Raw genomic sequence first — 56102 nt, 5'->3', positions numbered from 1 at the left:
CTCGGCTGCTAGAAAACTGTTTGAATTACATCGGCTTGTTGGTAAAGTGCTGAGGCCGTCCGTCGAACCGGCCCGGTTGTTGCTGCTGCTGAAGACGGGCGTGTCTCCCGGCTCGGCATGCCAGGCAGACAGTGAATTTCACAGAAAGAACAAAGCGATAGGAGCGATTCATGGGTTTACAGATTCCCGGTGGGGTGGATCGGCGGCGGAGATCGTCAGAAAAGCTCAGTGCCCTGGTTAGCGCGCGCAACGAAACGCTGACGCTGCTGACCGAACTGGCCAGCAGGCAACCGTTCACGCCCGATGCGTCGATGGAAAAGGCATTGCGCCGGTTCTGCGAGGCCTTGATCGACTACACCGCAAGCGCGCACTTCCAGCTCTATCGCTATCTGGCCGACAACTGCGAACGGCGCAAGGCGGTACTGGCGATTGCCGACGAGCTCTATCCCAAGATCGTGGAAACGACGGACACCATCCTGCGTTTCAATGACAAGTACGAGGCGATGTCGCTGGACAACTGCGTGGAGTATCTGGCGGTTGACCTGTCCAATCTGGGCGAATGCATCGCCGATCGCATCCAGTACGAAGATCAGGTGATATCCGCGTTACGCAACGAAACCAGTCACTGAGTCGATGTCAATTCCGTTCACTGCTTGCATGCCGGCGGCTGCGGGATCGTGACGCCGGTCACGGTTCTCTGGTTCCGTGCGTGTCAGCCTGATGCGGTTGCGGGCGCCGCGGCTCGCGCGCAGCCACCGCGGGCAGTCCCGCGGGCTACCGATGGCTGGAAAAGTCGAGTATAATCAGCCGCTAATATTTCTGGCGACATAATAATATCTTTTGAAAACAGCTAGTTATCATTGATTTGCTGCAGGAGTCAGTGGTATGGATGAGTCAAAAGATCGGGGTCGCCGAGTGTCGGCGGCGGGCATGCGGCGCAGGGACTTTCTGCGTCTGGGCGCACTCGGTGGCGCCGTGTTGCTGGGCCCGGCCGCCCATGCCGGGACCCGTGCGCTACCCGAGCGGCGCCTCAGTTTTCACAATACCCACACCGGCGAAAATCTCGCCGCCACCTACTGGGCCGAAGGCGGGTACGTGGACAGCGAGTTGCAGGACATCAACACCCACCTGCGCGATCACCGTTCCGGTGAGATCCATACCATAGACACCGACCTGCTCGACCTGCTCTACGTATTGCGCGCGACGGTCGGCAGCCACAAGCCCTTCCAGGTGATTTCCGGTTATCGCTCGCCGGCGACCAATGCCGCACTGCGCAGTGCGAGTTCCGGTGTCGCCAAGCGCAGCTTTCACATGCAGGGCAAGGCAATCGATATCCGTCTGCCTGGCTGTGACCTGAAGCGGCTGCATACGGCCGCACTGGCGCTGCAGGCGGGTGGGGTCGGTTACTATCCCGGTTCCGATTTCATCCACGTCGACGTCGGCCCGCAGCGCAGCTGGTAGGCCGCCCACGGCGCCGGTTGAACCGGCTGCGTCCGCGGCGCAGCCGCATGCGCGCGCTACCTGCGGGGAAGCCATGCCTACAGAAGAGTCCGACGCCAGAAAACATATCGACGTATTGCTGGGCATCATGGACCGCCTGCGCTCTCCGGATGGCGGTTGTCCCTGGGATCTGCAGCAGGATTTCCGCACCATTGCGCCGTACACGCTCGAGGAAGCCTATGAAGTCGTCGAGGCGATCGAATCCGGTGATGCCGGTGCCCTGCGTGATGAACTCGGCGACCTGCTGTTCCAGGTAGTATTTCATGCCAGGCTCGCCAGCGAGGCAGGCTGGTTCGATTTCGCGGATGTTGCCGAGGCAATCAGCGCCAAGATGCTGCGCCGCCACCCGCATGTGTTCGCGGACACGGTCGTGGCAGATGCCGCCGCGCAGACGCTGGCATGGGAGGCGCACAAGCGCGCGGAACGCGGGGCGCAGGAAAGCCTGCTGGACGGCGTCCCGCAATCGCTGCCGGCGCTGACCCGCGCGTGCAAGCTGCAGCAGAAGGCAGCACGCGCTGGCTTCGACTGGCCCGATATCGGCGGTGTGCTGGACAAGGTCGTCGAGGAACTCGCTGAGTTGCGCGCCGAGATCGCCCGCCGCGCCGACAGCCAGGCGCAGCTGGAGGAGGCCGGCGACCTCCTGTTCGCGGTCGTCAACCTGTTGCGCCACGCTGGGCTCGATCCCGAGACGGCACTGCGGGCAGGCAATCGCAAATTCGAGCGACGATTCCGGCTGGTGGAGGCCGCCTGCCGCACGGCCGGTCTGGATATCGCCGACACGGATATCGATGTGTTGGAGACTTTCTGGCGCCAGGCCAAGCAGGCCGAGCGCGGGGAAACTAGTTCCTGATCTGGTCGCGGCGGTACTGTCCGTAGGCGTCGCGCATGAACAGGTATGGATCAAGCGAGTCGCGCTTGATGCCTTCGTAGGTATCCTTGTCCAGCGACAGTGTATTGAGCGTTTCGACGGCGCGTGAGCCTACGTAATCGTAGTTGTTCTTGCCGGCGCCCCAGATGTGCCAGGCCAGGTCGAGCCAGCTGTCGCCGATCGTGCCGATGCCGTCACGCAGATTGGACGGTCCGAGCAAGGGCAGTACCAGGTAGGGGCCGGGTCCGACACCGTAGCGGCCCAGCGTCTGCCCGGTATCCTCATCCTGCAGTCTGATGCCGAAATGTTCCCGCGCCGGATCGTACAGGCCGCCGATGCCGAGCGTGGTGTTGGTCGCGAATCGGGTCAGCTCGTTACCGGCCACGGCAAATTTGCCCTGCAGGGCCGCGTTGACCATGCGCACCGGCGCTTCGAGATTGAGAAAGAAGTTTTTCAGCGAGATCCGCAACGGCTCCGGCGTGTAGCGCAATGCGCGTGCGACCGGTTTCAGCACGTAGAAATACATCTTGTCGTTGAACCAGAAGATGCCGCGGTTGATGGGCTCCAGCGGATCGTAGACCTCCGCGATATCGATGTCTTCGAACAGGTCGGAGGCGTTGTCGGCTGGCTCCGCGGTGGCCGGTGTCGCGTCCGCCGAGTGGGGTGCAGCGTCATCCTCCGGTGGCGGGGTGTCGCACAGACCGGCGAGCGGAAGCATCAGTGCCAGCAGAAGGGCGATGATCCGTGCCATGAGGATGACCTCGAATGTTTTTCCGGTGAATGGTCGGGCAGAGAGGATTTGAACCTCCGACCCCTTCGTCCCGAACGAAGTGCGCTACCAGACTGCGCTACTGCCCGATTGTTACCTAGTACCCGCGGTTGACCGAGAATTCTGCAAGGCTGTGCAGGGCGTCCTTGTAGACCGAGCCCGGCAGGGCGGCCAGCGCCTCCAGGGCGAGGTCGGCTTCCCGTTGCGCCGCCTGCGCAGTGTAGGGGATGGCCCCGGTCGATTCAATAATCGCACACACCGCCTGCATGTTGTCGTGCCCCCCGTTTTCGATGGCGCGCCGGATCAGCTTGGCCTGGCTGGGCGTGCCCTGGTGTATGGCGTGGATGAGCGGCAGGGTGGGCTTGCCCTCGGCCAGGTCATCGCCCACGTTCTTGCCGGTATCCTCGGGGGAGGCGCTGTAATCGAGTACATCGTCGATGAGCTGGAAGGCGGTACCCAGGTGCAGGCCGTAGCTGGCCAGCGCCGTCTCCGTCTCCGGATGCTGGTGTCCGAGTACCGCCCCTATGCGCGCGGCGGCCTCGAACAGGCGCGCGGTCTTGCGGCTGATGACGTCCATGTAGCGTTGCTCGGTGGTGTCTGCATCGTGGCAGTTCAGCAGTTGCAGGACCTCGCCCTCGGCGATGGTGTTGGTCGTGTGCGACATGATTTCCATGATCCGCATGTCGTTGGCGTCAACCATCATTTCGAAGGCGCGTGAATACAGGAAATCGCCTACCAGAACGCTGGCCTCGTTGCCCCACAGGGCATTTGCGGTCACGTTGCCGCGCCGCAGCTGGGAGGCGTCCACGACATCGTCATGCAGGAGCGTGGCGGTGTGGATGAACTCGATGACGGCGGCGAGGTTGATGTGCTGGTCGCCGCGGTAACCGCAGGCATTCGCCGACAGCAGTACCAGCAGCGGGCGCAGCCGCTTGCCGCCGCTGTTGACGATATAGTGCGAGAGCTGGTTGATCAGGGCGACGTCGCTGTGCAGGCGGTCGCGGATGAGGCTGTTGACCCGCTCGAGATCGTCGGCGACGACTTCCCTGAGTGCGGCGATATCGCATGCAGTTGATTGTTTTTTAACTAGTTTTAGCATTATTCCCCGCCTTCCGGTGCGGGCTTGCCGGCGCTTTGGCCGACGCTGGAACAGAAGGGAAAGTCTAGCGTTCTTCCCCGGGCAGTACCAGATGCTAGTTGATTGACCTCTCCCGGCGCAATCATTAGAATGAGCGGCCTTTTTCAATGCAGTACTTGTTCCGGAGTTGCTGAAATGTATGCGGTAATCAAGACGGGCGGTAAACAGTACCGGGTTGCCCAGGGCGAAACCCTGCGCATCGAGACGCTGGCGGGCAATACGGGCGACGCCGTCGAGTTCGACCAGGTGCTGATGATCGGCGAGGGTGCGGACGTGAAGATCGGTACGCCCTACGTCTCCGGCGGCAAGGTTACCGCCACCATCAAGTCCCATGGGCGCGGCAAGAAGGTGGAGATCATCAAGTTCCGTCGCCGCAAGCATCACATGAAGCGTATGGGGCACCGTCAGAATTACACAGAGGTCGAAATCACCGGCATCACCGGCTGATTTCCGCGAGAGGACACCGGCAATGGCACATAAAAAGGCAGGCGGCAGTACCCGTAACGGCCGCGATTCGGAATCCAAGCGACTGGGCGTGAAGCGTTTCGGCGGTCAGAGCGTGCTGGCGGGCAGCATCCTTGTGCGTCAGCGCGGCACCCGTTTCCATCCGGGCAGGAATGTCAGTATGGGACGCGACCACACGCTGTTCGCCACCAGCGCCGGGACCGTGCGCTTCGTCCAGCGCGGTCCGCAGCAGCGGACGTTTGTGGAGATCGACGCCGGCTGAGCACGGCCGGCACGCGCTACCCGAGCCCCGCCCCGAGCGGGGCTTTTTGATTCTGCGGGAGCGCGGCAATATCAGCAGGGCTGTCGCGGCCACCCGCGGCGGCCGGTGCGGGCAAGACGGAACCAGATGCAGTCATGAAGTTCATCGATGAAGCGGAGATCGAGGTGCGTGCCGGCGACGGCGGCAACGGCTGCATCAGCTTCCGGCGCGAGAAATACATTCCCATGGGCGGACCGGACGGTGGCGACGGTGGCGACGGTGGCAGTGTGCTGCTGGAGGCCGACGGCAGCGTCAACACCCTGATCGATTTCCGCCATCAGCGCAAGTTCATCGCCGCACGCGGCGAGAACGGGCGCGGTAACAACTGCCGCGGCGGGTCGGGTGAAGATCTCGTGGTCAAGGTACCGGTCGGTACCATTGTGCACGAGGCCGAGACCGGTGAACTGCTCGGCGACCTGGTGCGGGCAGGGCAGCGTCTGGTCGTGGCGCGCGGCGGATTCCACGGCCTCGGCAACACCCGTTTCAAGAGCTCGACCAACCGTGCGCCGCGCCAGTCGAAGCCCGGCACGCCGGGCGAGCGGCGCCTGCTGCGGCTGGAGCTCAAGCTGCTGGCGGACGTGGGGCTGCTCGGCATGCCCAATGCCGGCAAGTCCACGCTGATCACGGTCGTCTCCTCGGCGCGGCCGAAGATCGCGGACTACCCGTTCACGACGCTGTATCCGAACCTCGGGGTGGTCGAGTTCCCGTCCCACCGCAGCTTCGTCATGGCCGACGTGCCCGGGCTGATCAAGGGCGCGGCCCAGGGGGCCGGCCTCGGCATCCAGTTTCTCCGTCACCTGTCGCGCACACGCCTGCTGCTGCACCTCGTCGACATGGGGCCGCTCGGTCACCCGGTCGAGGACGTGCGGACGATCCTGGACGAGATGCATGCCTTCAGCAGCAAGCTCGCCGCACGCGAGCGCTGGCTGGTGCTGAACAAGGTCGACCTGTTGCCGCCCGCGGAACGCGCTGCGCGCTGTCGTGCCGTGGTGGAGGCGCTGGACTGGCACGGACCGGTCTACGCGATTTCGGCCGTCAACCGCGACGGTACCGGCGAGCTGATGTACGCGGTGCTCGAGTATCTGGATCAGCATCCGCCGGCGGATACGGTGGCGCCGGACTGAACCTCACGCAGGCTGCGGGGCAGGCTTGTACGCGGCGCGGAAACAGCACACTATCCCATGCCGAAGCACAACGAGAACAGGTCGCTGACATCACATGTCTGAGCAACGCAATCCTGCTGCATGCCGGCGCTGGGTCGTCAAGATCGGCAGTGCGCTGTTGACCAACGACGGCCAGGGTCTGGCGGTCGAGGCCATCGGCGCCTGGGTCGAGCAGATCGCCGGGCTGCGCCGGAGCGGCCGTGAGGTACTGCTGGTTTCCTCCGGCGCCGTCGCCGAGGGCATGACCCGGCTGGGCTGGAAGCGCCGGCCGCATGCCCTGCACGAATTGCAGGCCGCGGCGGCCGTGGGCCAGATGGGACTGGTACAGACCTACGAGTCGCGCTTCCAGCGCTTTGGCCTGCACACGGCCCAGGTCCTGCTGACACACGAGGATCTCGCCAACCGGCAGCGCTACCTGAATGCGCGCAGCACCCTGCGCACGCTGCTGGGTCTCGGCGTGATCCCGGTGGTCAACGAGAACGACACCGTGACGACCGAGGAGATCCGCCTCGGCGACAACGATACGCTGGCGGCGCTGGTGACGAATCTGATCGAGGCGGACCTGCTCGTGCTGCTGACCGATCAGGGCGGCATGTACGAGGCGGACCCGCGCCAGCAGCCGCAGGCGCGCCTGATCACGGAGGCCGCTGCGGACGACGCGGCGCTCGAGGCGATGGCCTCCGCCAGCGGTGGCGTGCTGGGGCGCGGTGGCATGCAGACCAAGCTGCACGCGGCACGGCGCGCCGCGCGCTCCGGCGCCATGACCGTGGTTGCGCCGGGGCGGGCGCCGGATATCCTGCAGCGCATCGCCGCGGGGGAGGCGGTGGGAACCCGTCTGTATCCCTCCAGCGCGCCCCTGGCGGCGCGCAAGCGCTGGCTGGCGGGGCAGCTGCAGGTGCGCGGACGCCTGCTGCTGGATGCCGGCGCCACCCAGGTGCTGTGCGGTGCCGGCCGCAGCCTGTTACCGGTCGGCGTGGCCGGCGTCGAGGGCCTGTTCGAGCGTGGCGACCTGGTGGCCTGCATCGGCCACGATGGCCGCGAGATCGCCCGCGGACTGGTCAACTACAGCGCCGCCGAGGCGCGCCAGATCATCGGCAAGCCCAGCAACCGGATCGAGGAACTGCTCGGCTACGTGGACGAGCCGGAGCTGATTCACCGCGACAATCTGGTGCTGATTCGCTGAACACAAAAAAGCCGGTCACTGACCGGCTTTTTTCATGCCGCTGGGGCAGGGGGCGCTCAGAGGGCGCGGATCTGCTGGTTCAGGCGGCTCTTGTGCCGGGCGGCCTTGTTGGCGTGGATCAGGCCCTTGCCCGCGGCGCTGTCGATGACCGGCACGGCGGCGACAAAGGCCTGCCTGGCGGCATCCTGGTCGCCGGCGCGGATGGCGGCGATCACCTTTTTGATCGAGGTGCGCATGCGCGAACGCTGGCTCGCGTTGAGCTGGCGGTTCCGCTCCGCCTGGCGGGCGCGCTTGATGGCTTGTGCTGAGTTTGCCAAGGGACTGCTCCTGCTAATCGGGTCTGACGAAAGCCGCGTACTATGCGGATTCGGCGTGGGTTTGTCAATCCGGCGCTGGCGCCGCCGGGACAGCGGCCGTGACTGCGCCCGGTTGTCTCCGGCGCCCCGTTCTGCCCGAAAAGCGGGGTGGTAAGTCTTTGTTTCTCAAGTATACTGCACGGCTGTTTCCGCGTGACGCAGCGGGGTTGGATGGGTGAGTCGCAAGCTACTGAAAAGCACTGCAATTGTCGGCGGCATGACGCTGGTGTCGCGCGTGCTCGGCCTGTTGCGCGACATGGTGATGGCGCGCCTGTTCGGCGCCGACGCCGCGATGGATGCCTTCTTCGTGGCCTTCAAGATACCCAATTTTCTGCGTCGTCTGTTTGCGGAAGGCGCCTTCTCGCAGGCCTTCGTGCCGGTCCTGTCCGAGTATCGCGAACAGCAGCCGCCCGCCACCGTCCATGCACTGGTCAACCGCGTCGCCGGAACCCTGCTCGGGATCCTGTCGGCGCTGACCGTGCTCGGCGTGCTGGCGAGCCCGGTGCTGGTGATGATCTTCGCGCCCGGATTCCTGCACCGCGACCCCGCTCAGTTCAGGCTGGCTGCGGAGCTGCTCGGCATCACCTTCCCGTATCTGCTGTGCGTGTCGCTGGTGGCGTTCATCGCGGGCATCCTCAATACCTACGGGCGCTTCGCGGCGGCCTCGTTCGTGCCGGTCTGGCTCAACGTGGTGCTCATTGCGGCGGCCGTGCTGGTCGCGCCGCGGCTCGAACAGCCCGTATTCGCGCTGGCCGGGGGGGTCTTCGTCGCCGGCGTGGTACAGGTGCTGTTTCTGCTGCCGTCGCTGCAGCGCCTGGGCATCGTGCCCCGGCCGCGCTGGGGGCTGCGCGATGACGGCGTCCGCCGCATCATGAAACTGATGCTGCCCGGCATCTTCGGTTCCTCGGTCGCGCAGATCAACCTGTTGCTGGATACGCTCATCGCGTCGTTCCTGGCGGCCGGCAGCGTCAGCTGGCTGTATTACTCGGACCGGCTGGTCGAGTTTCCGCTGGGCGTGTTCGCGATCGCGCTGTCCACCGTGATCCTGCCCAGCCTCTCGCGCAGCCATGCCGGCGGGTCGCGCGAGGAATTTTCCCGCACCCTGGACTGGGGGCTGCGCGTCGTGTTGCTGATCGGCGTACCCGCAACCATCGGCCTGATCCTGCTGGCTCGACCGATGCTCGCCACGCTGTTCGCCTACGGTGATTTCGGTGCCGGTGACGTGACGATGTCGGGCCTGAGCCTGATGGCCTTCGGTTTCGGTCTGCCGGGCTTCATGCTGATCAAGGTGCTCGCGCCGGCCTACTACTCGCGCAAGGACGTGCGCACGCCGGTACGCATCGCCGTGATCGCCATGTTCGCGAACATGCTGTTCAACATCGGCCTGGTGCTGCCCATGGTCATGCTCGGGGTGCCCGGTCCGCATGCCGGCCTGGCGCTGGCGACCGCGCTCGCGGCCTGGCTCAATGCGGCCCTGCTGTACCGGACCCTCGGGCGACAGGACGTGTTCACGCCGCAGACCGGCTGGCCGCGACTGTGGCTGCAGCTCGCGCTGGCCGGGACGGCCATGGCAGCGCTGCTGTTCTGGGGCGTGCCCGCGACCGGGGTGTGGCTGCAGTGGCCTGCCGCCGTGCGTGCCGGACACCTGCTGTTCTGGGTCTGCGCCGGCGCGGTGGTTTACCTGACGACCCTGCGCGTAACGGGTGTGCGTCTGTCGATCCTGTGGTCGCACTGACCCCGGAGACCTGGTGATGGAGTTCATCCGCGGCCTTTACAATCTGCCCCCCGGAGCGCGCGGCTGTGTCGCCACCATCGGCAATTTCGACGGGGTGCATCGCGGGCATCAGGCGGTCCTCGCGCAGGTGCGCGCACAGGCCGCGCGCCTGCAGTTGCCGGCTGCCCTGATCACTTTCGAGCCGCTGCCGCGCGAGTACTTCACGCCGCACGAGACGCCGCCGCGCCTGACCCGGCTGCGTGAGAAACTGCAGGCCCTGCGCGACTACGGCATCGAACGTGTCCTGTGCCTGCGCTTCGACCGGCACCTGGCGGCCCTGTCACCCGCGGCCTTCATCCGCGCGATCCTGGTCGACGGCCTGGGCGTGAAGTACCTGGTGGTCGGCGATGATTTCCGTTTCGGCGAGCACCGTGCCGGCACCTATGCGACCCTCGAGGCCGCGGGCGCGGAATACGGCTTCGAGGTGGCGCGCATGCATTCCTTCCGGGTCGGCGGGGAGCGGGTCAGCAGCACGCGCGTGCGCGAGGCGCTCGCCCATGGCGACATGCTGACGGCGGCGCTGCTGCTGGGCCGGTCCTACAGCATGAGCGGGCGTGTCGCGCACGGCGACAAGCGCGGCCGCACCATCGGCTTTCCGACCGCCAATGTCTATCTGCACCGCGCCAGCTCGCCGCTTGCCGGGGTATTCGCCGTCGAGGTTGCGGGCATCGCCCCGGCTGCGGTCCAGGGCGTGGCCAATATCGGCAACCGGCCGACCGTCGACGGCACCCGGTCCCTGCTGGAAGTCCACCTGTTCGATTTCAGTGCTGACATCTATGGCAGCTACGTCCAGGTCAGTTTCCTGAAAAAGCTGCGCGAGGAGCGGCGTTTTGACTCTTTCGCGGCGCTGCGCGAGCAGATCCTGCGCGACGCGGAGGAGGCGCGGGCATTCTTCCGGGCCTGAGTGGCCTGGCGCGGGCCGGCGCCGGCCGCCCGTTGCCGGTCTGCCCGGTAGTACCCGCCCCGGGGCGGGAGTTTTGCTAGAATCACGGCCCGGTTTCCCGGAAACAAGCGAGCTGAATAACAACCCGGCGCCTGGTGTGCGCCTCTGCGGTGTCGTCAATGTCTGATTACAAGAACACGCTCAATCTTCCCAGCACGGCCTTCCCGATGAAAGGCAACCTCCCGAGCCGAGAGCCCGAGCAGTTGCAGCGCTGGGAGGACATGGATCTCTACGGCAAGCTGCGCGCCGCCGCCGCCGGCCGGCCGCGCTTCACCCTGCACGACGGTCCGCCCTACGCCAACGGCGACATTCACATCGGCCATGCCGTCAACAAGGTGCTCAAGGACATCATCGTCAAGAGCCGGACGCTGGAGGGATACGATGCCCCCTACGTGCCGGGCTGGGACTGCCATGGGTTGCCCATCGAGCTGAACGTGGAGAAGCAGGTCGGCAAGGCGGGTGTAAAGGTCGCTGCGGCGGATTTCCGGGCGGCCTGCCGCGAGTATGCCGGCAGGCAGGTGGACGGCCAGCGCCGGGATTTCATCCGTCTCGGCGTGTTCGGCGACTGGCGCAATCCCTACCTGACCATGGACTACCGCTTCGAGGCGGACATCATCCGCGCGCTGGGGCGGATCATCGCCAATGGCCATCTGCACAAGGGCTTCAAGCCGGTGCACTGGTGCACCGACTGCCAGTCGGCGCTGGCCGAGGCCGAGGTGGAATACGAGAACAAGGACTCGATCGCCATCGACGTGCGCTTCCGCGTGCTCAACGAAGCCGGGCTGATCGCGGCCTGCCACCACGTGGAGGGCCATGCCGGCAGCGGGCCGCTGGCGGTGGTGATCTGGACCACCACGCCCTGGACGCTGCCGGCCAACCTGGCCGTCGCGCTCAATCCCGGTCTCGACTACGCGGTGGTGCAGTGCGATTGCGGTCGGGGGGAGGAGCGGCTGGTCATCGCCGAGGCCCTGCTCCGCGACACCATGCTGCGCTACGGCTGCGAGCATTACCGCGTGGTGGCCTACTGCAGGGGCAGTGACCTCGAGGGTATGCTGCTGGCGCATCCGTTCTACGCCCGCGAGGTGCCCGTCATCCTCGGCGATCACGTCACCACCGATGCCGGTACCGGCGCGGTGCATACGGCGCCCGGGCACGGCCAGGACGACTACGTGGTCGGCAGCCGTTACGGGCTCGAGGTCTACAACCCGGTCGGCGGCAACGGCTGCTTCCTGCCGGATACCGAACTGTTCGCGGGCGAGCACGTGTTTGCGGCCAACGCCCATGTCATCGAGGTGCTCAAGGCCCGCGGCGCGCTGCTGCACGAGGCGCGGCTGCGCCACAGTTACCCGCACTGCTGGCGCCACAAGACACCGATCATCTTCCGCGCCACGCCGCAGTGGTTCATCAGCATGGAACAGGGCGGACTGCGCACGACGGCGCTGGCGGCCATCGACGGCGTCCGCTGGCTGCCGGACTGGGGCAAGGCGCGCATCGAGGGCATGGTCGCGGGCCGGCCGGACTGGTGCATCTCGCGCCAGCGTACCTGGGGTGTGCCGATCCCCCTGTTCGTGCACCGGCAGAGCGGCGCGCTGCACCCGGACACGGCGGAGCTGATCGAACGCGTCGCGCAGCGCGTGGAGCAGAGCGGCATCGACGCCTGGTTCGCGCTGCAGCCGGGCGACCTGCTCGGCGCGGCAGCGGGCGATTACGACAAGGTCGGCGATACGCTCGACGTGTGGTTCGATTCCGGCGTCACGCATCATGCGGTACTGGAGCGGCGCGCGGAGCTCGCTGAGCCCGCCGACCTCTACCTGGAGGGTTCCGACCAGCACCGCGGCTGGTTCCAGTCCTCGCTGCTGACCGCGGTCGCGATGCGGGGCAGGGCCCCGTACCGGACGGTACTGACGCACGGGTTCACGGTTGACGCCAAGGGCCAGAAGATGTCCAAGTCGCGCGGCAACGTGGTCGTGCCGCAGAAGATCATGAATTCGCTCGGCGCCGATATCCTGCGCCTGTGGGTCGCGGCGACCGACTATCGCGGCGAGATGAGTGTGTCGGACGAGATCCTCAAGCGTACCGCGGATGCCTATCGCCGCATGCGCAATACCGCGCGCTACCTGCTGGCCAACCTGACCGGTTTCGAGCCCGCCCAGCACCTGCTCGACCCCGAACAGGTGCTGTGTCTCGACCGCTGGGCGATAGAGCGCACGCGCCGGTTGCAGGAGCAGGTGCGCCAGGCCTACGAAAGCTACGAGTTCCACCGCATCTACCAGCTGGTGCACAATTTCTGCGCGGTCGACATGAGCAGCTTCTTCATCGATATCATCAAGGACCGGCAGTACACCACGCCGAGCGACAGTATCCCGCGGCGCTCGGCCCAGACCGCGCTGTATCATGTGGTCGAGGCACTGGTGCGCTGGCTGGCGCCGATCCTGAGTTTCACCGCCGAGGAAATCTGGCGGCACCTGCCGGGCCAGCGCGCGGAGTCCGTATTCCTGGCTACCTGGTACGAGCTGCCGCCGGCGTTCTATCCCGAGGGCGAGATCCTGCAACGGATGGGCGCGGATTTCTGGGAGCGCATCATCGCGGCGCGCGATGCCATCAGCAAGGAGCTGGAAAAGCTGCGCGTGGACGGCCACATCGGTTCCTCGCTGGATGCCGAGGTAGACCTCTACGCCGACGAGCCGACGCGCGCGCTGCTCGGCGCCATTGGCGACGAGCTGCGTTTCGTGCTCATCACCTCCTATGCACGCGTGCACGCACTGGAGGCGGCGCCTGCGTCCGCCGTCGCGGCGCAGGTGTCAGGCCTGAATTTCCGGATCCAGGCCGCGCCCTCGCAGCACGCCAAGTGCGTGCGCTGCTGGCACCACCGCGAGGACGTCGGTGCCAGCGCCACCCACCCGGAGCTGTGCGGCCGCTGCATCGAGAACGTCGACGGTAACGGCGAGCAGCGCCGCTATGCCTGAGCGCGGCGGTGCGGCCGTGAAGTGGCTCTGGGTCAGCGTGCTGGTGCTGCTGCTCGACCAGGGCACCAAGTGGCTGGCCGACAGCACCATGGCGCTGCACGATCCGATCGAGCTGATTCCTTCGCTGGCGCTGACCAAGGCCTACAACCTTGGTGCGGCGTTCAGCTTTCTCGATGACGCCTCCGGCTGGCAGCGCTGGTTCTTCAGTGGACTGGCGCTGGCGGTGAGCGCCGTCCTGCTCCGCTGGCTGCGCCGCCTGCCGGCAGCCGAGTGGCGCACCGCGCTCGCGCTGGCGCTGATCCTGGGCGGTGCCATCGGCAACCTGATCGATCGCGTGCTCTATGGCCATGTCATCGATTTCATCGACGTCTACTACCGCAGCTGGCATTTCCCGACATTCAACGTCGCCGATTCGGCGATTACGGTGGGCGCCGGGCTGCTGGTGCTGGATGCGCTGTTCGGTCGCGGCCACAATCCAGGCGCGGCATGAGGTACAACATCAGCCCCGGCAGCACGGTCACCCTGCACCTGGCGCTGACGCTCGAAGACGGCACCTGCGCGGAGTCCACCTTCGCCGGTGAGCCGCTGACCTTCACCATGGGTGACGGCACGCTGGTCGCCGGCCTGGAACTCGCACTGTACGGGCTGTACCCCGGGGACACGCAGCGCATCGAACTCACACCGGACCAGAGCTTCGGCCGCCGCGATCCGGCCAATGTTCACCCGCTGCCGCGGTCGTCCTTTCCCCCAGAGCTGCAGCTCGCGCCCGGTGTCATTGTCGGTTTCGAAACCCCGGACGGCACGGAGGTCGGTGGCGCCGTGCTGGCGCTGGCCGGGGATACGGTCTCGGTCGATTTCAACCACCCCCTGGCGGGACACACGATCATCTTCGACGCGAAGATCATCGCGGTGCGCCCGCCGGCGGGGGCTGAGACACCCTAGCGCGCCCGCTGCCTCCCGCTCACCCGCTGTTCCCCAATGGCCGCTGCTGCCGCCGTTCCGCGGCAGCTCCCGACGTGCCGATTCAAGCGAAGCGGCGCCGTGCCGTTCATGGAGTCCGGTCGTGTTGGATCATCTCCCGGACCGGCGTCCATGCCGCTTGCGTTGCGGTCACTGCTGCTGGCACAGGATATGCATCTTAACAATGAAACAGCAAAAAACGACGTATTCTTGACATGCCGTGCATCGGCGCCGTCGCCGGAAACAGACCGGGTCCGACTTACAAGACGTTGTTTTTTTAATTAGTTGGTGGTTGTACGGGCGGGCCGGGAGGCTACGGGCAGCAACCACGGAAATCCGGCAGGAAGCCGGTATCAGGAGAACCAGGGATGGCAGGCAGCAGCGCTCACGACGGTTTACCGTCATCCACCTCACGCCAGAGTGGCCTGTGCATAACCGGACGGATCCGGCGCGCACAGCCGGGCAGTGCCGTACGCTGACCGCGTCGCTTTTCCACGGAGGGAAACATGACCATCGACCTGTCCGAATTTCATGACGTGTTTTTCGAGGAGTGCTTCGAAAGACTGGATGCCATGGAATCCGGTCTGCTCGCCCTCGATCACGGCACGGACATGGAGGAGATCAATGCCATCTTCCGTGCCGCCCACTCGATCAAGGGCGGCAGTGCCTCGTTCGGCTTCATGGATATCTCGGCGCTCACGCATGTCATGGAGACGCTGCTCGACGAGATGCGGGACGGCACGCGCGCGGTGACGCGTCCCGGCGTGGACCTGCTGCTGGAGTCGGTCGATGTTCTGCGCGGCATGGTGAATGCCGCGCGTGACAAGGAAAGCACCGACCAGGCGCGTGTCGCCGATATGCAGCGCAAGCTGGAGCAGATGCTGGCGGACGGCAATGACGGCGCCAGTGGCGCAGCGCACGCAGCCGCGGCGGCTGCCGGTGATGCGGCAGACGCAGACGGTGCCGCGGCAGGCACCGGTGGCTGGCGCATCCGCTTCTGTCCGCATCCCGATATGCTCAAGCGCGGCAACGATCCGGCCAGGATCTTCCGCGAACTGCAGGCACTGGGCGACCTGCAGGTCGAGAACGATGCCAAGGCATTGCCGTCCCTGGCCGACATGGAAGTCGACCGCAGCTATTTCGAGTGGCGGCTGACGCTGCGCGGTGACGTGCAGCGTACCGACATCGAGGAGCTGTTCAGCTGGGTCGCCGATGAAAGCGAACTGGAGATCACACCGCTCGCAAGCGGCGCCACCCCTGAACCCGTGAGCATGGATGCGCCCGCGGACCATGCCGCATTGCACGAGGAGGATCCCGCCAGGGGCCTGGACAAGGGCAAGGCTGCGGGCAAGGAGTCCGGTTCCATCCGCGTCGCCATCGACAAGGTGGACGGACTGATCAACATGGTCGGCGAGCTGGTCATCACCCAGTCCATGCTCAGTCAGGCCACCACCAATCTGGCCGACGGCGATATCAAGACCCTGGAAAAGGTGCTGGAGGGCGTCATCCAGCTCGAGCGCAACACCCGCGAGCTGCAGGAGAACGTCCTGCAGATCCGCATGTTGCCCATCAGCACGGCGTTCAGCCGTTTTCCACGCCTGGTGCGTGACCTGTGCGGCAAGATGGGCAAAGAGGTCGAGCTGAAGATGAGCGGCGAGCATACCGAGGTGGACAAGACGGTGCTCGAGAAGATCGGCGACCCGCTGGTGCACCTGGTGCGCAACTCCCTCGATCACGGCATCGAGACGCCTGCCTTGCGCAAGGCGGCCGGCAAGCCGGAGACCGGGACGCTGGAGCTGTGCGCCTACCACGAGGGCGGTGACATCATCATCAAGGTCATCGACGACGGCGCCGGTCTCAACCGCGAACGCATCCTGCGCAAGGCCGTTGAGAACGGTCTCGTCGGCGAGAACGAGGAGCTGACCGACGAGCGCATCTACAACCTGATCTTCGCCCCCGGATTCTCCACCGCCGAGCAGGTGAGCGATATCTCGGGCCGCGGCGTCGGCATGGACGTGGTGCGTCGCAACGTACGCGACCTGGGCGGCAACGTCACCATCGCGTCCAACGCGAATGCCGGCAGCACCGTCACGATACGCCTGCCCCTGACGCTGGCCATTCTCGACGGCCAGCTGGCATGCATCGGCGAGGAGACCTTCATTATCTCCCTGGTCTCGATCGTCGAGTCCCTGCAGATGCGACCGGAGCAGATCAGCCGCATCGCCGGGGAGTCGGAACTCTACCGGCTGCGCGACGAATATATCCCGATCATCCGCCTCAACAGGCTGTTCGGTATCCGCGGCGGCAAGAGCGATCTGATGGACGGGTTGCTGATGATCGTCGAGGCGGACGGCCGACGTGTCGGCCTGTTTGTCGACGACCTGATGGGCCAGCAGCAGGTCGTCATCAAGAGCCTGGAGACGAATTTCCGCCAGATCCGCGGTGTGTCAGGCGCGACCATCCTCGGAGACGGTACGGTCGCCCTGATCATCGACGTGCCGGGACTGATCCAGCTGAACAGCGATATCTGCGGCCACGCGGATGACATGCACGCCGTGGCGTGAGGCAACGACGATGACCGATACGCAACAGAGCTCGACAGCAGGCGGGGCAACGCGCCCTGCGGAAATTGCGGCAAGCAGCAAGCGACCACAGCGGACGGAGGACAGCCGATGAGTGCCGAAGCATTACCAGCGGGTGCGACCACACTGCAGAGTGAGGACGGGCTGGACCAGTATCTCACCTTCCACCTGGCGGGTGAGGAATACGGCGTGGACATCCTGCGCGTGCAGGAGATCAAGGGCTGGAGTGGCGTGACGCCCATACCGAACATGCCCGACAGCATCCTGGGCGTGATCAATCTGCGTGGCACCATCGTGCCGGTCGTGGACCTGCGCCGCTGGTTCGGCCTGGAGCCGCTGGCGTTCGAGGAAACCACGGTCGTGATCGTCCTGCACGTCAGCGACGGGAACGACGGCGAGCGCACCATCGGCGTCGTCGTCGATGCCGTGTCCGAGGTGCACAACATCGGCGGCGATGACCTGAAACCGGCGCCGGAGCTTGGTGGTGTCTGCAGCGGCAATTCCGTGCGCGGCCTGGCCACGCGGGACAACCGCATGATCATCATCCTGGATGTCGATCACCTGATGAGCGACGGTCTGCTGCAGACGCTCGAGCGGGATCGGGATAACTGAAATCTATTGCAGTCGCTTGCCAAAGGGAAACGAGCCATGAAGGTCAATCAGCCGGTTACCGATCGCGAGGTAAACTTCAGGGAAGGACAGTTCATCGTCTCCACGACCGACCTGAAGGGCGCCATCACCTCCGTCAACCGCGATTTTGTCGAGATCAGCGGGTTCTCCGAACAGGAACTGCTGGGCAGGAATCACAACATCGTCCGGCATCCCGACATGCCGCCCGCCGCATTCGCGGACCTGTGGCGCACGGTCAAGTCCGGCCGGCCCTGGACCGGGCTCGTCAAGAACCGCTGCAAGAACGGAGACTTCTACTGGGTCAAGGCCAATGTGACACCGGTGCGCGTCGGTGGCAGTGTCACCGGCTACCTTTCCGTGCGTACCGCGCCCGCGCGGGCGGAGGTGGCGGCGGCAGACGCACTCTACCGGCGCATCAATGCGGGCCAGGCCACGCTCGGCCCCGGCTTCACGGGCCGGCTCGTCGCCCGCCTCGGGCGCGTCTCGATCCGGTGGTGGGCGGGATGCTACCTGGGTGTGACGATGGCCATGCTCGCGGGCTTCGCCTGGCTCGGTGCGCAGGGGCTCGCCACCGGCACACTCGCGCTCGCGCTCGGCGCAGCCGCGCTGCTGCTGGGCGGTTCCGGCTTGCTGCTGGGACGGCACGTCACGGTGCCGGTCGCAACGGCCATCACCACCCTGCGGCAGATCGCCGAGGGTGACTATTTCCAGTGGGTCGAAACGGCACGGGACGACGAGTTCGGCCGGCTGTTGCAGAACCTCAAGTCGACCCAGATACGCCTCGGCAGCGATGTCAACGAGATGCGCTCGCAGGCACGCACCACCGGTCGGATCAAGCAGGCGCTGGATAACGTGTCCGCCAACGTCATGGTCGCGGACGCGAATCACAACATCATCTACATGAACAAGACGGTGGCGGCGATGTTCCGCAACGCCCAGGGCGACATCCGCCGGGATCTGCCGCAGTTCGACGTCGACCGACTGCTCGGTGTGAGCATCGACACCTTCCACAAGAACCCGGCGCACCAGCGCGCCGTGCTGGAGCAGCTGACCGATACCTATACGGCGGAGATCGAGGTCGGTGGCCGCACCATGCAGGTCATCGCCAACCCGATCATCGACACCGACGGCAGCCGCCTGGGCACCGTGGTCGAGTGGGCCGATCTGACCGAGGAATATGCACGCCAGGCCGAGGAACAGCAGCGCCTGGAGCAGGAGCGCGAACAGGCGGCGGCGAACGGCCGTATCCGCCAGGCGCTGGACAACGTGTCCGGCAACGTCATGATCGCGGACACGGATGGCGTCATCATTTACATGAACGGCGCCTGCAGCAACATGATGCAAAATGCCGAGCAGGACATTCGCAAGGACCTGCCGAGCTTCAACAGCGGCCGGCTTATCGGAACCAACATCGACAGCTTCCACAAGAACCCGGCGCACCAGCGCAACCTGTTGGCCGGGCTGCGCGAGACCTACACGGCCGACATGCTCGTGGGCGGCCGGTCCATGCGCGTCACTGCCAACCCGGTGATCGAGGCCGGCCAGCGCCTGGGCACGGTGGTCGAGTGGGAGGACCGGACCCAGCAGGTGGCGATCGAGGACGAGATCCAGGAGATCGTCAACGCGGCGCTGGCCGGCAACCTGAGCCAGCGCATCGCGCTGCGCGGCAAGTCGGGCTTTTTCGAGCGGCTGAGCCACGGGGTCAACGACCTGGTGGATGTGTCGGAGCGGGTGATCAACGACACGGTGGCGGTGTTCGGCGCCATGGCGCGGGGCGACCTGACCCGGCGCATCGAGGCGGACTATGCCGGTACGTTCGGGCAGCTGAAGGACAACGCCAACTCGACCATTGCACGGCTGACCGAGGTGCTGGAGGAGATCAACAGCAGTGCGAACACCGTGCCAGCGCCTCCGGCGAGATCGCGGAAGGCAACACCAACCTGAGCCAGCGCACCGAGGAGCAGGCGGCGAGCCTGGAGGAGACCGCCTCGAGCATGGAGGAGATGACCTCGACGGTGCGGCAGAACGCGGAGAACGCGCGCCAGGCGAACCAGCTGGCGGCGGGTGCGCGCGAGCAGGCGGAGAAGGGCGGGTCCGTGGTGGGCAACGCGGTCTCCGCGATGGGCGAGATCACGTCCTCGAGCAAGAAGATTGCGGACATCATCAGTGTGATCGACGAGATCGCGTTCCAGACCAACCTGCTGGCGCTGAACGCGGCGGTGGAGGCGGCGCGCGCCGGGGAGCAGGGCGCGGCTTTGCGGTGGTGGCCTCGGAGGTGCGCAATCTGGCCGGCCGCAGTGCGCTGGCGGCGAAGGAGATCAAGGGGCTGATCGAGGACAGCGTGCTGAAGGTGGAAGAGGGCTCGAAGCTGGTGGACGAGTCCGGCCGCACGCTGGAGGAGATCGTGCGCTCGGTGAAGAAGGTGAGCGAGATCATAGCGGAGATAGCGGCGGCGAGCCAGGAGCAGTCGGACGGTATCGAGCAGGTGAATATCGCGATCAGCCAGATGGACGAGATGACGCAGCAGAACGCGGCGCTGGTGGAGGAGGCGACGGCGGCCTCGGAGTCGATGGGCGAGCAGGCGCGCGCGCTGCACGAACTGGTGGGTTTTTTCACCACCAGCAGTGGGGCGCAGGCAGCGGCCGTCGAGCGCCGCTCCGGCAACCGGCCCTGGAGCGGGGTGGCAGACACGCCGGCGGCGCCACGTCGCGCGGCAAGTCATCCGGCACGGACGGCAGGCAGCAGGGTACCGGCACCGACGGTGACTGGGACGAGTTCTAGGCGGACACGATCGATGAGTGGCAGCACGATGAAACGCTGGTGGTACGGTCCGACCACAGTGGGCGGCGCCGCCCGCATGCCGTGGATGGCTGTATGAGTGCGGCTGCAAAGCACAACCAGGCGCTGGCAGCGCAGGCCAAGACCAACGAGTTCGAGCTTTCGGACCGTGACTTCAATAACCTGCGCCGTCTGGTCAGCGAGCATACCGGTATCAGTCTGTCGGACCAGAAGCGGGATCTGGTCTATGCCCGTCTGGCCAAGCGCCTGCGGGTGCACGGCATGACCAGCTTTCGTGCCTACTGCGAGCTGCTGGAGCAGGATCCGGGCGAGGAGCTGGAACATTTCACCAACGCGATCACGACCAACCTGACCTCGTTCTTCCGCGAGAAGCATCATTTCGAGTTCCTGCAGCAGGACCTGGTGCCGATGCTGCTGGAGCGTTACCAGAAGAACCGGCGGCTGCGCATCTGGTCGGCCGGTTGTTCCACCGGCGAGGAGCCCTATTCGCTCGCGATCACCCTGCGCGAGGCGATCCCCGACATCGACGGGCGCGATATCCGCATCCTGGCCACTGACCTCGACAGCAATGTCGTGAAGACCGGTGCGGCCGGCGTGTATCAGGCCGAGCGCATCAACGGGCTGGACAGCGCGCGGATCAAGCGCTGGTTCCAGCGCGGCAAGGGCGGCAACCAGGGCAGGGTCAGGGTCGCCGACGAACTGCGCAAGCTGATCACGTTCCGTCAGCTGAACCTGATGCATGACTGGCCGATGCGCGGACAGTTTGACGTCATCTTCTGCCGCAACGTGGTGATCTATTTCGACAAGCCGACCCAGCAGGTCCTGTTCGACCGCTTCGCTAATATCATGCAGCCGGACAGCTACCTGTTCATTGGGCACTCCGAGACCCTGCACAATGTCTCGGAGCGCTTCCAACTGGTCGGCAAGACCATCTACAGGAGACTGCGCTGATGCAATGGCCTCGCTCGAGCGCCCGTGCCGGCGTAGCGGATACACACATAGCACTGACTGACGGGAAGGTGTGGCATGAGTAACCGTGTCCATGTACTCATCGTTGACGATTCGCCGCTGGTGCGGAAGCTGCTGACGCAGATCCTGGATTCGGATCCGGATATCGAAGTGGTCGGCACCGCGTCCGATCCCTACGTGGCGCGCGACAAGATCAAGAAACTCAACCCTGATGTCGTCACCCTGGATGTCGAGATGCCGCGGATGGACGGGCTGACCTTCCTCGCCAACCTGATGCGTTTGCGGCCGATGCCGGTGGTGATGATCTCGCGCCTGACTGCGAAGAGCGCGGACGTCACCCTGCGCGCACTGGAACTCGGCGCGGTCGATTTCGTCACCAAGCCGGATTCCGACCTGGCGCACAACTTCGAGGAATACAGTGCCGAGATCAGCGCCAAGATCAAGGCCGCGGCGCGGGTGCAGCCGCGCACCCTGGTCCGGCCGGCGGCGGTCAAACACATGGATGTCGACGAAAAGCTCAGTGTGGATGCAGTGCTCGCGAAGAAGAAGCCCAGGACGCGCATCGTGACGACGGAAAAACTGCTGGTCATCGGCGCATCCACCGGAGGCACCGAAGCGATCAAGGATGTGTTGCGGGAACTGCCGGCCACCGCGCCGGCGACGGTCATCACACAGCATATCCCCGCCGCATTCAGCGCGCCGTTCGCCGAGCGGGTCAACGGGGTGTCCGCCATGACCGTATGCGAGGCCAAGGACGGACAGCCGATCCTGCCCGGCCATGCCTATATCGCGCCCGGCGACCGTCACCTGCAGATCGTCTACAGCGGGGGGCGCTATTACTGTGCACTGAACGACGGCCCACCGGTCAACCGGCACAAGCCCGCCGTGGATGTGCTGTTCCGCTCCGCCGCGCAGACGGCCGGACCCAATGCCATCGGCGTGCTGCTCACCGGCATGGGTGACGACGGTGCGCTCGGGCTCAAGGAAATGCAGGAGGCGGGTGCCTTCACCATCGCCCAGGATGAACGAACCAGCGTGGTCTGGGGCATGCCGGGCGCCGCGGTGAAACTCGGGGCGGCGGACCAGGTGTTGCCGCTGGAACGGATCGCCGGCACCCTCATGCTGCAGGTGCAGGGCCTGAAGAAGAGCGGTACCTGATCCCGCCGGCGCGGATTACGCACCCGGGGCCGGCAGCCGCATGAGGGATGACTGACATGGAAAGGCATCGATTCGGACAGTATCTGATCAATCTGGGCCTGGTGAGCGAGGCGCATATCAACGCCGCGCTGGCCCGGCAGGCCCAGAGCCAGGACCAGATCGGCCAGCTCGCGCTCAAGGCCGGTTTCCTGGATGTCAGACAGGTCATGGCGGTACTCACGGCCCAGGCTGGCACCTGCCACTACTTCGGCGAGATGGCCGTGCAGCTGGGGTTCCTGCAACCGCAGCAGTTGGCGGTGTTACTGCAACTGCAGCAGGAAGGCCGGCCGAAACTGGGCGAGATCCTGGTGGAGATGGGACTGTTGGATGCCCGTCGACTCGGCAAGCTACTGGACGCTTTCACGGCACTGCAGCCGCAATCCCGCGCCCGGCCGGCCGGTAAACGCGGACAGGCCGGCAAGCAGCGCGCACGCGCGGCATCCCGGACCCGAACGGCCGCTCGCTGACGGCATTCCGGCGGGGCAGCCTCCGCCGCCGTCGCGCCAGCGTTCACGCTCACACCGCAGCCGCGGTCGCGGCCCCGATGCACGCGCGCGCACCGAGCCTGGTCCTGTTGCGGCCCGTCCACTTCGCTGCGGCTACTCCATCCGGGCGTGCCTTGCCAGGAATCCTGGCGCCAAAGACCCGTCTGCAGGGGGCCTGAGCTTGGATCCAGGGAAAATCCGATGAATTGGATAATTCCCGTCACTGCGCGCGGCGCGCAGTCATCTCTCCTGACGGAAGCAGTCGAATGGAGATTGCTTCGTCCGTGTTCCCCGCAATGACAATTTCGTCATTGACGCTTGCTTCGACACGACGCGCCGCGCAATGACAGTTGCATCAGCGCTTACCTGGACGCGATCTAAAACATGTGCTTTTGTTGGATACCGTCACACCCGCGGCGGCGGGTAGCCGGAACGCCTGTGCATACCGGATTCCTGCCTGCGCGGGAATGACAACCGCATGCTCCTGAAAAGCAAATCGGGATTATGAGAGAGGTTCTAGTACATATGTGCTATCGGGGAATGGCGCATGATTGCACTAGAATGACGGCGATTCATATACAGGGAGCGTAATATGGCGCTGCACCGGTTCGGACAATTCCTCGTCAACAAGGGTACCATCACCGACGACCAGCTTTATCGCGCACTCGGCGAACAGCGCGCGCGCAAACCGCTGGTCGGGCAACTGGCGATCAAGGAGCGCTACATCACGGTGAGCCAGGCCATGGATATCCTGCACGAGCAGGCCGGCACGAATCTCTATTTCGGCGAGGTCGCTATCGGACTCGGTCTCTTGACCCGCGCGCAGGTCGATACCCTGCTGGATCTGCAGGAGCATTTTCCACCCCGCCTGGGGGAGGTGCTGGTCGACAACGGCCTGGTCGATCACGATACCTGCGACCGGTTGCTCGAGGAATTCCACGCCAAATACCCGGGGCGGCGGACCGCCCGCTTCCGCGAGCGTGCCACTGGCGGGTCGGTACGGTCGGCGCTGCAACGCCGCAAGGTAAAGACAAAATCCGCGGCAAAGTCCAAACCCGGCGCGAAGGTAAAACCGAAGCCAAAGCCGCAGGCCAAGCCTAGGGCCAAGACCAAGGCCAAGACCAAAGCCAAGACCAAAGCCAAGACCACAACAAAAACGCAGTCTGCGGCCAGGCAGCGTGCGGCTGCGACGCAGACAGACAGCGCCCGCATGCGCAAGTCCGCCAAGCGCGCTGCCGCATCCTGAACGATCGGCGCGGCTGCTGCGCCGCCCGGGCGGCGGGCCACCGGCGTCAACAGTTGCAGCGGAATATTCCCGGCGCATGCAACGGCACGGGGCAATCCTGCCGGATTTCCCGGGTTGTTCCCGAACCGGGGCAGGGCCTATAATCGGGGGCCTGTCTACCGGGTGCCGCCATGAACATCCTGCTTGCCAATCCCCGCGGTTTCTGCGCCGGGGTCGATCGTGCCATCGAGATCGTCGAACGTGCCCTGGACCTGTTCGGTGCCCCGATCTACGTCCGCCACGAGGTGGTGCACAACCGCCACGTGGTGGAAGGTCTGCGCGCGCGCGGCACGGTATTCGTCGACGAGCTCGACGAGGTGCCCGACGGCGGCACGGTGATCTTCAGCGCGCACGGCGTGTCGCGCGCCGTACACGAAGAGGGCCGCTGCCGGGGTCTGCGGGTGTTCGATGCCACCTGCCCGCTGGTGACCAAGGTCCATCTCGAGGTGAGCCGGCATGCGGCGGCCGGGCGCGAATGCATCCTCATCGGACATCGCGGGCATCCGGAGGTGGAAGGCACCATGGGCCAGTATGTCAGCGACCGCGGCGGTGCGATGTACCTGGTAGAGACCCCGGCGGATGCGCGCGCGCTGGCGGTGGCGGATCCTGCCAACCTGGCCTTCGTGACCCAGACCACGCTGTCGGTCGATGATACCGAACGCGTGATCGCGGCACTCAGGGAACGGTTTCCCGCCATCCAGGGTCCGCGCAAGGACGATATCTGCTATGCAACCCAGAACCGGCAGGACGCGGTGAAGGCCCTGGCTGCACGCTGCGACGTGATGCTGGTGGTCGGTTCCCCCAACAGTTCCAATTCCAACCGCCTGCGCGAGCTGGCCGAAAACCGCGGCATCCCGGCCTACCTGGTCGACGAGGCCTGCCAGATAGAGCGGGCATGGCTGGACGGCCGGCACACCGTCGGTGTCACCGCCGGTGCCTCTGCGCCGGAGGCGATCGTCACCGGCGTCATCGAACAGCTGCGCAGCTGGGGTGCGGATACGGTCGAGGAAGCCACGGGCAGACCGGAGCCGGTGAGTTTTTCCCTGCCGGTCGAACTCAAGCGGAACTAGCACCTATCTCATAATTCCCCGCGGCCGCGGCCGCGACCGTGGCGATTTTCTACGCCTGGCAAGGCACGGCGAGTGTGGTGTAGCCGTAGCTACATGAGCGAGCCGTAACACGGCCAGGTGTAAAAGTCGCGCGATCCCATAGGGTTGCGACTGAAATCCGATCCTGCTGTGTTGCAGCGCTTGCCCGTACAGTTCGTATTGTGCTGCGCACATGCGCCATGCAGGACCGCCCCGGTCACGGGGGATGCAAATACAGATCCTAGCGCCAGCAGCGCGTCTGTCCGCTGGCATTGCTCGTCCCGCGCACGCCCAGCGAATCCAGGGTGAGTGTGCCGCAGCGGTCGCGATGCTGGTCGTGGCTGCGCGTCGGCGTGGCGCTGAGACGGTAGCCGGTCGCCGATGCCGCCTCGATGGCGAGGCGGTAGTGGCCATTGCGGCTGGCGGCCGGAAACAGCGCGCCGGCACCGAGGGCCGCACCGGCGTAGGTGCCGTGATCCGCGCGATAGCCTTCCAGCCGTGTCGCGAGTTCCAGCAGCGCGCTCATGCCCTCGACCCGCCGGGATTGCCGCAGCTGTTCGGTATAGGCGGGGTAGGCGGTGGCGGTCAGGATGCCGAGCAGCGCGAGCACCGCCAGCAGCTCGACCAGGCTGAATCCGGCGCTGTGGCCGGCTGTCGCCGCGGAATGTGCCGGCGGGATCATTCGTGGAGATCGATCCAGGCACGCCGGCCCTGTTGCGCTGATGCGGGGGCCGCCGCGCTGCCGGCGCGGCCGTCCGGCGCGCGAGTCGGCGCCAGCGGCCGCCTGACGTAGACGCTTTGCACGGTGCGCTGCACGTCACCGATACTGCGGCCGCGTGCCGTCACGATGAAGGCCCGTGCCGCGTGGCCGGCCAGTTCGGCCGGGGTGGTGGCCGGTGCCGGCTGCGTGTCCAGGGTGAGTTCGCTGCCGGCATCCTGTATGACATACATCCCGCTGCCCGGCTCGGGGTGACCATCGCCGTCCAGGTCGGGCAACGCGATGCGGGCGGCGGGAAAGCCCCAGCTCCGGTCGGACGGCTGTTGCCGCCCGGGGCGGCCGGGATCGAAGTCGATCAGGTCCTGCGGGTAGAAGTGATCGCCGGGCCGGTCCGGCTGGAACGGGTCGACAGCCAGCGCGGCGAGCTCGGCCTCGGCTACGGCGAGGGTGTATTCCGCTGCGGCAAGGGCCATGGCGCGCCAGCGTGCCTGTCCCGCCATGCGTTCCTGCAGCCGTGCCTGCTGCATGCCGAACGTGCCGAGCAATGTCAGCACCAGCAGGAAGACCAGCGCGGTGACCAGTGCCGTGCCGCCGCAACGGCGTGCCACCGGCCGTGATGGTTTCATGCCCGGGCTCACGGCCGCAGCCCGCCGTTGCGCAGGGCCGTCGTCTGCACCACCAGCAGGCGACGATAGCCATCGGCCGGTGTTAGGGTGATATTGCCCAAGCGATAGCGCGAAGCGTCGGTATATCCGGTCTCCGGGCACTCGCTGCGCAGCAGGAGCCAGCAGCGCACCGCGAGCACCCGCAGCCAGCTGCCGCTGTCGCCGGCGGCGGGGGCGTCGACAAATTCGTCAACCGCGCCGTCGCGGTCGCGGTCGATGCCGAACTGGAGTTGCAGCTGTTCGACACCCCGGACGACGGCGCTGGCGACCAGCCTGCCGCCGGCGAGCGCCGTGCGGTACAGCGACGGTACCGTGTCGCCCCCGTCACAGCCCCCGGCGGGCGCGGGCCGGACATAATAGGCACGCGCGACCACCTCGGCGACCCGCACCGGCAGGCCGGCGACGGCATGCGCCGCCTGCTCGGCACCGCGGAACAGCTTGCCTTCGAACACGGAGCTGCGCAGATACCACTGTGCCGGCTGAAACGCCGCCCCCGTAGCGGCCGTCAGTGCCCGTGGCGCCATGTAGCGTACGACCAGGATGTCGCTGCGGGCGTCGCCGCCCGCCGCCAGGCAGCGGTAATGGCCGTAACCCGCGTCCAGCCCGAACACGGGGTAGCCGAGTTGCAGCGACCATCCCGGGCCGTCGCAGCGGCCGTCATCGCGGGCCACGCCGCCGCCGCGGGCCCGGCCCGCCGCCGTGGTGTCGGTGATGCGCGCCAGGTCGGTGATGCCGCCCAGGTAACCGGTGCGGCGCAGTTCGCCGCCCAGTGCCTCTAGCGCATAGCGCGCGTTCTCCTGCAGGCGTGCCAGATTGTCCTGCAGGCGGTAGCCATGGCCGGTCGCGATGAAGATCCGGCTGCCGCCGGCGAGTATCAGCAACGCGATCACGAGTGCGATCAGCAGTTCGACCAGCGTGAAACCGCATGCTGCGCGCAGCGCGGGCATCAGCGCAGCACCAGGCGCACGCAGCGCAGTCCGCTGTCCGGGCGCGGCGGGCAATGCCTGTCGCGCACGGCCGCATCGCCCGCCGCGTTCCACCAGACGGTCACGCCATAGGTCGCCGCAGCCGGACAGTCGTGGCCGCAGCGGGTGATGGCGCCGCTTCCCGCCGGCAGCCGCGCCAGGCCCGCCCGCCACGCGGCGAGATCCGCCCGGGCGATATCCCCGGCGGCGCCGGACGGCGGCAGGCGTGCAGGGCCGGTATCGTAGCGTCCGGCGGCGACACCGGCGGGATTGGCACGCATGCGCTCGAGCATGTCCACGGCCGTCTGCACGGCCAGCATGTGCTGCGCGGCGGACGCATTGGCACGCAGGGCGCCGAGCTGCAGGGCGGCGAGTCCCACCAGGCCGATGGACAGCACCGCCAGCGCGATCATCACCTCGAACAGCGTGAAGCCGTCCGCGTGCCAGCCGCTGCAGCGTCGCTGTCGTGTTGCATGGGCCATGTCTGCCTGCTCCGGAACTGTCATCCGCACCGGTCGTCCTGCCGGACGGCACCGGGACCAGGGCCTGTCGCGCGCAACCGCGCGGGCAGCGCAGCTGGCGCAGGGCGCGCCGGCACGCTTGCACTGCCAATCCGTCGTGCGAGTCGCCTGCGCCGCGGCACGCAGGTGTCGCGACGGCGCTGCATGCTCGCGGTGTCGTGCCGGGAACCCCGTGCGCCACGGTCGCGACAGGCTCGCTGCAGGTTTAGAAGCCTCGCGCCGCGCTGTCATCCCCGATAAGATAAACGGACATGTTTTTACGACCAGTGGATATCAGTACGGCCGTGTGACGTATCCAGCGGTCGGCAGCGACCGACGCGATGCCGGACTGCACCGATCGCAGCGTGCGGTGCGGGCTGACGTTGTGCCGCGGGCGCGCAGCAAGGAACCAATGAGGTGAACAGCAAAGGCAGCGTGGACTGTATCGTCGTGGGCGGCGGCCTGGTGGGGATGCTCAGTGCCTGGTTTCTGGTACGCGAGGGCCTCGCGGTCGCCGTGCTCGAGCGCGGCGGGTTGTGCCGGGAATCGTCCTGGGCGGGCGGCGGCATCGTGTCGCCGCTGGTGCCGTGGGAGTACCCCGATGGCGTAACGAGCCTGGTCGCCTGGAGCCAGCGCCACTACCCGCAGCTGGTGCAGGAACTGCTGACGGAGACCGGCACCGATCCCGAGTGGACCCGCTCCGGCATGCTGCTGCTGGATACCGTGTTGTCAGCAGACATCGCTGCCTGGTGCACGCAGCATCTGGTCGAGGTGCAGGTGCTCGAACCGGCTGCCGTCCGGGTCGTCGAGCCGGCGCTGGCGCCGGCCGACACGCCCGGGCTGTTGCTGCCGGCGGTGGCGCAGTTGCGCAATCCGCGTCTGTGTGCGGCCCTGCGCCATCGCCTGTTGCAGCTCGGGGTGCAGCTGCACGAGCAGAGCGAGGTGCTGCGCCTGCGCCATGCCAACGGCCGTGTCCTGGGCGTGGAGACCGCGCAGGGCAGCCTGCCGGCGGCGCGGGTCGTGATCGCCGGCGGGGCCTGGAGCGGGGGGCTGTGGCCGGGACCGGAGCTGCCGCTGACGCCGGTGCGCGGCCAGATGATCCAGTTCCAGGCGTCCCCGGGACTGCTGCGGCATGTGGTGCAGTCTGCCGGTTACTATCTGATACCGCGTCGGGACGGGCTGGTGCTGGCCGGCAGCACGCTGGAATACGTCGGGTTCGACAAGTCGACCACGGCTGCGGCCCGGGACCGGTTGCAGGCGCAGGCGCTGCGGATCGCGCCGGCACTCGCGGAATGTCCCGTGGTCCGGCACTGGGCCGGGCTGCGCCCGGGCACCCCCGATGGTATCCCGTATATCTGTGAGCACAACGAAATCAAGGGTTTGTATCTGAATGCAGGGCATTTCCGCAATGGCGTCGTCATGGGCCCGGCCTCCGCGCGGATACTGGCCGATCTCGTGCTGGGATGCCGCGCTACCCTCGATGAGCGTCCTTACGCCTGTGCGGCACCGGTGTCCTGACGTAGACGCCGGTGCGCTGCCGCGCTTATAATTTATATGTGAATTACATGGACAAACAGTCGGTTACTACTGCAGAGCCCGATGTTTCCGAACTGCTCCGGGCGCACGGCATCCTGCCGACCCAGCAGCGGGTGATGATCGCGCGGGTACTGTTCGCCCGCTGCGGACACTATTCCGCGGATCAGGTGATGCGCCAGGTGAACGCCGGCGAAGAGCACGTCTCCAAGGCGACGGTGTACAACACACTGGGACTGTTTGCGCGCACTGGGCTGGTGCGCGAGGTGATCGTGGATCCCACCCGGGTCTTCTACGATCCCAATACCCGGCCGCATCACCACTTCTACAATATCGACAGCGGCGAACTCATCGATATCGATCACGACCGCCTCGATATCAGCGACCTGCCGGAACCGCCGGCGGGAACGGTCGCGGCGGGCGTCGATGTCATCATCCGGATTCGTAACGAATCTGCGGTAAACTGATCCCGCCGGGCAGCATTACGCGGTACAATTCCGCCCCGATACGCCGGAGTAGCTCCAACGGTAGAGCAGCGCACTCGTAACGCGACGGTTGTAGGTTCGATTCCTATCTCCGGCACCATTTCCCTCGCAACAGCCCCCGCCCGGCAGCCGCCTGGCCGCCGGCAGCGCGCACGACCGTGCGCGGCCGGCGCCACCCGCACCCGGTTGCCATTGACGCATGTCATTGCCGCACTGCGCAGCTGGCATAGAATCCGGATACGGACAGAAGACGCGGCGCGGACGCCTGTCGCCGTGTGTGTTGCGTTAATGCGAGGAGATGAACCATGTCGAAGGAAAAGAAACAGGAACTCAAGAAGGCCCAGCCGGCACGTGCCCTGAACCCGTTCGATGAAATGGAACAGATGTTCGACCAGTACCTGCGCGGGGGCTGGTTGCGGCCGTGGCGTTTCGACTGGCCGGCGCTGCGCGAGGCCGCGATGCCGGAGCTGCGCTTCCCGAAGGTGGACGTGGTGGACCGCGAGGACGAGGTGGTGGTCAAGGCCGAGGTCCCGGGCGTGGACAAGAAGGATCTCGACGTCTCGGTCAGCGACGACAGCGTCACCATCAAGGGCACGACCAGTCACGAGGAGAAGGAAGAGAAGGGCGATTATCACCGTTGCGAGATCTCGCGCGGATCCTTCAGTCGCACCATCGCGCTCCCGGCCACGGTGGACGGCGCCAAGGCCAAGGCCGATTTCAAGGACGGCATGCTGGAACTGACGCTGCCCAAGATCACCAAGGCGAAGCGCCATTCCGTCAAAGTGGACTAGCACCTGTCTCGTCATGCCGCGCGGCCACCCAGGGATCCGCAAGGGTCCCTGGGTGGCACGTATCCCAAGCTGTGCCGTTGGCCCGGATTCCCGGTACGCGCAGACCGCTGCCGTGCGCTGACTACGGGGCGCCGGTGACGCTGTAGATAGCGCCGCCGGCGAAATCGAGGGCGTACAGTTCCGCATCGTTCGCCACGGCAAACGCCGACAGCAGCAGGGGCGTGTCCAGCAGCTCGGTCACCGCACCGCCGGTGGCCGGCAGCGCCCAGATCCGGCCCGTGGCGAAGTCGCCGAACACGTAGTAACCGTACAGGTCCGGGATTGCAGCACCCCGGTAAACGTAGCCGCCGGTGATCGAGCGGCCGCTGCCGTGATCGTACTCGGCGACGGGATCGACGAGTCCGGTCGGGCAGTTGCCCGTGACGTCGTAGGTCGTGCTGCCTTCCCGACAGCGCCAGCCGTAATTGCCGCCGGCCGCGATGATATCCACTTCCTCGATCGCGTTCTGGCCTACGTCGCCGGCCCAGAGCGCGCCGGTTGCGGCATCGAAACTCCAGCGCCAGGGATTGCGCAGGCCCCAGGCGAACAGTTCCGGGCAGGGCGCGCTGCCGGCACCCCCGGTGCAGGGCGCGTTCGCGGCGAAGGGGTTGTCGGAGGGGATCGCGTACGGCGTGCCGGCGTCGATATCCACGCGGGTGATCGCGCCGAACAGGTTCATCGTGTCCTGTGCATTGTCGAGTGGGTCGCCGGCGCCGCCGCCGTCGCCCCAGCCGGCATATAGGTAGCCGTCGGGACCGAACTCGATGTTGCCGCCATTGTGGTTCACGAACGGCTGCGGCAGGGTCATGATCTGCTCAGCCGTACCGGCATCGAGCGTGGCGCCGCCATCCAGACTGCGGTAGCGCGCGACCACCGACTCGAGCGGGGCGCCCGTGCGCGTGTAGGAGAGGAAGGCCTCGAAGCTGCCGTTGACGCCCCAGTCGGGATGGAAGGCCATGCCCAGCAAGCCCGACTCGTTCTGGGTCGCATCCACCACGGCGGTGAGGTCGAGGAACGGCGTGGCCGTAGTGACGCCGGGATCATTGTCGAACACCCAGACCATGCCGCCCTTCTCGACCAGGAACCAGCGGCCGGCATCGCCCGGTGCCTGCAACAGCCGGACCGGTGCCGTGAACGCGAGTGCCGGGAACACCCGGGTCAGGACGATCGCCGGTGTGCCGGCCGGCGCGGGAGTGGTGCCGGTGTCCGCGGACCCGCCGCCGCACCCGTGCAGGCACGCCAGGAGCATGGCTGACGCGATTGCCGCTGTCGTTTTCGGGACTGGCATGGCGGTACTCCGTTTGGCCGGCTTGCCCGAGTATAGCCGCTCGCTGCCAAGGCTTGTGTGAGCGGTTTCAATCAGGAAGCAAGACGGCCTGGTGCGGGCTATCTGGTGCGCATGTGTCGTAAGACGGTTGTGTCAGGGCCTGAGCAGGGCGTAGCCGAGCGCTGCCACGATCAGCTGGATGAAGGCCAGCAGCCAGAAGAACAGCACGAAGCGCAGTATCTTCACCTGGCGTGGCTGCCCCATCGCGCCACGCCCGGCGATGACTGCGGCGCCGGCAACCGACAGCAGCAGGATGATGATGCCGGCAGCGGCGATGATCATGCCGGCTGTTCCGCGTCCGCCAGCGCGAAGCGCAGCGACAGGTCGATGGCCTGTACGTGCTTGGTGAGCGTGCCGACGGAGATGAAGTCGACGCCGGTCAGCGCGATCTCGCGCAGGTTGTCCAGGGTCACGCCGCCGGAGGCTTCCAGCGGCACGCGCCCGGCGACCCGGCTTACCGCCACCGCCAGTTCGGCGATACTGAAGTTGTCCAGCAGCAGCCGGTTCGCGCCGGCCGCAATGGCTTCCTCGATCTGCTCCAGGCGCTCGACCTCCACCTCGATCGCGAAGCCGGGATGCAGGCGCGCGGCTTCCGCTACGGCCTGCCGGATCGAACCGGCCGCACCGATATGGTTTTCCTTGATCAGGATGCCGTCGTACAGGCCGGTGCGGTGGTTGCTCGCCCCGCCGGTCCGCACGGCGTACTTCTGGGCGTCGCGCAGGCCGGGGATGGTCTTGCGGGTATCGAGGATGCGCACCGGCAGGCCGGACACGCGTGCGGCGTAGGCGTGGGCGAGGGTGGCGGTACCGGACAGCGTCTGCAGGAAATTGAGTGCGGTGCGCTCGCCGGTCAGGATCGGCCGGGCGGGGCCTTCCAGGGTGCACAGCGTCTGGCCGGCCGCGACGCGGTCGCCGTCCCGTGCCGCCCAGGCGATGTGGATGCGCGTGTCGAGTTCGGCGAACACGGCATCGAACCAGGCCATGCCGCACAGCACCGCCGCCTCGCGCGCGATGACCGTGGCGTGCGCCCGGCGCTCGGCCGGGATCAGATCGGCCGTGATATCGCCCGTACCGACATCCTCGGTCAGTGCCGCACGCACACTGTGCAGCAGCGCCCCGTCGAGGACCTCGATCAGCATCAGGTGGATATTTCCAGCAGTTCGATCTCGAATACCAGCGTCGCGTGTGGCGGAATGACCCCGCCGGCACCGCGGGCGCCGTAGCCCAGTTCGGGGGGAATGACCAGGCGCCGGACGCCGCCCACGCGCATGCCCTTGACGCCCTCGTCCCAGCCGGGGATCACGTAGCTGCAGTCGACCGGGAAGCTGAACGGATCGCCGCGGTCCACGCTGGAGTCGAATTTCTTCCCGTCTTCCAGCCACCCCGTGTAGTGCACCAGGACGGTCTGGCCGCGACCGGTGACGGCCTCGCCGCTGCCGGTCTTCAGGTCCGAGTAGCGCAGGCCGGAGTCGGTGGTTGTCTCGTCTGTCATGGTCGTTTCCTCACAATCAAAGGGACCGGATGCATTCTCCGCCTTTTGGGTGGCCAAAGAAAATGTCTCGCATAAAAGGGGTCGGATACATTTTCCGGCGAAAGTACAGGAAAATGTATCCGACCCCTTTTATGCTACTCCTCCCCGGTGGCCTTGTGCGGGCGCGAGAAGTAGTCGAGCTGCAGCCGCCTGACCAGGCCGGCGAGCAGCAGCAGCCCGAGCAGGTTGGGCAGCGCCATCAGGATGTTGGTGACGTCGGCGAGGTTCCAGACCAGCTGCAGCGGCACCGCCGACCCGATCACCACCAGCAGGGTGTAGATCACGCGGTAGGGCATGACGGCGCGCTCGCCGAACAGGTAGTAGGCCGAGCGGTCGCCGTAATAGGACCAGGCGATGATGGTGGAGTAGGCGAACAGCGTGAGCCCGCCGCCGACCACCCAGGCGCCGGCGTCGCCCAGCGCCCCGCTGAAGGCGTGCGCGGTCAGCGCCGCACCCATCAGGGAGGCGCTGCTCTCCTGCCAGGCGCCGGTGACCACGATCACCAGCCCGGTCATGCTGCAGATCACCAGCGTGTCGATGAACGGCTCCATCATGGCGACCAGTCCCTCGCGCACCGGCTCGTTGGTGCGCGCCGCGGCATGGGCCATGGGCGAGGAACCCAGCCCGGCCTCGTTGGAGAACAGGCCGCGCGCCACGCCCCAGCGGATCGCCTCGCCGACCGCGGCCCCGCCCGCCGCCCAGGGATTCAGGGCATGGTCGAGGATGGTGACGATGGCGCCGGGGATCGCCGCCGCATAATTGATCAGCACCAGCAGCGCGCGACGATGTAGGTGATGGCCATGAACGGCACGATGGTGCCGGCGACGCGCGCGATGCGTTTCACCCCGCCGAGGATGACCAGCCCGACCAGCACCGCGAGCAGGGTGCCGCTGTACCACTTGTAGTCGTGCAGCTGCGGGAAGATGTAGCCCAGTCCGTCCATCACGGAATTGGCCTGCACCATGTTGCCGATGCCGAACGAGGCGATCAGCGCGAAGACCGCGAACAGCGCCGCCATGCGTGGCATCCGCAGGCCGTTGAGCAGGGTGTACATGGGGCCGCCGGCGACCTCGCCGCTGGCGGAGACGCTGCGGAAACGCACGGCCAGCGTGCACTCGGTGAACTTGGTGGCCATGCCGAACAGGGCGGTGACCCACATCCAGAACAGCGCGCCGGGACCGCCCAGCGAGATGGCGGTGGCGACGCCGGCGATGTTGCCGGTGCCGACGGTGGCCGACAGCGCGGTGGACAGCGCCTGGTAGTGCGAGACCTCGCCGACATCGACATGACTGCTGTAGCGGCCGGCGATCAGGTGGGTGGCATGGCGGAAGCCGCGCAGCTGGACCAGTCCCATGCGGATGGTGAGATAGCAGCCGGTGCCGAGCAGGATCAGCAGGGTGAGCGGGTTGCCCCACAGCAGACCGGAGAGCGCGCCGGTCCAGTCGGTCAGTTGCTGGATGATGTCCATGCGCCCGCTCCTCCCCCGTGTGTTCAGGACCGGCCGAGCCGGCACGCTGCGCTCAGCCCAGCAGCAGTTCGATCAGCGCCTTCTGCGCGTGCAGGCGGTTCTCCGCCTCGTCCCAGACCACGCTCTGCGGGCCGTCGATGACCTCGGCCGCGACTTCCTCGCCGCGGTGCGCGGGCAGGCAGTGCATGAACAGGGCGTCCGCCGCCGCCGCCTGCATGATGTCGGCGTTCACCTGGTAGTCGGCGAAGGCGCGCGCGCGTTTCTCCTGCTCCTCTTCCTGGCCCATGCTGGCCCAGACGTCGGTGGTGACCAGGTCGGCGTCACGCGCCGCCTCCAGCGCCGAGGCTTTCATGACCACGTGCTCGCCGGCGGCGGCGAGGATGCCCGCATCCGGCGTATAGCCGTCCGGGCAGGCGATGTTCAGGGTGAAACCGAAGCGCCGGGCGGCGTTGATATAGGAATGGCACATGTTGTTGCCGTCGCCGATCCAGGCCACGGTGCGGCCACGGATCTCGCCGCGGTGCTCGAGGTAGGTCTGCATGTCCGCGAGCAGCTGGCAGGGATGGTACATGTCGGTCAGCGCGTTGATCACCGGCACGCTGGAATATTCCGCGAAGCGTTCCAGCTTCTCGTGCTCGAAGGTGCGGATCATGATCACGTCGGCCATGCGCGAGAGCACGCGCGCGCTGTCCTCGATGGTCTCGCCGCGCCCCAGCTGGGTGTCGCGCGGCGACAGGAATACCGCGTGGCCGCCGAGCTGGGTCATGCCGACCTCGAAGGACATGCGCGTCCGCGTGGAGGACTTGTCGAACACCATGGCCATCACGCGGTGGCGGAACGGTTCGTACAGCCTGCCGGCCCGCTGCCACGCCTTCAGCTCCGTCGCGCGCCGGATCAGCCGGTGCAGTTCCTCCGCGCTCAGGTCCAGCAGGGTCAGGAAGTGTCGCGTGGGCATCGCTTCAACCGGCCAGGAATTCGCGCACCAGCTCGCTGACCCGCGCGACGACCGTCCCGGCCTGTTCCGGGCTGATGATCAGCGGCGGCAGCAGGCGGATGACGCGATCCGCGGTGACGTTGATCAGCAGTTCCCGCTCGAGTGCCCGGCGCACCAGCTCGGCGCACGGGCGATCGAGCTCGATACCCAGCATCAGGCCGTGGCCGCGGATCGCAACCACGCCCGCGACAGCGCCGAGCGCCGCGTGGAAGTCCGCCAGCAGCTGCCGGCCGCGCTCGGCGGCCTGTGCTACCAGCTGCTCGCGTTCGATCGTGTCGATGACCGCGAGTGCGGCGCTGCAGGCCAGCGGGTTGCCGCCGAAGGTGGTGCCGTGACTGCCGGGCTGCAGCAGGCCGGCTGCGGTCCCGTGCGCGAGACAGGCGCCGATCGGCACGCCGTTGCCGAGCGATTTCGCCAGCGTGAACACGTCCGGGCGCGCGTTTTCGTGCTGCCAGGCGAACCACTCGCCCGTGCGGCCCATCCCGGTCTGCACCTCGTCCAGCATCATCAGCCAGCCCTGCTCGTCGCAGATGGCGCGCACGCCGGCGAGATAGCCGGCATCGGGAATGTTGATGCCGCCTTCGCCCTGAACCGGTTCGACCAGTACGGCGACGGCGTCGCTCTTGCTGGCGGCGATGGTGCGCAACGCTTCCAGGTCGTTGTAGGGCACGCGCAGGAAGCCCTGCACCAAGGGCTCGAAGCCGGCCTGGATGCGGCGGTTGCCGGTCGCGGTCAGTGTCGCCAGGGTGCGGCCATGGAAGCTCCGCTCCATCACGACGACGGCCGGGCAGGCGATGCCCTTGCTGTGTCCGTACAGGCGCGCGATCTTGATCGCGGCCTCGTTGGCCTCCGCCCCGGAATTGCAGAAGAACACGCGGTCCATGTTCGCGCGGGCGCACAGGCGCTCGGCCAGCTGTTCCTGCAGGCGGATGCCGTACAGGTTGGAGGTGTGCACGAGTTTGCCGGCCTGCGCGCAGACCGCCGCGGTCACGGCGGGGTGGGCATGGCCGAGGCCGCAGACCGCGATGCCGGCCAGGGCATCGAGGTACTGGCGGCCCGCGCTGTCCCACAACCAGACACCCTCGCCGCGCTCGAACTGCACGGGCAGCCTGTTATAGGTGGACATAAGATGCTCGGACATAGGTTGACGCGATCCAAAACAGAACAGGCAGTCGGTACGGACTGCCTGCAGAAACTGCCGATTTTATCGTTCGCGACCGGGGTAGCGCAAACCCCGGCCGTTGACCGGGCGTGCGGTTGCTACCCGGGGCGGGCCGGCGCCGGGCCGGGAGGCCCGGGCAGCCCGCCCCGGAGCGGATCAGAACGGCAGACCGTGCATGTGGCCGGTCATGCACATCAGCATGGGGATGGAGAGCAGGGTGTTGGTGCGCGAGGCCATCAGCGCGACCTTCTTGGCGCTGGCCACCTCGTCGGCACTGGCCTGGACGATGCCGAGAATCTTCTTCTGATTCGGCCAGATCAGCACCCAGACGTTGAACAGCATGATGGTGCCGAGCCAGGCGCCGACGCCGATCACGGCCATCGGGTCCTGCAGCGTGAACGCGGTGACGAAGCCCGAGCCCTCGCCCTTGAACATCACCTCCAGCGCCACGGCGCCGGTCAGCCAGGTGACCACGGCGGCCCAGCGGAACCACAGCAGGGCGCGCGGGGCGACGTACTTGTTGATCGCGGCCGGACCGGGGCCGTCCTTGTCGGCGAGTGCGGCACCGACGGCGGGAACCTGCACGAAATTGAAGTAGTAGAGCAGACCGATCCAGGTGATGCCGGCGAGCACGTGACCCCAGACGGAGATTTCCCACACGTTGACGCCCGACATGCCGAGCCCCACGACGATGAGGATGGCCAGGACGAAGCCGGAAATGATGGTTCCCCAGATAGATGTTAACGGATTCATTGCGTTCGACTCCCAAGGACCGTGGCTGCGGCCACGCGGTTGCTGTTGAAATAGGTGACTGAAATAGTCGGGAAATGGAGGATACGGGAGCGATGCCCGATTTGCAATATGCTTGATTACCGATTTCTGTCATGAAAGCATTGAGTTAGAGTATGCATCCTTGTGCCCGCAGCCTGCCGGGCGCAACAGCGCCCGTGAAGCCGCCAGCGTGAACGCCATCGAACTCAGCCTGTTTGTCAGCCAGGTGACCGCCGTCTGCGACGAGATGGGCGCCGTGCTGCGCCGCGCCGCCTTTTCCACCAACATCAAGGACCGGCTCGACTATTCCTGCGCGGTATTCGACGCGGACGGCGAGCTGTGCGCGCAGGCGGCGCACATTCCCGTGCACCTCGGCAGCATGGCCTATGCCATGCGCGACCTGGTGGCGGGACTCGACTGGATGCCGGATGACATGGTCATCGTCAACGATCCCTACCTGGGCGGCACGCACCTGCCCGATGTCACCCTGATCGCGCCGGTGCACGTCGACCGCGCGCTGGTCGGTTTCGTGGCCAATCGCGCGCATCACGCGGACATCGGGGCGCATACCCCCGGTTCCATGCCCGTCTCGCGCACGCTGGACGAGGAAGGCGTGGTGATCGCGCCCGTACACCTGCTGCGCGGCGGGCAGATGGTCGAGGCGGTGCTCGGGCGCATCACGCAGGCCACCGCGACACCGCGCCAGATGCGCGGCGACCTGGCGGCGCAGATCAGCGCCAACACGACCGGCGTGCGGCAGCTGGCGGCGCTCGCCGCGCAGGCCGGCACCGCCGCGTGGCGCGCCGGCCTCGCCGCCGTGAACGCCTACGGCGCGCGCCTGGCGCGGCAGGCGCTGGCGCGCATCCCGTCGGGCGAATACCGTTTCGAGGATGTCATGGACGATGACGGCCAGGGACAGACCGATATCCGGATCGCGGTCACGCTGCGCGTGCGCGACGGTGACATCGCGGTCGATTTCAGCGGCACCGCCGCACAGGTCGACGGCAACATCAACTGCCCGCTGTCCGTGGCAGCCGCGGCGGTGCTGTACGTGTTCCGCTGCCTGATGCCGGCGCAGACACCGGCCTGCGCCGGCAGTTTCAGCGGCATCCGGCTCACCGCACCGGCCGGCTGCCTGCTCAACGCGCAGCGGCCCGCGGCGGTGGCGGCCGGCAACGTGGAAACCAGCAGCCGTGTCGTCGATGCGGTCATGGGCGCGCTGGCACAGGCGCTGCCCGATGCGATTCCGGCCGCCAGCCAGGGCACGATGAACAACCTGGCGCTGGGCGCGCGCGGCGGCGCGGCCGCCTGGGACTATTACGAGACGCTCGCCGGCGGCGCCGGTGCCGGGCTGCAGTACGACGGACTCAGTGCCGTGCAGACGCACATGACCAACACGCTCAACACGCCGATCGAGGTGCTGGAGCTGAATTTTCCGCTGCGTATCCGGCGCTACAGTCTGCGCGCGGGTTCCGGCGGCGCGGGCCGCCGGCGCGGCGGCGACGGGCTGGTGCGCGAGTTCGGCTTTCTCGCCCCGGCCACGGTCACGCTGCTGACGGAGCGGCGGCGGCATGCGCCCTGGGGGCTCAACGGCGGCGCGCCCGGCGCCTGCGGCGTGAACCGGCTCGGGGCGCGTGAGTTGCCGAGCAAGGTGAGCTTCGCAGTCGCGGCGGGCGACACGCTCACGCTGGAAACCCCGGGCGGCGGCGGCTGGGGCAGTCCGGAAGGGTAAAAAGGGGTCAGATCCCTTTTTCTCTCCTCATGGTGGAAACACATAGCGCGCAATGCTGAAAAAGGGATCTGACCCCTTTTTACTTCTTTTCTTTAACGGAATGGACAGAACTCATGTGCGGCATCTGCGGTGAACTGCGTTTCGACGGCCAGGCTCCGGATCCTGCGGTGCTCGCGCGCATGACGGCAACGCTGGCGCGACGCGGGCCCGACGGCAGCGGCGAATTCCGCGACGGACCGGTCGCGCTGGGTCACCGCCGCCTGGCGGTGATCGACCTGTCCGCGCGCGCGGCGCAGCCGATGCGCGATGCCGCGGCCGGTCTCGCGCTGGTGTTCAACGGCACCATCTACAACTATCCGGAACTGCGCGCGGAACTGCGCGCGCTCGGACACCGCTTCAACTCCGACGGCGACACCGAGGTCATCCTGCGTGCCTATGCCGAGTGGGGCGAAGACTGCACGACGCGTCTCCACGGCATGTTCGCCTTCGCGATCTGGGACGCGCGGCGCCAGCGGCTGTTTCTCGCACGCGACCGCTTCGGCATCAAGCCGCTCTATTACAGCATCACCCGCCAGGGCTTCCGGTTCGCCTCCACCAGCCAGGCCTTGCTCGCGGCCGGCGGCCTGGACACCGATTTCGATCCCGTGGCGCTGCATCACCATTTCACCCTGCATGCCGTCGTGCCGGCACCGCGCACCATCCTGCGCGGCCTGCGCAAGCTCGCGCCCGGTCACGCCCTGACGGTGACGCCGCAGCGCGCGCGCCGGCTACAGCGCTACTGGCGGCTCGATCCCGCGCCGGGGCATGCGGGCTACAGTGAGCGGGACTGGATCGAGGCGGTACACACCGCGCTGCGGGAGGCCATCCGCAAGCGTCTGGAGATCGCCGATGTGCCGGTCGGCCTGCTGTTGTCGGGCGGGCTGGACTCCAGCCTGTTGGTCGCGCTCCTGGCCGAGGCCGGGGTGCGCGAACTGCTCACCTTCTCGGTCGGCTTCGAGGATCAGCCGGAGGAGCGGGGCAGCGAGTTCGAGTACTCCGACCCGGTCGCGGCGCGCTACGCGACGCGCCATCACCGCTTCGTGATTCCCAACAGCGAGGTGCTCGCCCGCCTGCCGGAGGCGGTCGACAACATGGCCGAGCCGATGGTCGGTCAGGACGCCGTGGCCTTCTACCTGCTGGGCGAGCGCGTCTCGCAGCACGTCAAGGTGGTGCAGAGCGGGCAGGGCGCGGACGAGGTGTTCGGCGGTTACTTCTGGTATCCGCAGATGGCGGCGGCGCAGGGCAGCGACATCGAACGCTTCGCGCCACGCTATTTCGACCGCGATCACGCGGAATGGCTGCGCATGCTCGAGCGGCGCTGGCACGGACCCGATTATACGTCGCCGCACGTCGCGCACGGGCTGGCGACCTGCGGCGGCGACGATTTCGCCAATCGCGTGCTCGCCTTCGATGTGACCACGCTCATCGTCGACGATCCGGTCAAGCGCGTGGACAACATGACCATGGCCTGGGGACTGGAGGCGCGCGTGCCGTTCCTCGACCAGCACCTGGTCGAACTGGTGGCGGGCATGCCTTCAGCGCTGAAGCTGCGCTCCGGCGGCAAGCACCCGCTCAAAGTGATCGCGCGCGGGCTGCTGCCGGACGCCGTGATCGACCGGCCCAAGGGTTATTTCCCGGTGCCGGCGCTGAAGTTCGTGCGCGGCGCGGCGCTGCGGTTCATGCAGGAGGTCGTCGATTCGCAGGCCTGCCGCGAGCGCGGGCTGTTCCGCCGTGATTACGTCGAGACCCTGCTGGCCAACCCCGAGCGCATGCACACCCGCATCCTCGGCAACAAGCTCTGGCATCTCGCCCTGCTCGAGTTCTGGCTGCAGCGCAACGTCGACAAATCCCTGTAAGCCGTAGCTTTTTTGAGGCTTGCAACGGGGGTAGACTGCCCCCATGTAATCTGTACCCATTCTAAACTCTCGAGGAACAAGACGATGGATGTCATGGAACGTATCGACAGCGCGGTAAAGAACAGCCCGGTGGTCATCTTCATGAAAGGCACGCCGCAGCTCCCGCAGTGCGGTTATTCCAGCCGCGCCGCCCAGGCGCTGGCGGCCTGTGGCGAACCGTTCGCACATGTCAACGTGCTGGCCGATCCGGAGATCTTCCAGAACCTGCCGCGCTATGCCAACTGGCCGACCTTCCCCCAGATCTACATCAACGGCGAGCTGATCGGCGGTTGCGACATCACGCTGGAGCTGTACCAGAAGGGCGAGCTGCAGAAGCTGGTGAAGGAAGCGCAGGGCGAACAGGCGGGCTGAGCGGCGCCAGGGTCAAGGCGCAACGGCCGGACGGATCCTATCCGTCCGGCCGTTTGCATTGGGCCAATCAATGGGGTCAAATCAATGGGGTCAGACTCGGTTGATCTGCGTAATCAATGGGGTCAGACTCGATTGATCTGAAACAGTGGGTAATCGGTTTACTCTGCTAATGATCAATCGAGTCTGACCCCATTGATTCCCCCGAAACAGTGGGTAATCGGTTTACTCTCTGCTAATGATCAATCGAGTCTGACCCCATTGATTCTGACCCCATTGATTCTGACCCCATTGATTCCCCCGCAGCAGGGAGCTGACCGCTGTTCCTTCAGCTCGCCTCGAGCTTGAGCAGCTCCTCGATGATGTCCAGCATCAGCTTGTGACCCTTGTCGGTCATCTTCTCGGTCAGCCTGTCCACGTCGCGTTCGCCTTCCACCAGCGGCCGCAGCCGCCCGGCCAGGATGCCCATGTCGCCACCCGCGCCGAGCATCTGCTGGGCGAGATTGCCGATGATGTGCAGGGCCTGCAGGTTGCCGTTGCGCGAGGCATGGATCAGGCCGGCAATGCCCGGCGCCGCCATGCCGGAATCGATGTCGGCCTGCAGCGACGGCAGGGTGCCCGGGTCCTGCAGGCCCCTGAGGATGGCATCGACGATGACCCGGTCCTCGTCATCCAGCCCGAGCAGGACGCCTGCATCGCGCTTGCCGGCCATGATGCTGCGGATGGCGCTGACCAGCCGGGTCCAGTCGTTCGCCTCGGCCTGCTGCAGCACCTGTTCCAGGTCGGGGACCGATCCCGGGTTGTTGCAGTGCATGACCACGCGGTGGATGAGTCCGGCGTGGGATGTCAGGATCTGTTCGTTCAGATCGGGCAGGTCGGACATGATCAGTTACCCTGGCGCCGCTGCGCCGGTCCGGCGCCCTCGCCGTGCTGCAGGTTGAGCTCGTTCCAGCGGTTGATGATGGCGCAAAACAGGTCGGCGGTCTTCTCGGTGTCGTAGATGGCGGAATGCGCCTTGTCATTGCTCCAGTCGAAGCCGGCCGCCTCCACGGCGCGTGCCAGCACCGTCTGGCCGTAGGCCATGCCCGCGAGCGGCACGGTGTCGAAGGTGCTGAAGGGATGGAACGGGTTGCGCTTGATACCGGTGCGGTTCACCGCCGCGTTCAGGAACGACAGGTCGAAGGCGGCATTGTGCCCGACCAGGATGGCGCGCTTGCAGCCGCTTTCGCGGATCCGCCGCCGGACCGGCTTGAAGATGATCTCGAGCGCATCGCGTTCCGGCTTGGCCATGCGAAACGGGTTGTAGGGGTCGATGCCGGTGAAGGCCAGCGATTCCGCCTCGAGATTGGCGCCGGGGAAGGGTTCGATATGGCAGGCGATGGTCTCGTGGCGGCAAAGATAACCGGCTTCGTCCATGTCGAGCGTGACGGCGGCGATCTCCAGCAGCGCATCGCGCTTGGCGTTGAAACCCGCCGTCTCGATATCCACCACGACCGGGAGAAACCCGCGGAAGCGCCGGGCAATCGGTGATTTATCCGTGTCGTTCAGCATGCCGACAGCATACCGAAACGGGACAGCTTATGCGATGCAAGATCAATGGCAAGATCAATGGGGTCAGACTCGAGATGATCAATGGGGTCAGACTCGATTGATCTTTTGCAGGGTGGTTGATTGCTGCGTTGTTTTCAGATCAATCGAGTCTGACCCCATTGATCGATCCCACCATTGATCCACATTGATTATGATTACGCGAGCCGCCAGCGCAGTGTCTTGCCCGCATGCATCGGGATGACGCTGGACGCGCCGAGCGGGTAACTGTCCGGCACCTGCCAGTCCTCGCGCACCAGGGTGACGCTGCCCGAGTTGCGCGGCAGGCCGTAGAAGTCCGGACCGTAGTGGCTGGCGAACGCCTCCAGGCGGTCCAGAGCGCCGGCGTCCTCGAAGGCCTGGGCGTACAACTCCAGCGCGGCGTGCGCGGTGTAGATCCCGGCGCAGCCGCAACTGCTTTCCTTGCGTTCGCGCGCGTGCGGCGCGCTGTCGGTGCCGAGAAAGAACCTGCCGCTGCCGCCGGTCGCGGCGCCGACCAGCGCGGCCCGGTGGGTCTCGCGCTTGAGTACCGGCAGGCAGTAGGCATGCGGCTGCAGACCGCCCTGGAACATCGCGTTGCGGTTCAGCAGCAGGTGGTGCGCGGTCAGCGTGCCCGCGATGTGGCCGCCCCCCGCCAGCACGAAATCCACGCCCTCGCGCGTGGTGACATGCTCCAGCACGACCTTCAGCTCCGGGTAGCGCCGCGTCAGCGGCTCCAGGACGCGGTCGATGAACACCAGCTCGCGGTCGAAAACGTCCACCGTGGGATCGGTCACCTCGGCATGCACCAGCAGCGGCAGGCCGCGCGCCTGCATCGCCTCCAGCGCCGCCCAGGTGTTGCTGATATCGGTCACGCCGGCATCCGAGTGCGTGGTGGCACCCGCGGGGTAGAGCTTGACGGCATGCACCGACCCGTCGGCGGCCGCCGCCTCGATGTCGGCCGCCGTGGTGTTGTCGGTCAGGTACAGCGTCATCAGCGGTTCGAACGTGCTGCCCGCGGGCAGGGCCGCCAGGATGCGCGCGCGGTAGGCGCGCGCCTGCGCCACGTTCGTGACCGGCGGTTGCAGGTTCGGCATGATGATCGCGCGCGCGAACTGCCGCGCGGTGTGCGCGATCACGCTGCCGAGCGCGGCACCGTCGCGCACATGCAGGTGCCAGTCGTCGGGACGCGTCAGGCTCAGTTCCATGCGCCGTCCATGAGGGCCTGGCGGCGCAGCAGGTTGAGGGTCAGGCGCACGCCGAAGCCGGTGGTGTCGGTCGGGATGTGCGCCAGCCCGCCCTTGTTGTTGCTGGCGGCCAGGTCGACGTGGATCCAGTGGATGTGGCGGTCCACGAACCGGTGCAGGAAACGCGTCGCGAGAATGTGGTCGGCCTCGTTCTCCAGGCTGCACTGCAGGATGTCGGCGATCTCCGACTTGAGCAGCTCGTCGAAGTCCTCGTCCAGCGGAAACGGCCACACGCGCTCGCCGCTCTCGGCGCCGGCGGCGATCAGCGCCGCGTGCAGGCCGGTGCGGTTGCTGAACACGCCGCTGTAGCGCGAGGACAGGGCGTAGATGCAGGCGCCGGTCAGCGTGGCGTAGTCGATCAGCACGTCCGGGGCGGCCCGGCTCGCCAGCGCCAGGGTGTCGGCCAGGATCATGCGCCCCTCGGCATCGGTATGCTTGATCTCGATGGTCGTGCCGTTGCAGGCGGTGACCACGTCGTTGGGCTTGTAGCCGCGGCTGCCGACATGGTTCTCCGCCAGCGCCAGCCAGCAGTCGACCGGGTGCGGCCACTGCAGGCGGGTCAGCGCCAGCAGCGTGCCGAGCGCCACCGCGCTGCCCTGCATGTCCTCGTTCATACCGTTCATGAACTTCGCCGGCTTGACGTTGACGCCGCCGGTATCGAAGCAGATGCCCTTGCCGACCAGCGCCAGCTTGCGGCCGCGCGCCTGCGGCCGGTAGCGCAGGTGCACGATGCCGGCATCGGGCGTCGGGCTGGCCTGGCAGACGGCGAGAAAGGCGCCCGCGTGTTGCTGCTGCAGGGCCTTGCGGTCGAGGAACTGCATCTTCCAGCCCTGCTGCCGCGCGAGCTTGGCGATGTAGGCGCGGTACTTGCCGGGCGTGAGTTCATTGCCGGGCAGGGCGGAGAGCCAGCGCGCCAGGTGATTGCCCATGGCTTCCGCCTGCACCGGCGCCAGGTCGACCTTGGCCGCGAGCCCGTGGATATCGAGCCGGCGCAGGACGGGCGGCGGTTGCGGTTTGTGCTTGTAGCTCGGCATCGGGCAGGCGGCGGCGAGCAGGGCGGCGCACAGATGTTCCACCACGCGCCCCGCGCTGTCGTCATCCAGACCGGCGAGCTGCACGGCCGCCGCGGCCGGATCGAGTTTGAACAGCGCGGCGGCCAGCGCGCGCAGCTTGCCGAGGCTGGCGAAGGCGGGGGTGTCCGGCTTGACCACCTGCAGGTACACGCGCGTGCCCCGCGCGTTCGGCAGGTCGGTGATCAGGCAGTCGCTGTCGCGGTCGCGGCGCAATTGCTGCTGCCAGCGGCCTTTGAGGACGTCGGCGTGGGGCACGCGGTCCCAGGCGGCCTTCCCGGGCGCCGCCGGCAGCAGCACGACGAGCGCCGCGAGCTTGTCGGCCGCCGCCGCGCCCAGGTCAGTTGTGTGCTGATTCAGCTTGATTTTCTCACTGTGACGGAAGGGGATATCCATGCCGATTGCCTTGACCTGTTCCTGCAAAACGCTGATCATATCGCGCTTGCCGGGATTCCGGTACCGCTGTCCCCTTGCAATTCAGGGGGATGGCGCCAGCCGGGTGCACGAGACCGGCCTGCGCCTGCGCGGGCCTGTCCGGCCACGGAACGCCGGAAATCCGGCATGGCGTGGACGGGCGCGGGCGCTGCCGCAACGGTAACTTCGGAGTGCTGCAAAGTCGTGATCGAGACACCCATAACCACCACCAGTGACCGCCCGGCCCGCGGCCGTGCGCCGCAGTCACCGGGTCAGATCCCTACACTATGAAAGACGCCGACAAGATACGCCTGCTGCGGGAGATGCTGTTCGCGCGCCGCTTCGAGGAACGCTGTTACGAAGCCTACGTCGAACGCAACATCGGCGGCTTCCTGCACCTGTACCCGGGCGAGGAGGCCTGCGCGCACGGCGTGCTGGAAGCGGCCCGGGTCGGGCACGACTACGTCATCACCAGCTACCGCGACCACGTGCACGCCATCAAGTCCGGCTCGGACCCGCGCGCGGTGATGGCGGAACTGTTCTCCAAGGAGACCGGCGTGAGCAAGGGCCGCGGCGGCTCCATGCACATCTTCGACGTCAAGCACCGTTTCATGGGCGGCTACGCGCTGGTCGGCGGGCCGTTCCCGCTCGCCGCCGGCATCGCCAAGGCGATCCAGATGCAGGGCGGCGACGAGATCTGCATCTGCTTCCTCGGCGACGCCGCCAACAACCAGGGCACCTTCCACGAATCGCTGAACATGGCCGCGCTGTGGAACCTGCCGGTGCTGTACGTGTGCGAGAACAACCTCTACGGCATCGGCACGCGCATCGACCGTTCCACCGCGGTGGTCGACCAGTACAAGCGCGTCGCGGGCTACAACATCCCCTCGGCGCAGTGCGACGGCCAGGACATCGAGCTGGTGTACAAGGCCGCGGTCAAGGCGGTCAAGCACGTGCGCGGCGGCAAGGGACCGTACTTCCTGGAACTGATGACCTACCGCTACCGCGGTCATTCCATGTCCGATTCCAACGCCTACCGCGCCAAGACCGAGGAACGCATGTGGAGCAAGCGCGACCCGATCATCATGCTGCGCGACCGGCTGATCGAGGACGGCAAACTCACGCTGAAGGAATACAAGAATATGGATACCGAGATACTCGACGAGATCGAGGACGAGGTGATCCGCTTCGCCACCGAATCGCCCGAGCCGCACATCGCGGACGTGGAGAAATACGTGCTGGCCGAGAATGACCCCTGGGTCAGGGGCGGGGTGGAATAATGGCCGAGATCATGTTCTGGGAGGCGATCCTGCGTGCCCACGACGAGGAGCTGGCCAACGACCCCATGGTCATCGCCATGGGCGAGGACATCGGCGTGGCCGGCGGCACCTACAAGGCGACCCGCGGCCTGTACGAGAAATACGGCGAGCAGCGCGTCATCGACACGCCGATCTCGGAGAACGGCTTCACCGGCCTGGGCATCGGCGCCTCCTTCCTCGGCGTGCGGCCGATCATCGAGATCATGTCGGTGAACTTCGCCTGGCTCGCCATGGACCAGATCTTCAACACCGCCGCCAAGGTGCGTTACATGTCGGGCGGCCAGCTCACGGCGCCGATCGTGGTGCGCTCCCCGGGCGGCACCGCGCACCAGCTCGGTTCGCAGCATTCCGCGCGCATGGAGAAGGTGTTCATGGGTATCGCCGGGCTGCGCGTGGTCACGCCGTCCAACCCGCGCCAGGCCTACGGCCTGCTGAAATCCGCGGTGCGCTGCAACGACCCCGTGTTCATCAACGAGCACGAACTCATGTACAACATGAAGGGCGAGGTGCCGGAGGAGGAATACTTCCACCCGCTGGAAGGTTCCGAGGTCGCACGCGCGGGCCGCGACGTCACCCTGTTCGGCTACAACATCTCCGTGCACTGGTGCCTGAAGGCCGCCGAGCTGCTGTCCGAGCACCACGGCATCGAGGCCGAGGTGATCGACCTGTACGCGCTGAGCCCGCTCGACCGCAAGGGCATCCGCGAGTCGGTCAGCAGGACGCACCGCGCCGTGATCGTGGAGGAGGCCGAACCCGCCGTCGGCGTCGGTGCCGAGGTGATGGCGATCATCAACGAGGAGTGCTTCTTCGAGCTCGACGCCGCCCCGGTGCGCGTCTCCGCGCTGAACGTGCCGATCCCCTACAACCACGCCCTGGAAAAGGCCGCGCTGCCGGATGCCAACGACGTGGTCGAGGCCGTGCGCAGGATGTTCGGGATTTGATTTTTACCACAGAGCACACAGAGTACCCAGAGTTTATCAAGGCCGTACTAGAACCTATCTCGAAATTGGAAAATCCTGCGGCGGCCATGTTTCTCGTCATTCCGGCGCAGGCCGGAATCCAGTATTGCGCGGGTTTGCTGGATGCCCGCCTGCGCGGGCATGACGAAGTAGGAATGCTTGTGCCAATTGTGAGATAGGTTCTAGGCTTTTTTTAACTCTGTGTGCGCTGTGGCGCCTTGACCTGAATGGAAAACCATGGCTGAACCCTACGTAATCAAGATGCCCCAGCTCTCCGACACCATGACGGAAGGCGTCATCGTGAGCTGGGAGAAGAACGTCGGCGACGCGGTCAAGCGCGGCGACATCGTCGCCACGGTCGAGACCGACAAGGCGGTCATGGACGTCGAGGTGTTCCGCGACGGCTACCTGTCCGGGCCCATCGCGCCGGTCGACAGCGTGGTGCCGGTGGGCAGCGCGATCGCCTACCTGGTGGAACGCAACGATGCCGTCGATGCCAGCCAGGCGAAGCCGGCGGCCGCCAGGGCAGCGCCGCGCCGGCGCCGGCCACCAAGCTGAACGTCCGGTCATGGCACCGACCGCAGCGCCTCGCCGCTGCGCCTGCCGCCACCGCGCCGCGCCGCGCCGCGGCCGCAGGCAAACAGGGCCTCGCCGCTGGCGCGCCGGCTCGCCGCACAGCTCGGCACCGACATTGACCGCCCGAGCGGTTCCGGTCCGGGCGGCGTGGTGGTCGCGGCCGACGTGCAGCGCGCGCCGGCGCCGTTCGAGGTGCCCGTGCCGGGCAACGGTCGGCCGATGCGGTCGATGGAAAAGGCGATCGCGCGCGCGATGGCGTCCTCGATCTCCATGCCGACCTTCCGCGTGACCACCCATATCCGCCTCGACGCGCTGATGACCGCGGCCAAGGGCGCCGGCGTGTCGGTGACGGTGGCGATCGCGCGCGCCTGCGGGCTCGCCATCGCGCAGCATCCCAAGATGAACTGGTGCTACCAGCCCGACGACAAGCTCATCGAGCGCAACCAGGTCGACATCGGCATGGCGGTGGCCGCCGACGACGGCGGCCTGGTGGTGCCGATCCTGCGCGGCTGCGAGGCGCGCGAGCTCGCCGCGCTGAACGACGATTGGAAGGACCTGGTGGCGCGGGCGCGCACCCGCCACCTCAACCCGGAGGAGTTCACCGGCGCGACCTTCCAGATCTCCAACATGGGCATGTTCGACGTCAGCCATTTCGACGCCATCGCCACGCCCGGCCTGGCCGCGATCCTGGCCATCGCCTCGAACACGGAGAAGGGCAGCGCCTTCACCGTCACCGCCGATCACCGCGTGATCAACGGCGCCGATGTCGCGCTGTTCCTCAAGACCCTGAAGGCGCTGGTGCAGCAGCCGGCCGACTGGATCGGCCCGGGGGGGCCGGCCATCCCGGCGGGCGAGTGGGACTACGACGTGGTGGTGGTCGGCGGCGGTCCGGGCGGCGAGGACTGCGCGCGCGACCTGGTCGGCCACAAGCTCAAGGTCGCGCTGGTCAACGACGCACCGTTCCCCGGCGGCGAATGCCTGTGGCGCGGCTGCATCCCCTCCAAGGCCTGGCGCGCGGCGGCCGACCGCATGCGCGACCGCGCCGAGGACGCCCGCCTGGGCGTGGCCGGTACCAACAAGGCCAAGCTGGTGTGGGCCGACCTGGAGGCGCACCGGCGCCAGGTACTGGAGACGCGCGGCGCGATGGCGCTCAAGACCGACAAGGGCGTGCGCATCGACTACCTCCAGGGCTTCGGCCAGTTCGTCGACGCGCACACGCTGGCCGTCAACACCGCGAACAACAGCGACGATCCCCACAGCCGCGCGGCGGTCCCGACCGGCAAGGCCGCGCGCAGCATCAGCTTCGGCGCCGCGGTGATCGCGACCGGCGCGCCGCCGTTCGTGCCGCCGATCCCCGGCGCGCGCGAAGGGCTGGACAGCGGCGGGGTGCTGACCTCCGACACGGTATGGACGCTGGCCGCGCCGCCGAAAAAACTCGCCGTCATCGGCGGCGGCGCCATCGGCGTGGAGATGGCGCAGATCTTCCAGGACTTCGGCGCGCAGGTCACGCTCATCGAGGCGCAGCCGCGCATCCTGGCCGAGGTCGAGCCGGAGATCGCGCAGGCGCTCACCGAGATCCTGGTCGCCGAGCCGCGCCTCGACGTGCAGACCGGCGCGGCGGTCAACGGCATCTCCGGCACGCCCGGCGCGATGCAGGTGGCCTGGACTGACAGCGCCGGCAAGGCGCACAACCAGGCCGTGGACTACGTGATCATGGCGACCGGCAAGCGGCCGGTGCTGGACGGGCTCAACCTGGCGGCGGCCGGCGTGGCCAGCGAGCGCGGCATCGTCACGGCGGACAGCCGCTGCCGCACCAGCGTGCCGCACATCTTCGCCGTCGGCGACGTGATCGGCGGGCTGATGCTGGCGCACACCGCGGCGCAGCAGGGCCGCGTCGCCGCCGCCACCATCCTCGGCGAGGACATGCAGTACAGCCAGGACCTGGACTGCGGCGTGATCTTCTCGCGCCCGCAGGCCGCGTTCGTCGGCCTGTCCACCGAGCAGGCCAAGGCCAGGGGCATGGATGTCGCCGAGGTGAAGGTGCCGATGAACATTGATGCCAAGGCGATGATCAACCACGAGACCCACGGCCTGATCAAGCTGGTCGCCGACAAGGCCACGCACCGCGTGGTGGGCGTGCATTTCCTCGCCGACCACGCGGACACGCTGATCGGCGAGGCGGTGATGATGGTCGCAGGCGGCATGACGCTGGAGCAGGTCGGCGCGGCGATCCATCCGCACCCGACCCAGACCGAGCTGTTCGGCGACCTGGCGCGGCGGCTGCTCTCGCGCCTGCGGCGCAGCACCAGGCCGGCGCAGGCGTAGGCAGCCCCGCATCGGCCGGTTATCACGTCATTACGGGCACGGTATTCAGGCTGTATGAGTGCCGCGGGAGGCGGGAAGCCGGGAGCGGCCAGCGTAACAATCTGTTGTTGAATATTGCAAAATCCAGTGACAAGTCCTGCGGAGCATGATGTCATTCCCGCGCACGATGTAGTGGGATGTACGAGTGTCGCGAGCGGGCAGGATGCCCGTGGCGGCCAGGGAACCCGGATTTGCGCTTTATGCTCCGGATTCCGGCTCGCGCTCGCTTGACCGGAATGGCGTTCAGAACATGTCGGCTATTAATGCAGGTCACAATACATGTGGCGACCGCCAGCGGGGGATCGCTTCGACACGGCGTTCCTCGCAATGACGGAAGCCAGTAGATAAATTTCACTCCCGGTCCGGGGGTCACTGCCAGGGCAGATATACGTATGTCAGACATAAAGAAAGTGGTGCTTGCCTACTCCGGCGGGCTGGATACCTCCGTCATCCTCAAGTGGCTGGAGCAGAACTACGGCTGCGAGGTGGTGACCTTCACCGCCGACATCGGCCAGGGCGAGGAGATCGAGCCGGCGCGCGCCAAGGCCAAGGCCATGGGCGTGAAGGAGATCTACATCGAGACCCTGCGCGAGGAGTTCGCGCGCGACTACGTGTTCCCGATGTTCCGCGCCAACACCATTTATGAGGGCGAGTACCTGCTCGGCACCTCCATCGCGCGGCCGCTGATCGCCAAGCGCCTGGTGGAGATCGCGCACGAGACCGGCGCCGATGCCATCGCCCATGGCGCGACCGGCAAGGGCAACGACCAGGTGCGCTTCGAGCTGGGCGCCTACGCGCTCAATCCCGACATCAAGATCATCGCGCCCTGGCGCGAGTGGGACCTCACCTCGCGCGAGACGCTGCTGGCCTACGCCGAGCAGCACAACATCCCGGTCGAGCACAAGAAGGGCAAGAAGAGCCCGTATTCCATGGACGCCAACTCGCTGCACATCTCCTACGAGGGCCGCATCCTGGAGGACCCGTGGTCGGAGCCGGAGGAGGACATGTGGCTGTGGAGCGTCGCGCCCGAGCAGGCGCCCGACAAACCCACCTATGTCGAGATCACCTTCGAGCGCGGCGACGCCGTGGCGATCGACGGCAAGTCCGCGAGCCCGGGCCGGGTCATGAGATCTCAAACGTTGGGCGGCGCCAACGGCGTCGGTCAAACGTGGACATCGTCGAGAACCGCTACGTCGGCATGAAGTTCGCGCGGCTGCTACGGCACGCCGGCCGGCACCATCCTGCTCAAGGCGCACCGCGCCATCGAGTCGCTGACCCTCGACCGCGAGGTGGCGCACCTGAAGGACGAGCTGATGCCGCGCTACGCCAGCCTGATCTACAACGGCTACTGGTGGAGCCCGGAGCGCCGGATGCTGCAGGAGATGATCGACGCCTCGCAGGCCACCGTGAACGGCACCGTGCGGGTCAAGCTCTACAAGGGCAACGTCATCCTGGCCGGGCGCAAGTCCGACACCGACAGCCTGTTCGACGAGCGCATCGCCACCTTCGAGGACGATGCCGGCGCCTACAACCAGAAGGATGCGGAAGGCTTCATCAAGCTCAACGCGCTGCGCATGCGCATCGCGGCCAACCGCAGGAAATACCGCTGAACGTGGTGGGAACGACGCGCTCGCTGCCACGGACAAGCGCGCCTGGGTCCGTGCGGGCCTGGCGGCGCGGGCCGTGTCCGCGCACGATTCGGCCGAAACTGTTCGGGCTCGCGCAGCGCGCCTGCAGGACAATGCAGGGTCTGCAGGAGCGGACCGCGCCCGCGCCGGCCGTCTGAACGCTGAACCAACCGCTATGCGGAGGCTGAGACATGCGACTGCTACACACCATGCTGCGGGTCGGTGACCTGCAGCGCTCCATCGATTTCTACACCAACGTGCTGGGGATGAAGCTGCTGCGGCAGAAGGACTACCCGGACGGCAAGTTCACGCTCGCCTTCGTCGGCTACGGCGACGAGCGCGACAGCACGGTGATCGAGCTGACCTACAACTGGGACACCGACCGTTACGATCTCGGCCAGGGTTTCGGGCACATCGCGATCGAGGTCGACGATGTCTACCGGGCAGTGGAGGACCTGCGCCGGCGCGGCGGCAAGGTCATCCGCGAGGCCGGGCCGATGAACGCGGGCACCACCATCATCGCGTTCATCGAGGATCCGGACGGCTACCAGATCGAGCTGCTCGGCGGCAAACACTGAGGCGGAGGATGAAATGAACAGGAATGCGAAGGGACGGCTGTTGCCGGGTGCGCTGCTGCTGGCCTGTGCGCTGCCGGCGGGTGCGATCACGCTGGAACCGGGCAAGTGGGAGATGGCCTTCAAGGGCGTGAACCCGCTGACCAACGAACCGCTCGATGAGACCACCATCCAGTGTGTGGACCAGGCCAGCTACGATCCCGTCAGCCTGATGGCCAATGTCGAGCAGTGCCGGCTGCTGGACCTGAAGGAGCAGGGCAACCGCGTGGCCTGGACCATGGAATGCGACGGCGGCACGGGCGTGCCGTTCATGACCGGCGAGGGGCGGTTCGAGTCGCGCGGCAGGACCGTCGCCGGCGAGATGGTGATGAAGATCTCCATCGGTACCATGAACATGGAACAGCGCAGCCGCATGACGGGCCGCTACCTCGGCCCGAAGTGTGACTGAGATGCGCCGATGCCGGGGCGGGCAGCGCTGAGTCCGGTCCTGTTCCTGCCGCATGGCGGCGGCCCGTGGCCGCTGCTGGGCGAGCCGCACCACGCCGCGCTGATCGAATTCCTGGGCGCCATCGGGCGCGATCTCGGCCGGCCGGACGCCTGCCTGCTGATCAGCGCGCACTGGGAGGCGTCCGTGCCCACGCTGACCGGTGCGGCACGGCCCGCGCTGATCTACGACTACGCGGGCTTCCCCGCGGAATCCTACCGCATCGCATACCCGGCACCGGGCGACCCGGCGCTGGCGGGCGACGTCCGCGGGCTGCTGGCGGGTGCCGGCATCGACGCCGCGGTGGACGCCGCGCGTGGCTTCGACCACGGCCTGTTCGTGCCGCTCAAGCTGATGTATCCCGCTGCGGACATCCCCTGCGTACAGCTTTCGCTGGTGCGCGGCCTGGATCCCGCGCTGCACATCCGCATCGGCCGCGCGCTGGCCGGACTGCGCGCCCGCAACGTGCTGGTGGTCGGCTCCGGCTTTTCCTTCCACAACCTGCGCGCCTTCTTCGCCGCCCGGCCGGGCACGCCGGATCCCGCCAACGCGGCCTTCCAGGACTGGCTGGTCGAGACCTGTACCTCGCACGAACTCGACGAAGCCGGGCGCGCGCAGCGGCTGACCGGCTGGGAGGACGCGCCGCACGCGCGCTACTGCCACCCGCGCGAGGAACACCTGCTGCCGCTGCACGTCTGCTACGGCGTGGCCGGCGGCCCGGCCCGGGTGGTGTTCGACGACGCGGTGCTGGGGAAGCGGGCGCTGGGATTGCAATGGTAGTGGCGTGATTGCATAACCCGCCACACGCCGGGACGCATGCGCCACGGGTCATGCCGCCGCGCCTGCAGCAAGGGCATTGCGAAGGGCGCAACGGATGGCGCGGAGCTCGAGCGCTGCAGGGTGGCGCAGCGCAGCATGAGTGACGCAGAGACACGCAGCACACCCCGGTTGTCATTCCCGCGCAGGCAGACATCCCGTCAGCCTGCCGCAGTGCCCGCATGGGTGATTCGTATCGGCCACGGTTGGGCGCACTAGTACGAATGTACTAGTCGTCCTGCAGGGAGCGGCCTACCTGCCTAATTTCTAGATATGCACACTGATTTCATATATATAGAAATTGGATATACAGATTTGCCAACTGTTGGCAGGTTTACCCACTCCGTCGAATAGTAGTTAGATTGCCATGCAGTGGAACCCCGAGATTCTAAGCAAACTCATCGCGCCCGGTATCGCTGAGTTCCGGTCTGCGGTTGTTCCTGATCTGACGGACAAGTTCCCTCAAGCCCCATACTGGGTAGTCAATCATTTCCTGAACAACGCTCTTCGCGCAGCCTTCAAGGACCGTTGGAGACAAGTAGTTCTCGCCTATATTCGGCGCTCTCACAACGCCTTCGCGGCCTATCATGATGCTCGAGTGCGAACGTTGGGCTATTTGGACGGAAATAACCCGAGAGACCCGCGAGTGGGGCGGTACTTTGATGCCGTTTCTTCTTGG

Annotated in this window: 53 protein-coding genes, 2 tRNA genes and 4 pseudogenes; 38 read left to right on the top strand and 21 right to left on the bottom strand. The window is 66.6% G+C overall.

Features of this window, described 5'->3' with window-relative positions; translation table 11 throughout:
- Nucleotides 1–170 precede the first annotated feature (170 nt).
- From R3F42_15345 to mazG, 3 genes are all read left to right on the top strand, one after another.
- Nucleotides 171–629, top strand: a complete 459-nt coding sequence (locus tag R3F42_15345) for an Rsd/AlgQ family anti-sigma factor (GenBank protein ID MEZ5543391.1) — start codon at nt 171–173, stop codon at nt 627–629.
- A gap of 256 nt (nt 630–885) precedes the next feature.
- Complete coding sequence (locus R3F42_15340; protein ID MEZ5543390.1) at nt 886–1461, top strand: DUF882 domain-containing protein; 576 nt, start codon at nt 886–888, stop codon at nt 1459–1461.
- A 73-nt stretch (nt 1462–1534) separates the two neighbouring features.
- Nucleotides 1535–2350 (top strand): nucleoside triphosphate pyrophosphohydrolase, encoded by an 816-nt coding sequence (gene mazG, locus R3F42_15335; protein ID MEZ5543389.1) that lies wholly within the window; start codon nt 1535–1537, stop codon nt 2348–2350.
- On the opposite strand, the gene R3F42_15330 is transcribed toward mazG, so the two are convergent.
- The 3 genes from R3F42_15330 to ispB form a co-directional block, all read right to left on the bottom strand.
- Entirely contained in the window at nt 2340–3119 is a 780-nt protein-coding gene (locus tag R3F42_15330) for a VacJ family lipoprotein (protein MEZ5543388.1), read from the bottom strand. The two genes, mazG and R3F42_15330, sit on opposite strands and share 11 nt — an antisense overlap.
- Before the next feature lie 30 nt (nt 3120–3149).
- Nucleotides 3150–3226 (bottom strand) — tRNA-Pro (locus R3F42_15325).
- An 8-nt stretch (nt 3227–3234) separates the two neighbouring features.
- On the bottom strand, nt 3235–4236 hold the full coding sequence (ispB, locus tag R3F42_15320) for an octaprenyl diphosphate synthase (GenBank protein ID MEZ5543387.1): 1002 nt from the start codon (nt 4234–4236) through the stop codon (nt 3235–3237).
- A 174-nt stretch (nt 4237–4410) separates the two neighbouring features.
- Here ispB and rplU point away from each other — a divergent pair, with 174 nt between their 5' ends.
- The 4 genes from rplU to proB all read left to right on the top strand — a co-directional run bounded on the left by rplU (nt 4411) and on the right by proB (nt 7387).
- Nucleotides 4411–4722, top strand: coding sequence for a 50S ribosomal protein L21 (gene rplU / locus R3F42_15315; GenBank protein ID MEZ5543386.1), 312 nt, complete (start codon nt 4411–4413; stop codon nt 4720–4722).
- Between the two features lie 22 nt (nt 4723–4744).
- Nucleotides 4745–5002 (top strand): 50S ribosomal protein L27, encoded by a 258-nt coding sequence (rpmA, locus tag R3F42_15310; protein MEZ5543385.1) that lies wholly within the window; start codon nt 4745–4747, stop codon nt 5000–5002.
- A gap of 134 nt (nt 5003–5136) precedes the next feature.
- The gene (gene obgE / locus R3F42_15305) at nt 5137–6165 is read left to right on the top strand and encodes a GTPase ObgE (GenBank protein ID MEZ5543384.1); all 1029 of its coding nucleotides are present in this window, start codon (nt 5137–5139) and stop codon (nt 6163–6165) included.
- Between the two features lie 94 nt (nt 6166–6259).
- A complete protein-coding gene (gene proB, locus R3F42_15300; protein MEZ5543383.1) occupies nt 6260–7387 on the top strand; it encodes a glutamate 5-kinase in 1128 nt (375 codons plus the stop codon).
- Nucleotides 7388–7443: 56 nt separating this feature from the next.
- Here the strand turns inward: proB and rpsT are convergent, their stop codons facing one another.
- Nucleotides 7444–7704, bottom strand: coding sequence for a 30S ribosomal protein S20 (rpsT, locus tag R3F42_15295; protein MEZ5543382.1), 261 nt, complete (start codon nt 7702–7704; stop codon nt 7444–7446).
- A gap of 214 nt (nt 7705–7918) precedes the next feature.
- On the opposite strand from rpsT, the gene murJ reads away from it, so the two are divergent.
- The 14 genes and pseudogenes from murJ (at nt 7919) to ispH (ending at nt 25403) form a co-directional block, all read left to right on the top strand.
- Nucleotides 7919–9478 carry a murein biosynthesis integral membrane protein MurJ gene (gene murJ / locus R3F42_15290; protein MEZ5543381.1) on the top strand — a complete coding sequence of 520 codons (1560 nt, stop codon included), beginning with the start codon at nt 7919–7921 and terminating at the stop codon, nt 9476–9478.
- A 16-nt stretch (nt 9479–9494) separates the two neighbouring features.
- Nucleotides 9495–10421, top strand: a complete 927-nt coding sequence (gene ribF / locus R3F42_15285; GenBank protein MEZ5543380.1) for a bifunctional riboflavin kinase/FAD synthetase — start codon at nt 9495–9497, stop codon at nt 10419–10421.
- 158 nt (nt 10422–10579) lie between these two features.
- Nucleotides 10580–13426, top strand: a complete 2847-nt coding sequence (gene ileS / locus R3F42_15280; protein MEZ5543379.1) for an isoleucine--tRNA ligase — start codon at nt 10580–10582, stop codon at nt 13424–13426.
- On the top strand, nt 13419–13916 hold the full coding sequence (gene lspA, locus R3F42_15275) for a signal peptidase II (protein MEZ5543378.1): 498 nt from the start codon (nt 13419–13421) through the stop codon (nt 13914–13916). Before ileS ends, lspA begins: the two co-directional genes overlap by 8 nt.
- Entirely contained in the window at nt 13913–14368 is a 456-nt protein-coding gene (locus R3F42_15270) for a peptidylprolyl isomerase (protein MEZ5543377.1), read from the top strand. Before lspA ends, R3F42_15270 begins: the two co-directional genes overlap by 4 nt.
- A 524-nt stretch (nt 14369–14892) precedes the next feature.
- Complete coding sequence (locus R3F42_15265) at nt 14893–16950, top strand: chemotaxis protein CheA (protein ID MEZ5543376.1); 2058 nt, start codon at nt 14893–14895, stop codon at nt 16948–16950.
- Between the two features lie 108 nt (nt 16951–17058).
- The gene (locus tag R3F42_15260) at nt 17059–17580 is read left to right on the top strand and encodes a chemotaxis protein CheW (GenBank protein ID MEZ5543375.1); all 522 of its coding nucleotides are present in this window, start codon (nt 17059–17061) and stop codon (nt 17578–17580) included.
- Nucleotides 17581–17616: 36 nt separating this feature from the next.
- A pseudogene (locus tag R3F42_15255) lies at nt 17617–19392 on the top strand (PAS domain S-box protein).
- A 12-nt stretch (nt 19393–19404) separates the two neighbouring features.
- Nucleotides 19405–20182, top strand: a pseudogene (locus R3F42_15250) (methyl-accepting chemotaxis protein).
- Between the two features lie 290 nt (nt 20183–20472).
- Nucleotides 20473–21348 (top strand): protein-glutamate O-methyltransferase CheR, encoded by an 876-nt coding sequence (locus R3F42_15245; GenBank protein MEZ5543374.1) that lies wholly within the window; start codon nt 20473–20475, stop codon nt 21346–21348.
- Between the two features lie 75 nt (nt 21349–21423).
- The gene (locus tag R3F42_15240) at nt 21424–22524 is read left to right on the top strand and encodes a chemotaxis response regulator protein-glutamate methylesterase (GenBank protein MEZ5543373.1); all 1101 of its coding nucleotides are present in this window, start codon (nt 21424–21426) and stop codon (nt 22522–22524) included.
- 56 nt (nt 22525–22580) lie between these two features.
- Nucleotides 22581–23030 carry a hypothetical protein gene (locus R3F42_15235; protein MEZ5543372.1) on the top strand — a complete coding sequence of 150 codons (450 nt, stop codon included), beginning with the start codon at nt 22581–22583 and terminating at the stop codon, nt 23028–23030.
- A gap of 610 nt (nt 23031–23640) precedes the next feature.
- Entirely contained in the window at nt 23641–24294 is a 654-nt protein-coding gene (locus R3F42_15230) for a hypothetical protein (GenBank protein ID MEZ5543371.1), read from the top strand.
- A gap of 170 nt (nt 24295–24464) precedes the next feature.
- Entirely contained in the window at nt 24465–25403 is a 939-nt protein-coding gene (gene ispH, locus R3F42_15225; GenBank protein MEZ5543370.1) for a 4-hydroxy-3-methylbut-2-enyl diphosphate reductase, read from the top strand.
- A gap of 259 nt (nt 25404–25662) precedes the next feature.
- On the opposite strand, the gene R3F42_15220 is transcribed toward ispH, so the two are convergent.
- The 4 genes from R3F42_15220 to pilV are packed head-to-tail and all read right to left on the bottom strand — an operon-like array spanning nt 25663 to nt 28251.
- Nucleotides 25663–26103: a type IV pilin protein gene (locus R3F42_15220; protein ID MEZ5543369.1), complete on the bottom strand. Its 441-nt coding sequence runs from the start codon at nt 26101–26103 to the stop codon at nt 25663–25665.
- Nucleotides 26100–26765 carry a PilX N-terminal domain-containing pilus assembly protein gene (locus R3F42_15215; protein MEZ5543368.1) on the bottom strand — a complete coding sequence of 222 codons (666 nt, stop codon included), beginning with the start codon at nt 26763–26765 and terminating at the stop codon, nt 26100–26102. Before R3F42_15215 ends, R3F42_15220 begins: the two co-directional genes overlap by 4 nt.
- 8 nt (nt 26766–26773) lie before the next feature.
- Nucleotides 26774–27751, bottom strand: coding sequence for a PilW family protein (locus tag R3F42_15210; GenBank protein MEZ5543367.1), 978 nt, complete (start codon nt 27749–27751; stop codon nt 26774–26776).
- Nucleotides 27751–28251, bottom strand: coding sequence for a type IV pilus modification protein PilV (gene pilV / locus R3F42_15205; GenBank protein MEZ5543366.1), 501 nt, complete (start codon nt 28249–28251; stop codon nt 27751–27753). Before pilV ends, R3F42_15210 begins: the two co-directional genes overlap by 1 nt.
- Nucleotides 28252–28686: 435 nt before the next feature.
- Here pilV and thiO point away from each other — a divergent pair, with 435 nt between their 5' ends.
- The 4 genes from thiO (at nt 28687) to R3F42_15185 (ending at nt 31078) form a co-directional block, all read left to right on the top strand.
- Nucleotides 28687–29787: a glycine oxidase ThiO gene (thiO, locus tag R3F42_15200; protein ID MEZ5543365.1), complete on the top strand. Its 1101-nt coding sequence runs from the start codon at nt 28687–28689 to the stop codon at nt 29785–29787.
- A 47-nt stretch (nt 29788–29834) separates the two neighbouring features.
- Nucleotides 29835–30269 carry a transcriptional repressor gene (locus tag R3F42_15195; protein ID MEZ5543364.1) on the top strand — a complete coding sequence of 145 codons (435 nt, stop codon included), beginning with the start codon at nt 29835–29837 and terminating at the stop codon, nt 30267–30269.
- 42 nt (nt 30270–30311) lie between these two features.
- Nucleotides 30312–30387, top strand: a tRNA-Thr gene (locus R3F42_15190).
- Between the two features lie 205 nt (nt 30388–30592).
- Complete coding sequence (locus R3F42_15185) at nt 30593–31078, top strand: Hsp20/alpha crystallin family protein (GenBank protein MEZ5543363.1); 486 nt, start codon at nt 30593–30595, stop codon at nt 31076–31078.
- Between the two features lie 121 nt (nt 31079–31199).
- Here R3F42_15185 and R3F42_15180 read toward each other — a convergent pair whose 3' ends face one another.
- The 8 genes and pseudogenes from R3F42_15180 to R3F42_15145 all read right to left on the bottom strand — a co-directional run bounded on the left by R3F42_15180 (nt 31200) and on the right by R3F42_15145 (nt 38352).
- Complete coding sequence (locus R3F42_15180; protein MEZ5543362.1) at nt 31200–32405, bottom strand: PQQ-dependent sugar dehydrogenase; 1206 nt, start codon at nt 32403–32405, stop codon at nt 31200–31202.
- Between the two features lie 132 nt (nt 32406–32537).
- On the bottom strand, nt 32538–32726 hold the full coding sequence (locus R3F42_15175) for a hypothetical protein (protein ID MEZ5543361.1): 189 nt from the start codon (nt 32724–32726) through the stop codon (nt 32538–32540).
- Nucleotides 32723–33583 (bottom strand): carboxylating nicotinate-nucleotide diphosphorylase, encoded by an 861-nt coding sequence (gene nadC, locus R3F42_15170; GenBank protein MEZ5543360.1) that lies wholly within the window; start codon nt 33581–33583, stop codon nt 32723–32725. Before nadC ends, R3F42_15175 begins: the two co-directional genes overlap by 4 nt.
- Nucleotides 33583–33936, bottom strand: coding sequence for an FKBP-type peptidyl-prolyl cis-trans isomerase (locus R3F42_15165; protein MEZ5543359.1), 354 nt, complete (start codon nt 33934–33936; stop codon nt 33583–33585). Before R3F42_15165 ends, nadC begins: the two co-directional genes overlap by 1 nt.
- A 134-nt stretch (nt 33937–34070) precedes the next feature.
- A pseudogene (locus R3F42_15160) lies at nt 34071–35443 on the bottom strand (sodium:alanine symporter family protein).
- Between the two features lie 52 nt (nt 35444–35495).
- The gene (gene argF / locus R3F42_15155) at nt 35496–36398 is read right to left on the bottom strand and encodes an ornithine carbamoyltransferase (protein MEZ5543358.1); all 903 of its coding nucleotides are present in this window, start codon (nt 36396–36398) and stop codon (nt 35496–35498) included.
- A gap of 4 nt (nt 36399–36402) precedes the next feature.
- Nucleotides 36403–37578 carry an acetylornithine transaminase gene (locus tag R3F42_15150; GenBank protein ID MEZ5543357.1) on the bottom strand — a complete coding sequence of 392 codons (1176 nt, stop codon included), beginning with the start codon at nt 37576–37578 and terminating at the stop codon, nt 36403–36405.
- Between the two features lie 177 nt (nt 37579–37755).
- Entirely contained in the window at nt 37756–38352 is a 597-nt protein-coding gene (locus tag R3F42_15145) for a urate hydroxylase PuuD (GenBank protein ID MEZ5543356.1), read from the bottom strand.
- A 208-nt stretch (nt 38353–38560) separates the two neighbouring features.
- Here R3F42_15145 and R3F42_15140 point away from each other — a divergent pair, with 208 nt between their 5' ends.
- From R3F42_15140 to grxD, 3 genes are all read left to right on the top strand, one after another.
- A complete protein-coding gene (locus R3F42_15140; GenBank protein MEZ5543355.1) occupies nt 38561–40102 on the top strand; it encodes a hydantoinase B/oxoprolinase family protein in 1542 nt (513 codons plus the stop codon).
- 113 nt (nt 40103–40215) lie between these two features.
- Nucleotides 40216–41997, top strand: coding sequence for an N-acetylglutaminylglutamine amidotransferase (locus R3F42_15135; GenBank protein ID MEZ5543354.1), 1782 nt, complete (start codon nt 40216–40218; stop codon nt 41995–41997).
- 84 nt (nt 41998–42081) lie between these two features.
- On the top strand, nt 42082–42408 hold the full coding sequence (gene grxD / locus R3F42_15130) for a Grx4 family monothiol glutaredoxin (protein ID MEZ5543353.1): 327 nt from the start codon (nt 42082–42084) through the stop codon (nt 42406–42408).
- Between the two features lie 325 nt (nt 42409–42733).
- On the opposite strand, the gene R3F42_15125 is transcribed toward grxD, so the two are convergent.
- The 4 genes from R3F42_15125 to R3F42_15110 all read right to left on the bottom strand — a co-directional run bounded on the left by R3F42_15125 (nt 42734) and on the right by R3F42_15110 (nt 46723).
- Nucleotides 42734–43288 carry a hypothetical protein gene (locus R3F42_15125; protein MEZ5543352.1) on the bottom strand — a complete coding sequence of 185 codons (555 nt, stop codon included), beginning with the start codon at nt 43286–43288 and terminating at the stop codon, nt 42734–42736.
- A gap of 2 nt (nt 43289–43290) precedes the next feature.
- Entirely contained in the window at nt 43291–43956 is a 666-nt protein-coding gene (rnt, locus tag R3F42_15120) for a ribonuclease T (protein ID MEZ5543351.1), read from the bottom strand.
- Nucleotides 43957–44150: 194 nt separating this feature from the next.
- Nucleotides 44151–45179: a dihydroorotase gene (gene pyrC, locus R3F42_15115; protein MEZ5543350.1), complete on the bottom strand. Its 1029-nt coding sequence runs from the start codon at nt 45177–45179 to the stop codon at nt 44151–44153.
- Nucleotides 45170–46723, bottom strand: a complete 1554-nt coding sequence (locus R3F42_15110) for a leucyl aminopeptidase family protein (protein MEZ5543349.1) — start codon at nt 46721–46723, stop codon at nt 45170–45172. The genes pyrC and R3F42_15110 overlap by 10 nt, the downstream gene beginning before the upstream one ends.
- A gap of 266 nt (nt 46724–46989) precedes the next feature.
- Between R3F42_15110 and pdhA the strand changes: the two genes are divergently transcribed.
- From pdhA to R3F42_15090, 4 genes are read left to right on the top strand one after another with little or no spacing between them, the layout of a single operon-like run.
- A complete protein-coding gene (gene pdhA / locus R3F42_15105) occupies nt 46990–47982 on the top strand; it encodes a pyruvate dehydrogenase (acetyl-transferring) E1 component subunit alpha (GenBank protein MEZ5543348.1) in 993 nt (330 codons plus the stop codon).
- Nucleotides 47982–48962, top strand: a complete 981-nt coding sequence (locus R3F42_15100; GenBank protein ID MEZ5543347.1) for an alpha-ketoacid dehydrogenase subunit beta — start codon at nt 47982–47984, stop codon at nt 48960–48962. Before pdhA ends, R3F42_15100 begins: the two co-directional genes overlap by 1 nt.
- Nucleotides 48959–49159, top strand: coding sequence for a hypothetical protein (locus R3F42_15095; GenBank protein ID MEZ5543346.1), 201 nt, complete (start codon nt 48959–48961; stop codon nt 49157–49159). Before R3F42_15100 ends, R3F42_15095 begins: the two co-directional genes overlap by 4 nt.
- 58 nt (nt 49160–49217) lie before the next feature.
- Nucleotides 49218–49538, top strand: a complete 321-nt coding sequence (locus tag R3F42_15090; GenBank protein ID MEZ5543345.1) for a biotin/lipoyl-containing protein — start codon at nt 49218–49220, stop codon at nt 49536–49538.
- Nucleotides 49539–49546: 8 nt separating this feature from the next.
- Here the strand turns inward: R3F42_15090 and R3F42_15085 are convergent, their stop codons facing one another.
- Nucleotides 49547–49828 carry a hypothetical protein gene (locus R3F42_15085; protein ID MEZ5543344.1) on the bottom strand — a complete coding sequence of 94 codons (282 nt, stop codon included), beginning with the start codon at nt 49826–49828 and terminating at the stop codon, nt 49547–49549.
- Here R3F42_15085 and R3F42_15080 point away from each other — a divergent pair.
- The 6 genes and pseudogenes from R3F42_15080 to R3F42_15055 form a co-directional block, all read left to right on the top strand.
- Nucleotides 49785–51881 (top strand): FAD-dependent oxidoreductase, encoded by a 2097-nt coding sequence (locus R3F42_15080; protein MEZ5543343.1) that lies wholly within the window; start codon nt 49785–49787, stop codon nt 51879–51881. The genes R3F42_15085 and R3F42_15080 overlap by 44 nt on opposite strands.
- Before the next feature lie 431 nt (nt 51882–52312).
- Nucleotides 52313–53530: pseudogene (locus tag R3F42_15075) on the top strand (argininosuccinate synthase).
- A gap of 209 nt (nt 53531–53739) precedes the next feature.
- Entirely contained in the window at nt 53740–54126 is a 387-nt protein-coding gene (gloA, locus tag R3F42_15070) for a lactoylglutathione lyase (protein MEZ5543342.1), read from the top strand.
- A gap of 13 nt (nt 54127–54139) precedes the next feature.
- Entirely contained in the window at nt 54140–54571 is a 432-nt protein-coding gene (locus tag R3F42_15065) for a DUF3617 family protein (protein MEZ5543341.1), read from the top strand.
- 9 nt (nt 54572–54580) lie between these two features.
- Nucleotides 54581–55387, top strand: a complete 807-nt coding sequence (locus R3F42_15060) for a class III extradiol ring-cleavage dioxygenase (GenBank protein MEZ5543340.1) — start codon at nt 54581–54583, stop codon at nt 55385–55387.
- A 403-nt stretch (nt 55388–55790) separates the two neighbouring features.
- A partial coding sequence (locus tag R3F42_15055; protein ID MEZ5543339.1) for a hypothetical protein occupies nt 55791–56102 on the top strand: 312 nt, incomplete at its 3' end.

This window comes from Pseudomonadota bacterium (genome assembly GCA_041395565.1).
Taxonomy (GTDB): domain Bacteria; phylum Pseudomonadota; class Gammaproteobacteria; order UBA9214; family UBA9214; genus UBA9214.
Note: the sequence above shows the minus strand (reverse complement) of the source record. Positions and strands in the feature narration are given on the sequence as shown.

Excerpts from the sequence above, each read along its gene's own strand:
- R3F42_15345 (MEZ5543391.1), top strand. The coding sequence starts at position 171 with ATGGGTTTACAGATTCCCGGTGGGGTGGATCGGCGGCGGAGATCGTCA.
- R3F42_15340 (MEZ5543390.1), top strand. The coding sequence starts at position 886 with ATGGATGAGTCAAAAGATCGGGGTCGCCGAGTGTCGGCGGCGGGCATG.
- mazG (MEZ5543389.1), top strand. The coding sequence starts at position 1,535 with ATGCCTACAGAAGAGTCCGACGCCAGAAAACATATCGACGTATTGCTG.
- R3F42_15330 (MEZ5543388.1), bottom strand. The coding sequence starts at position 3,119 with ATGGCACGGATCATCGCCCTTCTGCTGGCACTGATGCTTCCGCTCGCC.
- ispB (MEZ5543387.1), bottom strand. The coding sequence starts at position 4,236 with ATGCTAAAACTAGTTAAAAAACAATCAACTGCATGCGATATCGCCGCA.
- rplU (MEZ5543386.1), top strand. The coding sequence starts at position 4,411 with ATGTATGCGGTAATCAAGACGGGCGGTAAACAGTACCGGGTTGCCCAG.
- rpmA (MEZ5543385.1), top strand. The coding sequence starts at position 4,745 with ATGGCACATAAAAAGGCAGGCGGCAGTACCCGTAACGGCCGCGATTCG.
- obgE (MEZ5543384.1), top strand. The coding sequence starts at position 5,137 with ATGAAGTTCATCGATGAAGCGGAGATCGAGGTGCGTGCCGGCGACGGC.
- proB (MEZ5543383.1), top strand. The coding sequence starts at position 6,260 with ATGTCTGAGCAACGCAATCCTGCTGCATGCCGGCGCTGGGTCGTCAAG.
- ribF (MEZ5543380.1), top strand. The coding sequence starts at position 9,495 with ATGGAGTTCATCCGCGGCCTTTACAATCTGCCCCCCGGAGCGCGCGGC.
- ileS (MEZ5543379.1), top strand. The coding sequence starts at position 10,580 with ATGTCTGATTACAAGAACACGCTCAATCTTCCCAGCACGGCCTTCCCG.
- lspA (MEZ5543378.1), top strand. The coding sequence starts at position 13,419 with ATGCCTGAGCGCGGCGGTGCGGCCGTGAAGTGGCTCTGGGTCAGCGTG.
- R3F42_15270 (MEZ5543377.1), top strand. The coding sequence starts at position 13,913 with ATGAGGTACAACATCAGCCCCGGCAGCACGGTCACCCTGCACCTGGCG.
- R3F42_15265 (MEZ5543376.1), top strand. The coding sequence starts at position 14,893 with ATGACCATCGACCTGTCCGAATTTCATGACGTGTTTTTCGAGGAGTGC.
- R3F42_15260 (MEZ5543375.1), top strand. The coding sequence starts at position 17,059 with ATGAGTGCCGAAGCATTACCAGCGGGTGCGACCACACTGCAGAGTGAG.
- R3F42_15245 (MEZ5543374.1), top strand. The coding sequence starts at position 20,473 with ATGAGTGCGGCTGCAAAGCACAACCAGGCGCTGGCAGCGCAGGCCAAG.
- R3F42_15240 (MEZ5543373.1), top strand. The coding sequence starts at position 21,424 with ATGAGTAACCGTGTCCATGTACTCATCGTTGACGATTCGCCGCTGGTG.
- R3F42_15235 (MEZ5543372.1), top strand. The coding sequence starts at position 22,581 with ATGGAAAGGCATCGATTCGGACAGTATCTGATCAATCTGGGCCTGGTG.
- R3F42_15230 (MEZ5543371.1), top strand. The coding sequence starts at position 23,641 with ATGGCGCTGCACCGGTTCGGACAATTCCTCGTCAACAAGGGTACCATC.
- ispH (MEZ5543370.1), top strand. The coding sequence starts at position 24,465 with ATGAACATCCTGCTTGCCAATCCCCGCGGTTTCTGCGCCGGGGTCGAT.
- R3F42_15220 (MEZ5543369.1), bottom strand. The coding sequence starts at position 26,103 with ATGATCCCGCCGGCACATTCCGCGGCGACAGCCGGCCACAGCGCCGGA.
- R3F42_15215 (MEZ5543368.1), bottom strand. The coding sequence starts at position 26,765 with ATGAAACCATCACGGCCGGTGGCACGCCGTTGCGGCGGCACGGCACTG.
- R3F42_15210 (MEZ5543367.1), bottom strand. The coding sequence starts at position 27,751 with ATGCCCGCGCTGCGCGCAGCATGCGGTTTCACGCTGGTCGAACTGCTG.
- pilV (MEZ5543366.1), bottom strand. The coding sequence starts at position 28,251 with ATGGCCCATGCAACACGACAGCGACGCTGCAGCGGCTGGCACGCGGAC.
- R3F42_15195 (MEZ5543364.1), top strand. The coding sequence starts at position 29,835 with ATGGACAAACAGTCGGTTACTACTGCAGAGCCCGATGTTTCCGAACTG.
- R3F42_15185 (MEZ5543363.1), top strand. The coding sequence starts at position 30,593 with ATGTCGAAGGAAAAGAAACAGGAACTCAAGAAGGCCCAGCCGGCACGT.
- R3F42_15180 (MEZ5543362.1), bottom strand. The coding sequence starts at position 32,405 with ATGCCAGTCCCGAAAACGACAGCGGCAATCGCGTCAGCCATGCTCCTG.
- R3F42_15175 (MEZ5543361.1), bottom strand. The coding sequence starts at position 32,726 with ATGATCATCGCCGCTGCCGGCATCATCATCCTGCTGCTGTCGGTTGCC.
- nadC (MEZ5543360.1), bottom strand. The coding sequence starts at position 33,583 with ATGCTGATCGAGGTCCTCGACGGGGCGCTGCTGCACAGTGTGCGTGCG.
- R3F42_15165 (MEZ5543359.1), bottom strand. The coding sequence starts at position 33,936 with ATGACAGACGAGACAACCACCGACTCCGGCCTGCGCTACTCGGACCTG.
- argF (MEZ5543358.1), bottom strand. The coding sequence starts at position 36,398 with ATGCCCACGCGACACTTCCTGACCCTGCTGGACCTGAGCGCGGAGGAA.
- R3F42_15150 (MEZ5543357.1), bottom strand. The coding sequence starts at position 37,578 with ATGTCCGAGCATCTTATGTCCACCTATAACAGGCTGCCCGTGCAGTTC.
- R3F42_15145 (MEZ5543356.1), bottom strand. The coding sequence starts at position 38,352 with ATGAATCCGTTAACATCTATCTGGGGAACCATCATTTCCGGCTTCGTC.
- R3F42_15135 (MEZ5543354.1), top strand. The coding sequence starts at position 40,216 with ATGTGCGGCATCTGCGGTGAACTGCGTTTCGACGGCCAGGCTCCGGAT.
- grxD (MEZ5543353.1), top strand. The coding sequence starts at position 42,082 with ATGGATGTCATGGAACGTATCGACAGCGCGGTAAAGAACAGCCCGGTG.
- R3F42_15125 (MEZ5543352.1), bottom strand. The coding sequence starts at position 43,288 with ATGTCCGACCTGCCCGATCTGAACGAACAGATCCTGACATCCCACGCC.
- rnt (MEZ5543351.1), bottom strand. The coding sequence starts at position 43,956 with ATGCTGAACGACACGGATAAATCACCGATTGCCCGGCGCTTCCGCGGG.
- pyrC (MEZ5543350.1), bottom strand. The coding sequence starts at position 45,179 with ATGGAACTGAGCCTGACGCGTCCCGACGACTGGCACCTGCATGTGCGC.
- R3F42_15110 (MEZ5543349.1), bottom strand. The coding sequence starts at position 46,723 with ATGATCAGCGTTTTGCAGGAACAGGTCAAGGCAATCGGCATGGATATC.
- pdhA (MEZ5543348.1), top strand. The coding sequence starts at position 46,990 with ATGAAAGACGCCGACAAGATACGCCTGCTGCGGGAGATGCTGTTCGCG.
- R3F42_15100 (MEZ5543347.1), top strand. The coding sequence starts at position 47,982 with ATGGCCGAGATCATGTTCTGGGAGGCGATCCTGCGTGCCCACGACGAG.
- R3F42_15090 (MEZ5543345.1), top strand. The coding sequence starts at position 49,218 with ATGGCTGAACCCTACGTAATCAAGATGCCCCAGCTCTCCGACACCATG.
- R3F42_15080 (MEZ5543343.1), top strand. The coding sequence starts at position 49,785 with ATGGAAAAGGCGATCGCGCGCGCGATGGCGTCCTCGATCTCCATGCCG.
- R3F42_15085 (MEZ5543344.1), bottom strand. The coding sequence starts at position 49,828 with ATGGAGATCGAGGACGCCATCGCGCGCGCGATCGCCTTTTCCATCGAC.
- gloA (MEZ5543342.1), top strand. The coding sequence starts at position 53,740 with ATGCGACTGCTACACACCATGCTGCGGGTCGGTGACCTGCAGCGCTCC.
- R3F42_15065 (MEZ5543341.1), top strand. The coding sequence starts at position 54,140 with ATGAACAGGAATGCGAAGGGACGGCTGTTGCCGGGTGCGCTGCTGCTG.
- R3F42_15060 (MEZ5543340.1), top strand. The coding sequence starts at position 54,581 with ATGCCGGGGCGGGCAGCGCTGAGTCCGGTCCTGTTCCTGCCGCATGGC.